General features: G+C 56.4%; 53 protein-coding genes (2 of these 53 running past the window's edge). 22 read left to right on the top strand and 31 right to left on the bottom strand.

Annotated elements, in window-relative coordinates:
- The 8 genes from trxA to regB all read right to left on the bottom strand — a co-directional run.
- On the bottom strand, positions 1-165 hold the 5' portion of the coding sequence (gene trxA / locus ACR3EJ_RS04000) for a thioredoxin (RefSeq protein ID WP_170542494.1). The gene continues 156 nt to the left of window position 1, outside the view; the window shows 165 of its 321 coding nt (coding positions 1-165); its start codon is at positions 163-165; the stop codon falls past the left edge of the window.
- A 58-nt stretch (positions 166-223) separates the two neighbouring features.
- Positions 224-3,583, bottom strand: coding sequence for a double-strand break repair helicase AddA (gene addA / locus ACR3EJ_RS04005; protein WP_170542492.1), 3,360 nt, complete (start codon positions 3,581-3,583; stop codon positions 224-226).
- The gene (gene addB, locus ACR3EJ_RS04010) at positions 3,580-6,507 is read right to left on the bottom strand and encodes a double-strand break repair protein AddB (protein ID WP_170542490.1); all 2,928 of its coding nucleotides are present in this window, start codon (positions 6,505-6,507) and stop codon (positions 3,580-3,582) included. The genes addA and addB overlap by 4 nt, the downstream gene beginning before the upstream one ends.
- The gene (locus tag ACR3EJ_RS04015; protein WP_170542488.1) at positions 6,500-7,186 is read right to left on the bottom strand and encodes a nucleotidyltransferase family protein; all 687 of its coding nucleotides are present in this window, start codon (positions 7,184-7,186) and stop codon (positions 6,500-6,502) included. The genes addB and ACR3EJ_RS04015 overlap by 8 nt, the downstream gene beginning before the upstream one ends.
- Positions 7,183-8,187, bottom strand: coding sequence for a phosphotransferase (locus tag ACR3EJ_RS04020; protein ID WP_170542486.1), 1,005 nt, complete (start codon positions 8,185-8,187; stop codon positions 7,183-7,185). The genes ACR3EJ_RS04015 and ACR3EJ_RS04020 overlap by 4 nt, the downstream gene beginning before the upstream one ends.
- Positions 8,184-8,654 carry a tRNA (adenosine(37)-N6)-threonylcarbamoyltransferase complex ATPase subunit type 1 TsaE gene (tsaE, locus tag ACR3EJ_RS04025; RefSeq protein WP_170542484.1) on the bottom strand — a complete coding sequence of 157 codons (471 nt, stop codon included), beginning with the start codon at positions 8,652-8,654 and terminating at the stop codon, positions 8,184-8,186. Before tsaE ends, ACR3EJ_RS04020 begins: the two co-directional genes overlap by 4 nt.
- Positions 8,655-8,694: 40 nt before the next feature.
- The gene (locus tag ACR3EJ_RS04030) at positions 8,695-10,203 is read right to left on the bottom strand and encodes a PAS-domain containing protein (protein ID WP_170542482.1); all 1,509 of its coding nucleotides are present in this window, start codon (positions 10,201-10,203) and stop codon (positions 8,695-8,697) included.
- Positions 10,204-10,268: 65 nt separating this feature from the next.
- Positions 10,269-11,660 (bottom strand): sensor histidine kinase RegB, encoded by a 1,392-nt coding sequence (gene regB, locus ACR3EJ_RS04035; protein ID WP_170542480.1) that lies wholly within the window; start codon positions 11,658-11,660, stop codon positions 10,269-10,271.
- A gap of 89 nt (positions 11,661-11,749) precedes the next feature.
- Between regB and ACR3EJ_RS04040 the strand changes: the two genes are divergently transcribed.
- The 5 genes from ACR3EJ_RS04040 (at position 11,750) to ACR3EJ_RS04060 (ending at position 14,572) form a co-directional block, all read left to right on the top strand.
- Complete coding sequence (locus ACR3EJ_RS04040; RefSeq protein ID WP_170542478.1) at positions 11,750-12,367, top strand: SCO family protein; 618 nt, start codon at positions 11,750-11,752, stop codon at positions 12,365-12,367.
- An 87-nt stretch (positions 12,368-12,454) separates the two neighbouring features.
- On the top strand, positions 12,455-13,009 hold the full coding sequence (locus tag ACR3EJ_RS04045; RefSeq protein WP_010443008.1) for an ActR/PrrA/RegA family redox response regulator transcription factor: 555 nt from the start codon (positions 12,455-12,457) through the stop codon (positions 13,007-13,009).
- A 128-nt stretch (positions 13,010-13,137) separates the two neighbouring features.
- Positions 13,138-13,509, top strand: a complete 372-nt coding sequence (locus ACR3EJ_RS04050; RefSeq protein ID WP_170542476.1) for a sulfotransferase family protein — start codon at positions 13,138-13,140, stop codon at positions 13,507-13,509.
- A 65-nt stretch (positions 13,510-13,574) separates the two neighbouring features.
- Positions 13,575-13,904: a sulfotransferase family 2 domain-containing protein gene (locus ACR3EJ_RS04055; protein ID WP_170542474.1), complete on the top strand. Its 330-nt coding sequence runs from the start codon at positions 13,575-13,577 to the stop codon at positions 13,902-13,904.
- A 431-nt stretch (positions 13,905-14,335) separates the two neighbouring features.
- Complete coding sequence (locus ACR3EJ_RS04060) at positions 14,336-14,572, top strand: hypothetical protein (protein ID WP_170542472.1); 237 nt, start codon at positions 14,336-14,338, stop codon at positions 14,570-14,572.
- Between the two features lie 327 nt (positions 14,573-14,899).
- On the opposite strand, the gene ACR3EJ_RS04065 is transcribed toward ACR3EJ_RS04060, so the two are convergent.
- The 3 genes from ACR3EJ_RS04065 to ACR3EJ_RS04075 all read right to left on the bottom strand — a co-directional run bounded on the left by ACR3EJ_RS04065 (position 14,900) and on the right by ACR3EJ_RS04075 (position 17,411).
- On the bottom strand, positions 14,900-15,868 hold the full coding sequence (locus ACR3EJ_RS04065) for a glycosyltransferase family 2 protein (protein WP_170542470.1): 969 nt from the start codon (positions 15,866-15,868) through the stop codon (positions 14,900-14,902).
- A gap of 50 nt (positions 15,869-15,918) precedes the next feature.
- Positions 15,919-16,743 carry an FkbM family methyltransferase gene (locus ACR3EJ_RS04070; protein ID WP_170542468.1) on the bottom strand — a complete coding sequence of 275 codons (825 nt, stop codon included), beginning with the start codon at positions 16,741-16,743 and terminating at the stop codon, positions 15,919-15,921.
- Between the two features lie 74 nt (positions 16,744-16,817).
- On the bottom strand, positions 16,818-17,411 hold the full coding sequence (locus ACR3EJ_RS04075) for an HD domain-containing protein (protein WP_170542466.1): 594 nt from the start codon (positions 17,409-17,411) through the stop codon (positions 16,818-16,820).
- A gap of 207 nt (positions 17,412-17,618) precedes the next feature.
- Here ACR3EJ_RS04075 and ACR3EJ_RS04080 point away from each other — a divergent pair, with 207 nt between their 5' ends.
- From ACR3EJ_RS04080 to ACR3EJ_RS04090, 3 genes are all read left to right on the top strand, one after another.
- On the top strand, positions 17,619-17,933 hold the full coding sequence (locus tag ACR3EJ_RS04080; RefSeq protein ID WP_170471170.1) for a hypothetical protein: 315 nt from the start codon (positions 17,619-17,621) through the stop codon (positions 17,931-17,933).
- Between the two features lie 101 nt (positions 17,934-18,034).
- Entirely contained in the window at positions 18,035-19,423 is a 1,389-nt protein-coding gene (gene ahcY, locus ACR3EJ_RS04085) for an adenosylhomocysteinase (RefSeq protein ID WP_170542464.1), read from the top strand.
- Between the two features lie 13 nt (positions 19,424-19,436).
- The gene (locus ACR3EJ_RS04090; protein WP_170542462.1) at positions 19,437-20,186 is read left to right on the top strand and encodes an extensin family protein; all 750 of its coding nucleotides are present in this window, start codon (positions 19,437-19,439) and stop codon (positions 20,184-20,186) included.
- A 4-nt stretch (positions 20,187-20,190) separates the two neighbouring features.
- Here ACR3EJ_RS04090 and ACR3EJ_RS04095 read toward each other — a convergent pair whose 3' ends face one another.
- Entirely contained in the window at positions 20,191-20,838 is a 648-nt protein-coding gene (locus ACR3EJ_RS04095; protein ID WP_170542461.1) for a DUF899 family protein, read from the bottom strand.
- Positions 20,839-21,029: 191 nt separating this feature from the next.
- Here ACR3EJ_RS04095 and ACR3EJ_RS04100 point away from each other — a divergent pair, with 191 nt between their 5' ends.
- Positions 21,030-21,371 (top strand): DUF2853 family protein, encoded by a 342-nt coding sequence (locus tag ACR3EJ_RS04100; RefSeq protein ID WP_170397892.1) that lies wholly within the window; start codon positions 21,030-21,032, stop codon positions 21,369-21,371.
- Between the two features lie 221 nt (positions 21,372-21,592).
- Here ACR3EJ_RS04100 and ACR3EJ_RS04105 read toward each other — a convergent pair whose 3' ends face one another.
- From ACR3EJ_RS04105 to tsaD, 4 genes are read right to left on the bottom strand one after another with little or no spacing between them, the layout of a single operon-like run.
- Positions 21,593-22,015 carry an EVE domain-containing protein gene (locus ACR3EJ_RS04105; RefSeq protein ID WP_170542459.1) on the bottom strand — a complete coding sequence of 141 codons (423 nt, stop codon included), beginning with the start codon at positions 22,013-22,015 and terminating at the stop codon, positions 21,593-21,595.
- Positions 22,015-22,284: a YciI family protein gene (locus tag ACR3EJ_RS04110; protein WP_170542457.1), complete on the bottom strand. Its 270-nt coding sequence runs from the start codon at positions 22,282-22,284 to the stop codon at positions 22,015-22,017. Before ACR3EJ_RS04110 ends, ACR3EJ_RS04105 begins: the two co-directional genes overlap by 1 nt.
- 1 nt (position 22,285) lies before the next feature.
- Positions 22,286-23,248, bottom strand: a complete 963-nt coding sequence (locus ACR3EJ_RS04115; RefSeq protein ID WP_170542455.1) for an NAD(P)H-dependent glycerol-3-phosphate dehydrogenase — start codon at positions 23,246-23,248, stop codon at positions 22,286-22,288.
- Positions 23,245-24,342: a tRNA (adenosine(37)-N6)-threonylcarbamoyltransferase complex transferase subunit TsaD gene (tsaD, locus tag ACR3EJ_RS04120; RefSeq protein ID WP_170542453.1), complete on the bottom strand. Its 1,098-nt coding sequence runs from the start codon at positions 24,340-24,342 to the stop codon at positions 23,245-23,247. Before tsaD ends, ACR3EJ_RS04115 begins: the two co-directional genes overlap by 4 nt.
- A 97-nt stretch (positions 24,343-24,439) precedes the next feature.
- On the opposite strand from tsaD, the gene ACR3EJ_RS04125 reads away from it, so the two are divergent.
- From ACR3EJ_RS04125 to ACR3EJ_RS04135, 3 genes are read left to right on the top strand one after another with little or no spacing between them, the layout of a single operon-like run.
- Positions 24,440-25,153, top strand: coding sequence for a uroporphyrinogen-III synthase (locus ACR3EJ_RS04125; protein ID WP_170542451.1), 714 nt, complete (start codon positions 24,440-24,442; stop codon positions 25,151-25,153).
- A gap of 54 nt (positions 25,154-25,207) precedes the next feature.
- Complete coding sequence (locus ACR3EJ_RS04130; protein ID WP_480422700.1) at positions 25,208-26,638, top strand: COG4223 family protein; 1,431 nt, start codon at positions 25,208-25,210, stop codon at positions 26,636-26,638.
- Between the two features lie 10 nt (positions 26,639-26,648).
- The gene (locus ACR3EJ_RS04135) at positions 26,649-28,136 is read left to right on the top strand and encodes a heme biosynthesis HemY N-terminal domain-containing protein (protein ID WP_170542447.1); all 1,488 of its coding nucleotides are present in this window, start codon (positions 26,649-26,651) and stop codon (positions 28,134-28,136) included.
- Between the two features lie 199 nt (positions 28,137-28,335).
- Here the strand turns inward: ACR3EJ_RS04135 and ACR3EJ_RS04140 are convergent, their stop codons facing one another.
- From ACR3EJ_RS04140 to ACR3EJ_RS04155, 4 genes are all read right to left on the bottom strand, one after another.
- Entirely contained in the window at positions 28,336-29,523 is a 1,188-nt protein-coding gene (locus ACR3EJ_RS04140) for a CaiB/BaiF CoA transferase family protein (RefSeq protein WP_480422702.1), read from the bottom strand.
- Complete coding sequence (locus ACR3EJ_RS04145; protein WP_170542443.1) at positions 29,513-31,024, bottom strand: tripartite tricarboxylate transporter permease; 1,512 nt, start codon at positions 31,022-31,024, stop codon at positions 29,513-29,515. Before ACR3EJ_RS04145 ends, ACR3EJ_RS04140 begins: the two co-directional genes overlap by 11 nt.
- Position 31,025: 1 nt before the next feature.
- Positions 31,026-31,508, bottom strand: a complete 483-nt coding sequence (locus ACR3EJ_RS04150) for a tripartite tricarboxylate transporter TctB family protein (protein ID WP_170542441.1) — start codon at positions 31,506-31,508, stop codon at positions 31,026-31,028.
- Between the two features lie 69 nt (positions 31,509-31,577).
- Positions 31,578-32,558 carry a Bug family tripartite tricarboxylate transporter substrate binding protein gene (locus tag ACR3EJ_RS04155; RefSeq protein WP_170542439.1) on the bottom strand — a complete coding sequence of 327 codons (981 nt, stop codon included), beginning with the start codon at positions 32,556-32,558 and terminating at the stop codon, positions 31,578-31,580.
- Positions 32,559-32,667: 109 nt separating this feature from the next.
- Between ACR3EJ_RS04155 and ACR3EJ_RS04160 the strand changes: the two genes are divergently transcribed.
- From ACR3EJ_RS04160 to ACR3EJ_RS04170, 3 genes are read left to right on the top strand one after another with little or no spacing between them, the layout of a single operon-like run.
- On the top strand, positions 32,668-33,336 hold the full coding sequence (locus ACR3EJ_RS04160; RefSeq protein WP_170542436.1) for a response regulator transcription factor: 669 nt from the start codon (positions 32,668-32,670) through the stop codon (positions 33,334-33,336).
- Positions 33,326-34,693 carry a sensor histidine kinase gene (locus ACR3EJ_RS04165; protein WP_170542434.1) on the top strand — a complete coding sequence of 456 codons (1,368 nt, stop codon included), beginning with the start codon at positions 33,326-33,328 and terminating at the stop codon, positions 34,691-34,693. Before ACR3EJ_RS04160 ends, ACR3EJ_RS04165 begins: the two co-directional genes overlap by 11 nt.
- Positions 34,672-35,670, top strand: a complete 999-nt coding sequence (locus tag ACR3EJ_RS04170) for an ABC transporter substrate-binding protein (protein ID WP_170542432.1) — start codon at positions 34,672-34,674, stop codon at positions 35,668-35,670. Before ACR3EJ_RS04165 ends, ACR3EJ_RS04170 begins: the two co-directional genes overlap by 22 nt.
- A gap of 278 nt (positions 35,671-35,948) precedes the next feature.
- Here the strand turns inward: ACR3EJ_RS04170 and ACR3EJ_RS04175 are convergent, their stop codons facing one another.
- Together ACR3EJ_RS04175 and ACR3EJ_RS04180 are read right to left on the bottom strand one after the other, a co-directional pair.
- Positions 35,949-36,566 carry a response regulator transcription factor gene (locus tag ACR3EJ_RS04175; RefSeq protein WP_170471203.1) on the bottom strand — a complete coding sequence of 206 codons (618 nt, stop codon included), beginning with the start codon at positions 36,564-36,566 and terminating at the stop codon, positions 35,949-35,951.
- A complete protein-coding gene (locus tag ACR3EJ_RS04180; RefSeq protein WP_170542430.1) occupies positions 36,563-38,953 on the bottom strand; it encodes an ATP-binding protein in 2,391 nt (796 codons plus the stop codon). Before ACR3EJ_RS04180 ends, ACR3EJ_RS04175 begins: the two co-directional genes overlap by 4 nt.
- Before the next feature lie 244 nt (positions 38,954-39,197).
- Between ACR3EJ_RS04180 and ACR3EJ_RS04185 the strand changes: the two genes are divergently transcribed.
- The 4 genes from ACR3EJ_RS04185 (at position 39,198) to ACR3EJ_RS04200 (ending at position 44,690) form a co-directional block, all read left to right on the top strand.
- Positions 39,198-40,160, top strand: a complete 963-nt coding sequence (locus ACR3EJ_RS04185) for a TAXI family TRAP transporter solute-binding subunit (protein ID WP_010443036.1) — start codon at positions 39,198-39,200, stop codon at positions 40,158-40,160.
- A gap of 107 nt (positions 40,161-40,267) precedes the next feature.
- Positions 40,268-42,877: a TRAP transporter permease gene (locus tag ACR3EJ_RS04190; protein ID WP_170542428.1), complete on the top strand. Its 2,610-nt coding sequence runs from the start codon at positions 40,268-40,270 to the stop codon at positions 42,875-42,877.
- Positions 42,874-43,305: a universal stress protein gene (locus tag ACR3EJ_RS04195; protein WP_010443038.1), complete on the top strand. Its 432-nt coding sequence runs from the start codon at positions 42,874-42,876 to the stop codon at positions 43,303-43,305. Before ACR3EJ_RS04190 ends, ACR3EJ_RS04195 begins: the two co-directional genes overlap by 4 nt.
- A 179-nt stretch (positions 43,306-43,484) precedes the next feature.
- Complete coding sequence (locus ACR3EJ_RS04200; RefSeq protein ID WP_170542426.1) at positions 43,485-44,690, top strand: MFS transporter; 1,206 nt, start codon at positions 43,485-43,487, stop codon at positions 44,688-44,690.
- Positions 44,691-44,748: 58 nt separating this feature from the next.
- Here ACR3EJ_RS04200 and ACR3EJ_RS04205 read toward each other — a convergent pair whose 3' ends face one another.
- The 7 genes from ACR3EJ_RS04205 to ACR3EJ_RS04235 all read right to left on the bottom strand — a co-directional run bounded on the left by ACR3EJ_RS04205 (position 44,749) and on the right by ACR3EJ_RS04235 (position 51,852).
- Positions 44,749-46,224 (bottom strand): NAD-dependent succinate-semialdehyde dehydrogenase, encoded by a 1,476-nt coding sequence (locus ACR3EJ_RS04205; protein ID WP_170542424.1) that lies wholly within the window; start codon positions 46,222-46,224, stop codon positions 44,749-44,751.
- Between the two features lie 216 nt (positions 46,225-46,440).
- A complete protein-coding gene (locus ACR3EJ_RS04210) occupies positions 46,441-48,663 on the bottom strand; it encodes a HEAT repeat domain-containing protein (RefSeq protein ID WP_170542422.1) in 2,223 nt (740 codons plus the stop codon).
- Positions 48,664-48,984: 321 nt separating this feature from the next.
- Positions 48,985-50,007 (bottom strand): aspartate-semialdehyde dehydrogenase, encoded by a 1,023-nt coding sequence (locus tag ACR3EJ_RS04215; RefSeq protein WP_170542420.1) that lies wholly within the window; start codon positions 50,005-50,007, stop codon positions 48,985-48,987.
- Between the two features lie 124 nt (positions 50,008-50,131).
- Positions 50,132-50,398, bottom strand: a complete 267-nt coding sequence (locus tag ACR3EJ_RS04220; RefSeq protein WP_480423314.1) for a glycosyltransferase — start codon at positions 50,396-50,398, stop codon at positions 50,132-50,134.
- Positions 50,395-50,520: a hypothetical protein gene (locus tag ACR3EJ_RS04225; protein ID WP_260023547.1), complete on the bottom strand. Its 126-nt coding sequence runs from the start codon at positions 50,518-50,520 to the stop codon at positions 50,395-50,397. Before ACR3EJ_RS04225 ends, ACR3EJ_RS04220 begins: the two co-directional genes overlap by 4 nt.
- Before the next feature lie 12 nt (positions 50,521-50,532).
- On the bottom strand, positions 50,533-50,664 hold the full coding sequence (locus ACR3EJ_RS04230; RefSeq protein ID WP_260023546.1) for a hypothetical protein: 132 nt from the start codon (positions 50,662-50,664) through the stop codon (positions 50,533-50,535).
- A gap of 15 nt (positions 50,665-50,679) precedes the next feature.
- On the bottom strand, positions 50,680-51,852 hold the full coding sequence (locus ACR3EJ_RS04235) for an MFS transporter (RefSeq protein WP_170542418.1): 1,173 nt from the start codon (positions 51,850-51,852) through the stop codon (positions 50,680-50,682).
- Between the two features lie 146 nt (positions 51,853-51,998).
- Between ACR3EJ_RS04235 and ACR3EJ_RS04240 the strand changes: the two genes are divergently transcribed.
- Positions 51,999-53,141: a DUF3095 domain-containing protein gene (locus ACR3EJ_RS04240; RefSeq protein ID WP_170542416.1), complete on the top strand. Its 1,143-nt coding sequence runs from the start codon at positions 51,999-52,001 to the stop codon at positions 53,139-53,141.
- Here ACR3EJ_RS04240 and ACR3EJ_RS04245 read toward each other — a convergent pair.
- Entirely contained in the window at positions 53,138-54,547 is a 1,410-nt protein-coding gene (locus ACR3EJ_RS04245) for a pyridoxal phosphate-dependent decarboxylase family protein (RefSeq protein WP_170542414.1), read from the bottom strand. The genes ACR3EJ_RS04240 and ACR3EJ_RS04245 overlap by 4 nt on opposite strands.
- A gap of 149 nt (positions 54,548-54,696) precedes the next feature.
- Between ACR3EJ_RS04245 and hpaR the strand changes: the two genes are divergently transcribed.
- Together hpaR and ACR3EJ_RS04255 are read left to right on the top strand one after the other, a co-directional pair.
- Positions 54,697-55,131, top strand: coding sequence for a homoprotocatechuate degradation operon regulator HpaR (gene hpaR, locus ACR3EJ_RS04250; protein WP_170542681.1), 435 nt, complete (start codon positions 54,697-54,699; stop codon positions 55,129-55,131).
- A 153-nt stretch (positions 55,132-55,284) separates the two neighbouring features.
- Complete coding sequence (locus ACR3EJ_RS04255) at positions 55,285-56,181, top strand: helix-turn-helix transcriptional regulator (protein WP_170542412.1); 897 nt, start codon at positions 55,285-55,287, stop codon at positions 56,179-56,181.
- Positions 56,182-56,189: 8 nt separating this feature from the next.
- Here ACR3EJ_RS04255 and ACR3EJ_RS04260 read toward each other — a convergent pair whose 3' ends face one another.
- Positions 56,190-56,960 carry the 3' portion of a winged helix-turn-helix domain-containing protein gene (locus ACR3EJ_RS04260; protein ID WP_170542410.1) on the bottom strand. The gene runs 444 nt beyond the window's last position, so 771 of the gene's 1,215 nt are visible here — the last part of the coding sequence; its start codon lies off the right edge, out of view — the gene reads right to left on this strand; the stop codon is at positions 56,190-56,192.

Here is a 56,960-nt window from a genome sequence, read left to right on the forward strand (position 1 = left end):
GGCAATCTTCACCTTGTCGCCATATTCATTGGCCAACTCTTCCAGAGCGGGGCCGATCTGCTTACAGGGGCCGCACCACTCGGCCCAGAAATCCACCACAACGGGGATATCGGAATTCTTGACTTCGGCGTCAAAGGTATCGTCGGTTACGGCAACGGTCGACATGTCTGTCTCCTGAATGGGAATGCTTGGGCTGAGAACGTAGGTGCCGTTCGGGAGGAGGTCAAGATATAGCGCTACGCCTCAGGGCTTCTGTCACTATATCGTGTGGCAGCCACATGAGATGTGCCGTGCGGGTCCAAAGTATTGCGGTGTGGATCTGGTGCTTGGGAAATATTTGCGACAGGGCATTTGCATAGGCCCCCATCTGGCACAACAACCCCTCGGGGCAGGTTTCAGGGCTGTACGGAACAGTCGCATTTGATTTGAAATCAATCACTTGAACTTCTGTATCGGTAACGATCAATCGGTCGATCACCCCATGCATTCGGGCGCCGTTCAAATCGGCGGTGACCGGGACCTCGGCCAGTGCATCCGGTGCAAATACCGGATTCAGATGATCGGCGGTCAGGACGGCCTCGGCTTCGTTCAGCAACTCCTGGCGTTCCACATCCTGCATATCGGCCAACAGTCGTGTGCAAAGATGCGACCATTGCTCCTGAACAACGGCGGGTAGATGTTCCAGCAATAGGTGCAGCCGCGTTCCACGGAGTTTCGCCGCCTCTTCATCCTTCCTGGCATCTCCGGGCAAAGCCTTGGGACCCCCCAGATCGGAAGGGCTTAATGTTTCTACCGGCGTTGGTGCTGGCGGCGCTGGCTGATCGAAATATTCCGGCAGGTTTTGTTCGATATTCTGGATGCGGTCATTTTCAACAACGGGCAATACATCCCAGTCTCCATGCGCTAGCCGGAGTGTCTGGGAACCAGGTATCTGAGTGGCCCCTGCACGTGCCATCGCGGCCTCGACCATTTGATACCAGCTGCTGCCATCTTTACCCACATCTCCGGCTGCGGCGACTATCAACCACTTTTCTGCCCGTGTTAGAGCCACATACAGAAGACGCAGCCGTTCATTCTCCTCGCGTCTTCGAGCATCTTCACGCGCCGTAGCAATCAGCGCGGGTGAGGTATCAGAGGGTACTTTCCACAAGGGAGTATCCCCTGCGATCATGATCTCGGCATCGCGCGGCGGTTGCCGTTTGCCAGTGTCCGGCAAAATCACGATCGGTGCTTCCAGCCCTTTCGAGCCATGAACGGTCATCACTCGGATCATGTTGCCAACACCGCTCATCTGGCGCTTGATCTCAAGGTCATCGGTTTGCATCCAGACTAGAAAGCCGGTGAGGCTGGGAATATCCGTCCGTTCATAGGCCAGCGCCTGTGACAGTAGTGCGTTGATACCGTCCTCGGCCTCGGCCCCTAGCCGACCCAGCAGTTTGCGACGCCCGTCATGACGCGTCAGAATACGCTCGATCAGGTCATAAGGGCGCAGAAAGTCGGTCTGCCCACGCAGATCGTTCAGAACGGCCAGCGTATCCGGGAATTCTTCGGCCCGATTGCGCAGCGCCGCCCAAAGATAGGGTTCTTCCCTGCGATGGGCCAGATCGAACAATTGCTGTTCGGACCAGCCGAACAAAGGGGACTTAAGGACCGTGGCCAGTGACAAGCTGTCCTCGGGTGTGGCCAGAAAACTTAGCAACGCGGCGAGATCCTTGACCGCCAGCTCCGCGCCCACTTTTAGGCGGTCAGCGCCCGCAATGGGTAGATCAGCAGCTTTGCAGGCACGAATGATCTCGGCAAACAGGTCCGAACGGCGCTGGACCAGGATCAGAAAGTCGCCGGGCTGGACCTTGCGGCGAATATAGGCGCCTTGAGTTTCTCCATCGTCGGGTATTGTCGCGCCGTCATCGATCATGTCCCGGATCGACCGAGCCACCTGCTCTGCCAGAATAACCGTATGATGCCGTGCGCCAGGTCGGTCGACCGGGTCGGTCCAGTCGGTATCCTCCTCCTCCTCGACCTTTTCGACCACAGGCCACAGGTCAACACGACCGGGTAGATCGGCCTTGAAGGCACGGTGCAGCGAGTCTTTGTGGAACCCGGCCTCGGCACGGTTTTCGAACAGGATATCGACCAGCCCTAGGATCGCACTGGATGAACGGAACGAATATTCTAGCGTTGAATCCCACAGTTTAGAGCCTGATTCTTGCAGCTTTCGCCCAAATTCGGCCTGCATCCGGTCAAAGGCCTGCGGGTCGGCGCCCTGAAAGGAATAGATCGATTGCTTTTTGTCCCCGACAACAAAGATTGTGCGCTCGACACCGGAACGGGCCCCCTCCCCGCTGGTGAATTCCTGCGCCAGTTTCTCGATCACATCCCACTGATCTGGGCTGGTGTCCTGCGCCTCGTCCACCAGAATGTGGTCGATACCACCGTCCAGCCGATACAGCACCCATTCCGCCACCGCCGGGTCATTTAACACCTTCCGAGCGCGCAGGATCAGATCATCAAAATCCAGCCAACCCCGCAGCTGTTTTCGCCGCTCGTACTCAGGCAGGAAAGCTGCAGCAAAGCGATGTAAAACATGGGTTTTCTGAGCAGCAATCAACGCCAGCCTCTGTTCCCGGGCGGCTTCAACCCGCAACATGAGGGCCTCAAGCTGGGGCATCCGGTTGGCCAACGCCCCTTCGCGTAGCGTCTTGGTGGGAAACCCGTTGACCTTGGCCGTAAACGGTTCTTTTGCGGCCTTGCCTGTAAGCAATACGCTTTCCAGCACCGCGAGGTCGCTCAGCCGTGCATCGACAAAGCCCATTAGCTTGTCGGCAGCTTTGGCGTTGTTTCCGCCGCTCTCTTTCAGGGCAGGTAAGATGGACTGGATTAGATCAACTTCTCCACCCAGAAATACGCTTTGCAGCAAGACTTGTTCATCAAATCCTTGTGGCAGATCATAACGTTGCAATAAGTCCGGCCAGTGCAGTACTTCCTCAAACTGGTTCCGCCTCTGCGCCACGGCGGCAGTTAGTTTGTCAAAGCCGGTATCTGTGACAAAGCGGGCAACATCCTCGATCAGTGCGGCCTGATGACCTTCGGCAAAATCCTCAATGATCTCTTCGCGCAGCAGGGCGGCGGCCCGATCTTCCATTTCGGCGAACTGCGGGCTGACCCCAGCCTCAAGCGGGAAGCGTCGAAGCAAAGAGGCGCAGAAGGAGTGGATCGTTTGGATCTTCAAGCCGCCAGGTGTTTCGATGGCGCGGGCAAACAAGGTGCGCGCCTGTGCCAAACGGTTGGGATCGATCACACCCGGAACACCGAGTTCAACCAATTCTTCCTGAAGGGCGCTGTTGCCCAGCATCGCCCATTTGCCAAGACGCTTGAATAACCGGTTCTGCATCTCACTTGCAGCGGCCTTGGTATAGGTCAGGCACAGGATATGCTGCGGCTGCACGCCATCCAGCAACAGCCGCGCCACCCGGTCGGTCAGCACCCGGGTCTTGCCCGAGCCCGCATTGGCCGCCAGCCAGGTTGAGGCGTCCGGGCGCGCGGCCTGAACCTGCCGTTCGGTGGCATCATTGCGGGGGGTCATGTCAGGTCCTCCGGTGCGGTTTCTGCCGACCGATCCCACTCTCCGAAACGGGCGAGATGATCATAATCCCCGACATCCGCATCCTTGTGTAGCATTCGGCGTGACGAGAAACCCTGATGAGGCTCTAAATAGGCAGATATGAGCTCTTTCAGTTCGGCCAGTACCTTGTCGGTTGGCTCTTTCTGCAAGGGCGCGAGTACCTCTTTGTAGGTGCCGCCCATACCGATGAAAATCGCCTGCGCAACGGGAAGCGGATCGAATCCTTCGATACCGCCTTGCTCGGCTATTGCGGCTTCGATCAGCAGTTGTTTGTCGAATTTTGCTTGCTGGCTTTCCGTTGGCGGGGTGCCGGTTTTGTAGTCGATGATCCGCAAAGCTCCCTGCCCGCTTCGATCGATCCGGTCGGCGCGTCCGGCAATGGTGATGTCCAACGGGGCCAGCGCTAGACGCATTCCAACCTCAAAGGCCACAGGCCCGCCATCGGTGCGGCGCTGAATCTCGGCGGATAGAAAACTGTCTGTGATCCGCTCTAGCCGTGCCAACCACAGCTTTCGGGCTGTTGGCCATGCAACGTGTTGCAGCAGCAGGGCTTCGGCCCGTTTCAGGAAGTTTTCACGGCTCAGCAACGCCGGATCCAGAACACTGTCGCGCACGAACTGTTCCAGTACCTCGTGGATGACGATGCCACGTAACAGAGCGTCCGGGGCCTGCACTAACGGGTCCAGAGGCTTCAGGCGCAAAACATGTCGGGCGTAGATGGCGTAAGGATCGCGGATCAGACGCTTGATCTCGGTCACCGATAACCGTCGCGGACGTGCTGCGACGGGCGGACGTGGTGACGGTCGGTGAGCCGCTGCAATTTTGGGCGCATGTTCCAGTGTTTCTGCCCAATCCAACCATTTTTGGCCACGCGCACGCATTGCCGCCAAGGCATCGGTTCCACCTTGTTCGGGCAAGCCCTGCAAAAGGTTGGTCATGCGGTTCAGCCAGCGAGAGGGTACGGTTTCCGCGTCATCCGAGCGGGTCGCGCGGGTCAGAACCACCTCCGGTGCACCTATGGCTTGTTGGAAGTCATGCGCAGATAAACCGATCCGGCGCTCGGGCAGCAAAAGACCCGCTTCGTTGCGCATCTGTCGGTTCAACCAGGGATCGGGTGCCGCAGACTCAGGCCAGCTGCCTTCGTTCAGGCCGCCCAGTATCAAAAGATCTGCGCCCTGTACGCGCGCTTCAAGTGTGCCCCAGATCATCAGATGCGGGTGGGGCGCATCGCGGTCGCGGACCTCCTCACCCGCCAATAACGCGCCCAGAAGGTCAGCGAAATCATGGGCGGTCATCGCACCGCCATGGTGGGCCTCGCCCTCCAGTGCCGCCATTACCGCAAGCGCCTTTTGGCCGGCATTTTTGTCCCACAATGTACCCGGTTCACCGGTGGCGCCCGCCGAGATTGTTTCGGCCAGTGTGCGAAGTTGCGCGACCCAGTCTGACAGCGGTTGCTCCTGTGGCCGGTATTGATCGCAGAACGCATCGATCACCCAGCTGACCCAGTCCTCGGGCGCTTCGTTGCGAATGGCAAAGGCTGTCAGGCTCACACTGTCGGGAAAGGGCGGGCCGTGGCGGCGCAGGTCGAGTTCCAAATCGCGGGTGTGCAGCAGATGGGCGCCCCGGTCGCCGCCATCATGGCAAAGTGGATGCTTGAGCAGTGTCAGCAATGCCTCACCATCCAGACGGCGCGCGAACAACCCAGCGACATGGCGCAAAAACCGACCGGGTGGAGACAATTGTAGCGGTAAGCCCGCGCTGTCATCGGGCAGGATATTCCACCGGTCCAACGCGGCGCTGACCTGACGTGTCAACATCCGGTCAGGCGTTATGAGCGCGGCGGTTTGCCCGGTTTCTGCGGCCTGACGAAGGCGCAGCGCAATGGCTAATGCCTCAGCCCGAGGAGAAGACGCTTCGATCAGCGTGACATCCTTAGTTGCACCATTCAGATCAGCAAGGTGAGGACCCTCGGTCATCCAGGCGTCAGTCACCGGGGCAGGGCGCAAGACAAGTGAGATCAGCTTGTTACGCGCAAGTGAGGGCGCCTGTTCCGGGGTCCAAGGCTGAATCTGATCGGGACCAAGCCCAAGCCCGAGCATCAGTTTGCGGAATCGATATTGCGGATGATCCTCGGAGGTCAGGGCGTCATCCAGATTTTGCCAGACATGCTCGGGCTGGTCGAAATCATAGCCTGGCAACACCAGCGCCCCTTGCGTCAGGCGCGCGACGGCCTGCATCAGCATTAAGGTGGTTCCGCGTGACCCAGTAGAGCCCGCCAATATGACCGGATGTGCAGGTGGCGAGACCTGCCAGCGCGCGATCAGGTTTTCGACCACGCGGCGCTGCCGGGCCTGCGCATCAAGTGTGTCCGTGCCAGACTCCATGAACTGATCTGCGATGCCGATAAATGCTTGTGCCCGGGCCCAATGACCAGACATGTCGCTGACATCCAGTTGCCTGATCGCCTCGGGTGAGACGCCTTCGCCCTGCATCTCGTCAATCAGCGCGGCAAGGCTGTCGGACAGATCAAAAAGCGAAGACCGCGCGGCCAAATCAGGTTGTTGATCCAGCAATTTGGCAATCAGCTGCGTCAATTCCAGCCTGCGACGCAATGGTGGAATTGCGGGCGGGATCTGCGCGAGATCCGCGCTTTCGCCCAGGTCGGTGACCAAAGACAACCGCGGGAGTAAGCAGGGCGGTCCTTGATCAAACAGATCACGTACCCTGCGTGCCATGCGGCGGGTGTTGATCACCAGTTGAACCCGCGCCAGAGCATCCGGCGGCCGACCATCAAACCGTTGACGCAAGCCGTCTACCAACACCTTCGGGAAATCCGCGCCCGGAGGCACGGCGAACACCCGGGGCAGGGCGCTGGGCTCAAACATCGGCAATCAGCCCCTCGGCCAGATCAATACCTTCGGGATGCCCCACATCGCACCATCGACCGGGGTAGGACAGCGCAAATAGGCGATTATGCTGCAGCATCTGATCCCACAACACGTTCAAGGAAAACACGTCCCCATCGAAGTCATGCAGCCCGTTGGTTTTGATTATCTGAGCCCCGCCATATATCAGACCTGCGCCTCGAGTGATCCGCCCGGTGCTGTCCTGAGTAAAATCACCCGGACCGGCATGACCAAGGGCCTGTCCGATCGGAATGCACATTAGAAGCGCATCCATTTCATCTGGATCCCAGTGGTCCCTGAGCAATTTCAGCGGATTTGGTCCGGCCCAGATCGCATCGCTATTCAGGGTGAAGACCGGCTCGGGACCAAGCAGCGGCAGCGCTGCGCGTAAGCCGCCACCGGTGTCCAGAATGCGCGGCTCTTCGAGCGATAGCGCCACGTCGTAGCCCGCCAGATGATCGATAATCTGGTCGGCGCGATAATGCAGGTTGGCGACAACACGTAATGGTCTCAGCGCATCGACCAAATCCAACGCATGGTCGATCAAAGGTCGCCCGGAGACCTTGATCAATGGCTTTGGTCGGTCTTTGGTCAAGGCTCCCATACGGGTGCCGAAACCGGCAGCAAACAGCATTGCAGCTTGGGGCGTAGCGGTCATTGCGACCTCAGCTTTGCAAGGTTTTCCGGACTTGGTTCGGGCAGGGCGCTGCGCAAAAGGTCCGCCACGGGAACCAGCGCCGGATGCTCCAGATCACGCATCAAATGGGCCCAGGCAGCGGGGATCAGGTCGACGTAATGTGGTTTACCATAATCTATTGCCAGCCGCGCAAATCCACCCAGAATACGCAGGTTGCGCTGGGCGCCGAGAACCGCATAAGCGGTACGGAAATCGTGCCCGTCAACACCGGTCGCAGTGATATACCGGTCGATCATCCGCATCTCGATGCCCACAGGGACCGAGCGGCGCACATCCTGCAATAGCGACATCAGATCATAGGCGGGATGCCCTAGCATCGCGCTTTGGAAATCCAGCAGCCCTACACGCGCCAGACCGTCTCGATCAGGCAGCCAGATCAGATTTTCCGCGTGATAATCGCGTTGTACAACAACCCGTGTCCCGCCGGTTTCGCGGTGCAGGATATCGGCAAAGCGAAGCTCGAACCGCGCGCGCGCCTCTTCATCATGTGACCCTTGAATGCCTTGAGCGTATTTGGTGAAAGAAAGCGCCGCAAGCTCAGTCATCAGAGCAGGATCATAGCTGTCGAGCGAAAGAGTGTGGGCCGCGTGAAGATGGACCAGAACATCGGTTGCCACGTCATACAGGGTGCGTTCAAGCGTTGGATCGTCTCGCAAGACGCGGGCAAACAGAGCGTCGCCCAAATCTTCGAGCAGCAGAAATCCGTATTCGCTGTCCTCTGCATAAATTTCTGGTGCACTCAGCCCGATTGAACGCAAATACTCCGACATGCGTACGAAAGGTTCGACCGACTCACCTTTGTCGGGTGGGGCGTCCATTAGAACCGCTGTGCGGCCAGTGGCGGGATCGGTCAAGCGCTCGTAACGGCGGTTCGAGGCATCGCCGGCCAAGGGTGCATGTTGCGCACCGCTCCATGGGGTCTGCGCGATCAATGCTTCTGCCAAAATGGCCCGGTTTGTCATTGGATCATCTCCAGCCTGGTGCTCCATTTCGGGTCCGACCATGTAAGTGAAACTTGTCGAGTGTCCTGATCGTCGGGGTCGGTTGCGAAATGAACAAGCAAGGCCGATTGCGGGGACAGCGGACCCAGTTTTTCGGGCCACTCGATCAGGCAGATGCTGGTGTCAAATGCGTCGACCAATCCCAACTCTTCAATCTCTTCCACGGATGCAAGCCGATAGAGATCGGAGTGCCAAATTTCCCCGATCTGCGTCTCATAGACCTGAACCAGGGTGTAAGTTGGTGACGGTACATCTTCAGGCTTCATCAGCGTCGACTGGATCAGAGCGCGTGCGAAATGGGTTTTGCCGCTGCCGATCGAACCTTCAAGCAGGACGGTGTCGCCCGGTTGCAATGCACCCCCCAATCGGGTGGCGATTTCCGCAGTGTCCTGAGGGGATTTGAGAGTCAATTTCAGCGGCGCATTCATGGCGCCACAATGAACCTACGTCGGGTTGGCCGCAACCGGTTCAGGCGCTGATTTTTTGCTGCTGCGCGATGTTTTCAACTGCACTGTCTGAGGTGAAGCGAACGATGGTTGCCCCGTTTTGCATGGGACTGACTGTGCAGGTCATTGTACTGCCCGACTTTAGGGTCAGTTCGCCTGACCATTCGGCCCGGTTCTCGCGCGTGGTTACAAATTCCCGGATCTCGCCAAGGATTGGAGTGGCGGCGCAATGTTCCTGCCACTGGCGGGTGATTTCAAGAACAGTAGTAGGCTCAAACCCGACCTCGCCGCTGTCACCCCACATCAACTGGTAGGCATAGTTCGTCGTTGCCAGCGTCCCGTCATCCGAAAAGACAGCGATCGCATCAGCAAGCTTGTCCAGAATGGACTGCATCAAATCCATCTCAGCGCGGAACCTGCGCGTCAACGTAATTTCGGCGGTGATATCTTCGAACAGAAAGGCCACAGCACCATCCGGGTGCGGTCGTCCACTGACGGAATAGACCGAGCCTGAAGGTAATGACCAAGTTTCCTGATAGTTCCCATCCTGGGCCGCTTCCAGTAGATCATTCATCTGACGCCGCCAGCTGCGGTAGTTTTTGGGCTCTGGCATCATGTGCTGATCGCGCAACCGGTCAAAAAAGCTGGACAGGCTTGGGCGAAGACTCAGAAAATCCGGCGGCAGTGAGGTCAGATCAATCAGTGCAGGATTAAACAAAGCCAACTGGCTGTTACGGTCAAAAATGGCCAGACCAATTGAGAGTTGGGCAAAGGTTTTGGTCATTGTCTGAACGAATTTGCGCTGTACGGTTTCCGCCTCAACAATCGCGTTGATATCGACGGCATAACACAACTGACCCTGGTCTTGGGCAACACGGGTCAGATCAAACCACAATCTGGATTCACTGTCTTTGATCTGAACTGAGACACGGGATTTCCGGCCCAGTTGTGCCTCGTCTGAAAGCAGTGGAAAAACCGGTTTGGTCAAATCCGCATCCGGCCCCGAGATTTTCCGAGCCAGAGAAACATAGGCCGCGTTACACCAACGCACCGTGTTGCATTCGCCCGACAGCCATACCGGGTAAGGTGCTTGATCCATCGCTAAACGGGTCGGGTCATTCGGGTCGGCGCGCTTTGCCGATACAGTGTCGTTCAGATCGCGCAACTGGACGCGGATCACTCCATCTATCCATTCACATGAGACTTCGCGGTCAACTGTGCAATCAATTGCGGATACAACCAGATGGCCCCGAGCTCGAACGAGTTCGGGTGTTTCCGGGAAAGAGGGATAGTCACGCTGAAGCAGCCTGTGCAGATCGGACCAGCTGGTGACGGACTCATATCCGGCCAAGGCGATATCAGAGTGGCTGATCAACCTGTCCCCATCGAAAAGGAAGACCACATCAAATAGCGATCCGGGCGACGACAGCCCGTAATCTACAAACGATTTCTGGTGCCGAGGCAACAACCACAATATGGCAAAACAGGCCGATACCATGCTGATAGCGGCCAGAATGATCCGGTCGGCCATTATTCAACGCCCCTGTCAAAACAACCCGAGCCTGTATGAAGGGCAATAGTTAACGGGATCTTAACTTAGATCTGGAAGGGTTGGTTTGCGCCCGAGGGGACTGGCGTGTCGCCTGTTTGCGCATCAATCAGTTTGCGCGGCCAGATTACCTTGACGATTGCCCCTTTGCGTTCCTGCCGATCTGTCAAAGTTTGATACGGGTCTGCGCCATTAGCAAAGTAAAGCTCGGCGCCACTGCGCTCGAGCAGGGTTTTGGCAATGAACAATCCAAGCCCCATGCCTTCATATTCGGGCCGGCTGCTGCGGTCGGCCCGGCGGCGGCGCATGAACGGATCGCCAATTCGTCCGATAATGTGTGAGGGATATCCGCGACCGTCATCCATTATCGAAACACTGATCTGATCCGAGGTCCATTCAGCCTCGATCCAGACATTTGCCCGTGCAAAATCCACAGCATTCTGGATTAAATTGCGCAATCCGTGAATGATCTCGGGCTTGCGCAGAATTGAGGGTTGCTGAACATCGCCATCGGCAACCGGCTTCTCTTCGAAATGCACTTGCTTGCCCCGGTTGATATGCGGTTCTGCAGATTCGTGGATCACCGTCGACAAAGGTGCCTGTCGGAGGTGAAGGTCATCTTTTCCGGCCCGTCCCATGTCACGCAATATATCGCGACAACGGTCGGCCTGCTCACGGATCAAAGCCGCGTCTTCTTTCAGTTCGGGGCGATCGTCCAGCTCTTCGATCAACTCTGAACTGGCCAGCTTGATCGTGGCCAAAGGTGTCCCCAACTCATGCGCAGCGGCTGCGACGACGCCGCCAAGATCGGTGAGCTTTTGTTCGCGCGCCAGTGCCATATGCGTGGCCGACAGCGCCTCGGACATCGACTGCACTTCTGAGCTGATACGATGGGAATAGGCGCCGATGAATATAATGGCGATGATGATTGCGGCCCAGTTTCCGAACAACAATATGTCAGGGATATCCAAAACAAGGCCCAGATTGGTACGCAGCGGCAGGTGAAACTGTGCCAGCAATGTTGTCAGGATCACCGCTACGCTGCCGATGATCAGGGTTGAACGCGTGCTCATCACATTGGCTGAAATCGTCACCGGCCCGATCAACAGTAGCGCAAAAGGATTGTTCAGCCCGCCAGTCAAATAGAGCAGTATCGACAGTTGCAGCAGATCGAACAGCACCATCAGAAAGTTCTCGAACTCGGACAGGCGCTTGTTTTCGGGGAACAACAGGATCGCTGTCAGATTGCCCATGACGGAAACGCCAATGGCAAAGTAACACAGGCCAAGCTCGAGCTGCACATTATAGTATTGTTGCGCGACTGTGATTGCCGTGAACTGTCCAATGATGGCCACCCATCGCAACAGGATCAGTGTCCGCAACCTGATCCAGGTGCTGCGTTCTTGCCCGCGCCAAAGGCTGGTGTTGGAATCCGTCATCTGTCGATTATGTCCTATTGCGTCGGCCCACAACGTTGATAGGAGTGCCGACCGAACCGATCAACAACCTTCGTCTCAGGATAGCCGTCATGCTCCGTCTTTATGCCATACTCGCAACTGTTGTTCTGGCCGTTGGTCTGGGTGCAATGTGGCTGCTGACACGCAGCGGTTCGGATGACAAGTTTGCCCAGTGCCGTTCAAGCCAGATCGCAGGCGGCAGCGCTGCGATCGGTGGACCGTTCGAGCTGGTCAACAGCAAGGGTGCAAGGGTGACTGACGTGGATGTGATCACCGAACCAACGTTGATCTATTTCGGATATACGTTCTGCCCCGATGTCTGCCCTTTCGACATGTCCCGCAATGCCGAAGCGGTTGACCTGCTTGCCGAACGCGGCCAGTCGGTGACGCCCTTGTTTATTTCAATTGACCCTGACCGCGATACGCCCGAAGTATTGGATGATTACGCGTTCAACCTGCATGAACGTATGATCGCCTTGACTGGCTCACCCGAACAAGTCAAAGCCGCGAGCAAGGCCTACAAAACCTACTACAAAGCGCATGACAAAAGCGATGAGTACTACTTGGTCGATCACTCGACTTTCACATACCTGGTCACGCCCGAGGACGGTTTCCTTGAATTCTTCAAGCGTGATGATACCGCCGAACAGATGGCGGACAAGGTTGGTTGTTTCCTTGACAAGATTTAACGCGCAACAGTCGGTTTGACCTTTGGAATGGCGCTGCTATTACTCATGTTAAAGCCAAAATGCGTGAAATAGCGGAAAGACCAACATATGGCAGACAGTTCCCAGCTTGAAATCGGCCCCGATAAATCGCTGCTTCTGGTAGATGATGACGAGCCGTTTCTGAGACGTCTGGCCAAGGCCATGGAAAAGCGTGGATTCGAGGTTGAGACCGCAGGCTCTGTCGCAGCAGGCCGCGCCATATCGACCGCACGACCACCCGCATATGCAGTGGTTGATCTGCGGCTTGAGGATGGCAACGGGCTTGATGTGGTCGAAGTTCTGCGTGAAAAGCGCCCGGACAGCCGGGTTGTGGTTCTGACCGGGTATGGAGCCATCGCCACTGCAGTCGCAGCGGTCAAGATTGGCGCGACCGATTATCTGTCCAAACCCGCCGACGCGACTGATATCACCAACGCATTGTTGGCAAAGGGTGACGAAATGCCCCCGCCGCCGGAAAACCCCATGAGTGCCGACCGTGTTCGATGGGAACATATCCAGCGTGTGTATGAGTTGTGTGATCGCAATGTCTCGGAAACAGCGCGCCGCCTGAACATGCACCGCAGGACGTTGCAGCGGATTTTGGCGAAGCGCAGCCCACGATAGGTCATCTCATAGGTAAATTTGCAAATCCTGAGGTATATCGCAGAGCAACTGCGTTTCTCAGAAGCTCCAGGTGTCTTTCAGTAGTTGAAACCAACTAGGTCGAAAACTCGGGGTAAAGGGATATCTTGATGGAATCGAACGCGCCCAGTGCCTCAGATATTCTCAAAAACTACCACCATCAAAGGCATTTTTTGCAAATCGTTCATATGCCGGCGTTTGATCCGCCAGTGCGTACATTTCTGTATATGAAAAATCATAAATGCGCCTGTTCAACGGTTATTGCCACTTTGCTGCACAGGTTGAATGCGCAGGCCGGTGGTTCAATGCAGATTGATATGAAAAGCATACACAACCCGCCGAAATCGCTGATCAAGACTGGAAGGAAGGCGTTGGATGTCCCGTCAGCAATTGAAGCGCTAGAAGAAAGAACACGGTTTTGCTTCTCGGTCGTTCGTCACCCGACTGCGCGCACGCTCAGTGCTTTTTTGGGTATCTATTAAAAACCCCGGGTCAAAAAGAGAAGTTTCTGCGGCATGTTGGTAGAGAACCAGATGGTGATCTCGGATTGTCAGACTTTCTCGACATCATTGCGCATGACGAAACTGCACGTGACTTGAACCGTCACTGGCGTCCGCAACGCAAAGAAATCAGTTTTGATTTCATCGATTTCGATTTTATTGGTCGCGTTGACGATCTGAATACGGCGGTGGAGCATATCTCTTATGAGATTTTTGGAAACCAAACTGAGATGCAGGATACCCGCAGCTCATTAGGACACTCTTCTTCTTCCAAAGACGCCATACAGAGCTTGACGAGAACTGATCATATGAACCTTGAATCCGCGTTCTCGATGGATTTTGAGATGTTCGAAAACGTAAAAACACGGTTTAGCTGACGCTGAGCGATATTGGCCGTTTGATCCAAGTTCGCTGTAAAAAATGATATTTAACGAAGCTCTAAGTCGCCTTGGAGACCAAGGGTAGTTTTTTGGTTCGAAGGATACTTGGGGTGTGTGGATCGGATTTGGGCACATATGTTTCGGAAGGGGTCTGCTACCTGAACATGCATCGTAGGACAATGAAGCGAATTTTTGACAAACACAGCCCGTAGAAAACTATGAAATTAATTTAATCGTTTACTCTGGATTAAGCCGCATGCACCTCGCGGCAACAATATTGTTGACCTATTTTGAACAATGTTAACGCAGTATGAACAATGTGTTCAAATAGTGTTTAGATTATCTGTGGCACCATCTTAGCGTTGTAGTTGCAACAATGCCGTCAAGTAAGAGGCAGGTCAGGCAAACCGTTCAGAGGATCAAGCGATATGAAACCGGACATGAGACCAAACCCTTCGCAGAAAGCAATCGAGAAGCTCTTCGAATTAGGCATCGATTTTCCCGAAGTGGGACCACCTGCAGATGCCGGTATGCCCGAGCTTCCTGAGCATGTGTTCCCCATTGAAGCGCCGGATTTGCCGGATCTTACTCTTCCTGAGGAAGCAATGGCTGATATTGAGATTCCTGCAGCCATTTTGCCAACAGATATCTTCGACTTAGGCTAAGTGGTCGATCGAGGCTGCAGACTTTGGTAAAGGGTGTATGTTTGTCCGCCGAAGGTGATGTCATCCGGCGGGCAATAGAGCGATTCTAGATCTGTAACGATAATTACCAATGCCTTCGGAATGATCTTTGCGTAATTGAGCCAGCGGTCAAAACCGGCCCCAAATCCCCAACCGGCGCATTACTGGATCGCCCACCGAGATCTATGGTTTCAAATTCGGAGACCTTGTAGTCTTCGGTGCCTCAATTCGAGAACTGATTTTTTCGAGTAAGTTACCCGATCACTCAGGCTATATTGGAAATTTCCGATCTTTATGCCGCTTTAAAAATCAAAGTGTGGGATGTTGTGATCGCTCCGGAATACGCTGCGCATAAACCTTGAGGCAATATGAGTGTGCGTGCGAGACATTGGGAATCGCCAATAACGCGTCCATTTTCGCTTGCAGCTTGTCACCCACCGCCAGCATTCTGTCATCCACGATACTGTTTTGATTGTATTTCTTCCAATACCGTTCGCGAAACCGGCTGTACCGGTCAGGTGCATCAATTGGTTTAGTGCCCTGACCCCGCAGGCGCTTTAGCTCGAAACTGTCGCGTGTTTTCACCGGGTAGTGAAAAACGGCCGCCCAATCGTGCGAGACAAGATGTTCGGGTGCCGCTCCGAACGCGTGTCGCCGACGCACGCCAGAGCGATAAATATCGTCATGCATGGGATGCCCGGATGCATTGACGAATTGCCCCCCGTCTTGCTGAAAACCTTTAAATAAATGGGGTCGATGAATACCGAACCCGCGTATCTTTTCGGAGGTCTGAAAGAGCGTCTTATAGCGTTGATGCAGGCGATGGTCATTCTCGGCGCGCCTCAGAAAGCGCTGGGTGATCAGTCCGGGCTCCCAGGTCGCATGATGCCCGTCTCCGAAGACCAGCCAGTTCACCGCGATACCTTCCGCTTTTCCATGACAGCGATTGATCAGATCTGAGACTTGATTGTTAGGACCTGAACAGTAGAGGAATTCGTCACTATCGAGCCACATCAACCAATCGGCATAAATGAGCGATGGATGCAAATAGGCCTTCTCAGCGGCCTCATGTTGGGGGATATCGCCCGGTTTCAGATCTTGTAAAACATGAGAAATAACCCCGTTTTTATCAAGTACATCAAGCAGTTCGGTCGTACCGTCGGTTGAATCATTGCTGTAGATCAGGATCGGATCAAACCCGATCAGCAGATGATAAGCGACCCACTCAAGAATGAATGGCCCTTCATTCTTTGCACAGGAAAACAACCCAACATTCATGCCGGTTCGACCCTAGGCTTGTTTATGGTCGGTGATCCTTGATGCACAGCTTACCTTCTGAAGATGATATTGCGCTGGGTTTGAAAGGAATTTTCATATCCACGAACTGCCAGAGCAGCAAACAGGCTTTTCGCACCTGTACCGAGATTGACAGTTTCCAGTTGTAAATAGCACGGGAGCGCGTCGTCGTCGGCAGCCGCAAGGAAGGGCGTGAGGATGCGCGGCTCGTGCCCTTCAACATCCAGCTTGATAAAGTCCGCTCCGTATAGATGTTTTAGCTCTAACAGTGTTCGGGTTTGCACTTGAATGAGTTGGTATTTTGAATTGTCCACGCATGCCATGTCATTCGTCAATCGCCCTTCACCCAGATTGGTGGCCGTATCGCCGCGAAGCTCTATCGAGAGCGCAGCTTCGACAGATTCGTCCGAGATGGCGAACGTGTTCAGATCGACGTTGCCGAAACCGTTCAACGCACAGTTTCTAGACAAGCGATCCGCCAGCACCGGGTTTGGCTCGAACGCAGAAATTTGGGAGTCTGGGCCGAGGATTGACGCAAAGAACAACGAGTAAAGACCAAAATTAGCGCCAATATCCAAGACCTTGAGTGTTTTCCCTTCAAAGGTCTCTTTCAGCCAATTCAGCTCAAGCTCTTCCGGAGATCGCCCTTTTCGCCAGAGTACAAACTCACTGAAATTGTCATAGGGATGCAGATGGATGTTCAAGTTTCGGTAGGTGACCATCTGCGGCAGTAGTGATTTTCGGATCAGATTGCGCACCCGACCGCGGCCTGTGAGGTTGTAGGCCTCACGTAAGCAGGTGTTGGCGTAATCCAATCGCGCCTTCGGTACCGATACCTGACTGTCTGCATCGCTCATTAGAACCCGTGCCCGGCTATAGTCTTGTTTTGATGGCAAATTAGCACAGGCCGCAACTCCGATCTATTGGTGACTTAGAGGCTGTCCAGTAACTCCTGATGCCGTTTGGTATATGCTTCTCTTACCTCGATGGGAGGGCGCAGCTTGATCTGCAGCCCCTCCAGAATTGGCTTGTCGGGGCGGCCGAAGAATTTTGTCGCCTCAGTATCTGAAAAGCCCGCGATTTGTGTCGCTTCCATCCAGGCGCTGATCTTGTCGGCTTTTTTGATCTGGCGCTTCACCGTTTGCGGCACCGCGGCAGGCAACCCGAAACGGATATGGATTGCAGCTGCCAACCGGTCGTCCAGCGCGCCATAATCCGGGCCGACCGCAGATTTGACCGGGGAAATCATGTCTCCGATCACATATTCGGGCGCGTCGTGTAACAGTGCCGCTAATCGCCATTTTGTTGGTGCATTTGGTGCGATGCGCCCAAAAAGCTGTTCCACCAGCAAGGAATGTTCGGCCACGGAATAGGCGAAATCCCCGTTGGTCTGACCGTTCCAGCGTGCTACAAAGGCGAGCCCGTGGGCGATATCTTCGATTTCGATATCCACCGGTGTCGGGTCCAGCAAATCCAGCCGCCGTCCCGACAGCATTCTTTGCCACGCTCTGGGTTGTGTTGCCATTTTGCCATGCCTTGTGAACTAGGACACGTTTTATCCGTGTTCTTATGCTATGATGTACCTGTCTGGATCACATGCTGCCAACAGTTTCTTGAGCATTCGTGCTTTGAACCGGTGCGATACGATCCCGACATTAAGGACTGAGGGGGGTGCAGACTCCTCCCAGTTGCGCCCCTCTCGAAGCGAAACTCGTATCGAAAGGAGCTTGTTATGTTCAAGCGTTTATTTGCTACCGCCCTCGCCTTTGGAATGGCTGCAACTGCACCGCCTGCATTTGCACAAAATTGTGCAGAACGCGAGCACGTGATTACCAAACTGCAAGACAGTTATGCCGAGGAATTAGCCTTTGGTGGTCTTCAGAAGTCTCGTGGTACACAGTCGGTCATGGAGGTTTGGACCTCGAAGGAAACAGGAAGCTATACCGTCCTGGTGACCCAAGCAAACGGCATCAGTTGCATTGTCGCCGTTGGCACGGATTTTTTTGAAGCGATCCCAAAGATCAAAGTTGAGGGTACGCCAAGCTGATATTTTCAGTGTCAGGAATTAACCCCGGCCACCTGCGTTGCCACCTGCCCCAATGAATGCTAGGGCAGCCCGGATCAAGATTTACCGGAGTGGAGCACCTGATGGCCGGGGACTATATCGTCAAAGACATTTCGCTGGCCGGGTTTGGCCGCAAAGAGCTGGATATCGCCGAAACGGAGATGCCAGGCCTGATGGCCCTGCGCGCAGAATATGGTGAGAGCAAACCACTGAGTGGTGCCCGGATCGTGGGTTCGCTGCACATGACTATTCAGACCGCAGTTCTGATCGAAACGCTGGTGGCGCTTGGCGCGGATGTGCGCTGGGCATCGTGCAATATCTTCTCAACGCAGGATCACGCGGCCGCTGCAATTGCCGAGGCCGGCATCCCGGTCTTCGCGATCAAAGGCCAGACGCTGGAAAAGCATTGGGATTACCTGGACAAATCCTTCCTGTTCGAAGATGGCCCGAACATGATCCTCGACGATGGTGGCGACGCCACGCTGTATATCCTGCTGGGCGCACGGGCCGAGGCAGGTGAGGACATCATCCCTGTTCCGGGTTCGGAAGAGGAAGAAGTGATCAAAAAGCAGATCGCCAAGCGCATGGCCGCGTCTCCGGGCTGGTTCACCAAAATGCGCGAACAGATCCAAGGCGTGTCCGAAGAGACCACCACCGGCGTGAACCGCCTGTATCAGCTGGTGAAAGACGGCCACCTGCCGTTCCCGGCGATCAACGTGAATGACTCGGTCACCAAGTCAAAGTTTGACAATAAATACGGCTGCAAGGAATCGCTGGTAGACGGCATCCGCCGCGCCACCGACACCATGATGGCCGGTAAGGTTGCCGTAGTCTGCGGGTATGGCGACGTGGGCAAAGGCTCGGCTGCCTCGCTTCGCGGCGCTGGTGCGCGCGTGAAAGTCACCGAAGTTGACCCGATCTGCGCCCTGCAGGCTGCAATGGACGGGTTCGAAGTCACCCTGCTGGAAGACGAAGTTGCCAGCGCGGATATCTTCATCACCACCACCGGCAACAAGGACGTGATCCGCATCGAGCATATGCGCGCGATGAAGGACATGGCCATTGTTGGCAACATTGGTCACTTCGACAATGAAATTCAGGTTGCCAGCCTCAAGAATCACAAATGGACCAACATCAAGGAACAGGTTGATATGATCGAGATGCCTTCGGGCAACCGCATCATCCTGCTGTCCGAAGGCCGCTTGCTGAACCTCGGCAATGCCACGGGGCACCCCTCTTTTGTGATGTCGGCATCGTTCACCAACCAGGTTCTGGCGCAAATCGAACTGTTCACCAAGGGCGATGAGTACAAGAACGAAGTCTACATCCTGCCCAAACATCTGGATGAAAAAGTCGCTCGTCTGCATCTGGACCGCATCGGCGTGAAGCTGACCCAGATGGATAGCGATCAGGCGGCCTATATCGGGGTGAAACCCGAAGGCCCCTACAAGCCGGAACACTACCGCTACTAAGTGCGAAAGACGCATGACCAAGCCTTCCAGACGCCGCCGAATCCTGCTTTCGGCGGCGTCTTTTCTTTTTGGCCTCTTAACGCTGTTGATCGTGTTGGTCGGAGGCGTTTGGTGGCTGCTTGCCCATCCCAACACCCCTGTGCCCCCGTACTGGAACCCGCTGCGTGAGCTGACCGTGACTGCGCCGGTGACTCCGGTCACAACCTATCAACTGAACCGAGCGCTGGCGGATGACGTCATGTGCCGCGCCGCTCTGGCTGAGGCTGGGGTACAGTTTGAACCGATGGAAGATCTGGTCGTGGAAGAGAACTGTGGGATTGCGGGGCGGGGCCGATTGACCAACTTGGTGAAAGCACGGATCGCGGCGATTGAGACCCGGTGCGCCACCACCTTACGGCTTGCCATGTGGGAACATCATGTGGTGCAGCCTGCCGCAGAGAAGGTATTAGGTACCGCAGTCAGCCGATTGCGCCAGATTGGCAGCTATAATTGCCGCCGGATGCGCACCGCGCAAGGACAAGACAATGGTTGGAGCAGCCACGCCACTGCGGACGCGATCGATATCGTCGGGCTGGACCTCTCGGATGGGCGCAGCTTGAACCTGCTGTCAGACTGGGGTACCGACGGCCCCGAGGCCGATTTCCTGCGTCGGATCGGGCGCGGAGCCTGTGACTGGTTCCACGTAGTACTTGGCCCTGACTACAACCGCTTGCATGCCGATCACTTTCACCTGCAGGGGCCTGGCTGGGGCTACTGCCGATAGTACCTCAGCGCAATGAAGGAATGAAATCTCCGCGGCCCTGTGGTGTGAAATCCAGTACATTCCACAAAGGCCAAGCTGCATCCACATGCCGGGGATGCCAGTCGCTGGGTTCAAAGAACAGCTCGGAACTCCAGAAGTGATGAATGCCATCCGGGAGGCGCTGAAAGACATTCAGGATAGGAAGCTGATCGCCCCCTTCGGTCTGGGCCAGATAGTCGCTCTGGTAATTCGTCCCCAGTGCAGAATAGAGCGGCAGCGCATTCCAACTCATCTCATCCTTGAGCGCCGAGAGTTTTTCAGGCGTGTTCTGCGCCACCACGGCAACCGAGGCTTTCTGTATCAGATGGTGGATCTGAGAGTTCAGTCCATCCAGAAACGCTGAACACATTGGGCAGGGGCGTTCCGCATTAGGTCCGTACATCAGCGAATAGATGATCAGCGTGTCCTTATCACCAAACAGCGAAGACAACGGCGCATCCTCGCCTGCCAGATCTCGGAACGCATAATCACCGGGGATTTTGCCCCCGGTTGGAAGAGAGCGGCGCAAGGCCGCGACCTCTTCAACCTTGGCTCTCAGGTCTCGCTCGGCAGAAAGGAGTGCGTTACGTGCGGATCGGTATTCAGTGGTTTCATTGGGCAGGGAAACGGGCATGAGGACCTCCGGGAATAATAATTAACAAAAATGTTAAATAATAAACCTGGAAAAATCAAATCGCGCAACCCCGCAAAGTTCAGCCTAGGGGGAAACCTTGTGATTTTTCCCTTTTGGGAATTTCGCCGACAAGGCTAGTCTCTTGCGCATCGGTAAAAACTTCCGTGACAATGGATTAAGGAGACTGGGACATGGGCAAACGCGACGAATTGATCGCCAAATACGCTGAAGATCTGAAAGGCAAATGCGGGATGGACCCCGATATGGATCTGCTGACCAAGGTCACCATCGGTTGCGGCCCGGCGATCTATGACGCGGATGCGTCGACAGTGGCAGCCAGCCAGGAAGGTGAGCTTGAGACCGTCAAGAACAACTTCCTGATCAAAAAGCTGGGCCTGTCCGACGGCCCTGAACTGATGGAGGGGATCAACAAGGCCATGGAAACCTATGGCATGTCCGAGCGCAACAAATACCGCGCCGTGGTCTATTACATGCTCACCAAGCATTTCGGCAAGGAATCGGTCTATAGCTGATCTAGCCTAAAGCCAGCTTAGCACCCGTCGGTCCTGCCGGCGGGTGTTCTGTATTTGAATGAAACTCTAAATACTTGGCGTTTGAAGCGAGGTTCTGAAATCGGCTAAGGTCAGGTCATGACCAGGACGGTCAGAACCAACAGATTTCCGTATGCGTGTGGTGAGTTTGGGAGCACGCGGGGTAGGGAAGGTTCTGCATCCGTCAGGGCCTTCCCTTTTTTTCAATCTGCTTCGGTCTGACCTAGTCCGCAGATCACCTGCCATTCTGCATCGCTGACCGGCTGCACCGACAGGCGCGAGTTCTTGACCAGAACCATTTCAGCCAGACGTTCATCTGTCTTGATCTGATCCAGCGTAACAGGGGTGGCAAATGGCCGGACGGCCTTGATATCCACGCATTCCCAGCGCTCATCATCGGTGGTGCTGTCGGAATGGGCCTCGGCGCAGACCTCGACAATGCCAACAATCGCCTTGTCCTTTTGCGAATGGTAGAAGAACCCCCGATCACCGATCTGCATCTGACGCATGAAATTGCGGGCCTGGTAGTTGCGGACCCCGTCCCATTCCTCGCCTGCATCCCCTTTGGCAACCTGCTGATCCCAGCTCCAGGTCGAGGGTTCGGATTTGAACAGCCAGTATGCCATCAGCCGATGACCTTCTTCCACGGGATCAACTCGACCGAGTCGAACAGCCCGGCCAGCGCATAGGGGTCATTTGCGGCCCAGGCCTCAGCTGCGGCCAGGTCATCGACATCCAGAATGACCAGCGATCCTACCATCGCATCGCCATCCAGCAACGGCCCGGCCTGCGCCACCACACCAGTGTCATCGATATAGGCCAAATGGGCCGCACGGTTGTCCAGCCGGGTTTGCAGGGCCCCGGCTTTATCCCGGGCGATCAGGGCGATGAGCATATTATTCCTCCTTGAGTGGGCGGCCCAGCAGGGCCTGAATCGCGTCGGTGACACTGTAGGCACCGCTGCTGAGTTTCGCCACTGTTGCACTGATCGGCATATCCAGCCCTTCACTTGCGGCGATCTCAGACATGGCCTGCGCCGTGGCGACGCCTTCGACGGTTGCTGTGCTGTCAAACGGCTTGTTTAGACCCAAACACAGGCCAAAACGGTAATTTCGCGATAATTCGGACGAACAGGTCAATACCAGATCGCCCAACCCTGACAGCCCCATAAGCGTATCCGGTTGGGCCTCGCGCAAAGCGGCAAAGCGCTGCATCTCGGCAAATCCGCGCGTGATCAACGCTGCGCGGGCGCTGTCGCCAAGGCCTGCACCAATGGCCGCGCCGCAACCGATAGCCATCACATTCTTTAGCGCGCCACCCAACTCGGCCCCGATGGTATCGGCGGTTCGATAAAGGCGTAGGTTGGCGGTTGTCAGCTCTTGCTGAAGCGCCTCGCCCAGTTCGGCATCCGCACAAGCCAGCGTTAGCGCCGTGGGCAGACCGCGCGCGATATCGTCGGCAAAGCTGGGACCGGTTAGCAGGGCCGGTTGGGCGTCCGGCACGGTTTGACGGATGACGGTGACAGGACCCAGACCCGTGGACAGTTCGATCCCCTTGCAACAGGCAACCAGAACCTTCCCGCTCAGCCGTACTGCGTGAAGGTTCAGGGCATTACGCAGTTTTTGCATTGGCACGGCAAGCAGCAGTACATCGGACCGCACCGCCTGTTCAATCTCGGCAGTCACCGTGATGTTGGCTGGCAGCGTGACGCCCGGCAGGCGATCGACATTTTCTCGCGATTGCCGCATTTGCCTTGCCTGCTCGGGATTCCGCGACCAAAGCGTAACGGGGCCATTTCCCGCCAAAGATATCGCCAGAGCGGTTCCAAAGGCACCTGATCCAAGAACTGAAACGCTCATGCCTTGGCTCCTTTCTTGCCGCCACCTAGCATCGATGGGCTGGTTTGATCCAAGGGCCAGCGGGGTCGTGCCGTCAGGTCCAAGCCATCCCGCGCACCTGCACGGAATCGCTCGATACCCGCATAGGCAATCATGGCGGCATTGTCGGTACATAAGGCCATAGGTGGGGCGGTAAATCGGGTATCCATTTCCACAGAAACAGTCTCTAACGCTGCCCGAATGGCGGTATTTGCAGCAACTCCACCGGCAACGGCGATAACCGGTTCAGCCGGTGATGCCTCAAGATACAGTGTAATCGCGCGGCGGGTTTTCTCGGCCAGAGTATCGACGATTGCCTGTTGAAATCCGGCACACAGATCGGCGCGATCCTGCCGGGTCAGCCCCCCCTTCTCGGCTACGATTTGATCCCGCATCCGCATCAGCGCGGTCTTGAGCCCCGAAAAAGACAGGTCACATCCAGGGCGATCCAGCAGCGGCCGGGGAAAGCGGAAACGTTTGGGATCGCCCGTACGGGCCTCGGCCTCGACCGAGGGGCCGCCGGGCTGCGGCAGACCCAGCAGACGGGCGGTCTTGTCAAAGGCTTCTCCGGGGGCATCATCGATTGTGCCGCCGAGACGGGTAAATTGCTCCGGTCCATGCGCGATCAGGTATTGGCAGTGGCCGCCTGAGACCAGCAGCATCAGGTAGGGAAAGGCAATTCCGTCGGTCAGGCGTGGCGTCAGCGCGTGTCCGGCCAGATGGTTCACCCCGATCAGCGGCAACCCGGTCGCCGCACTCAGACCCTTTGCGCACATCACGCCGGATATCACTCCGCCGATCAGGCCCGGCCCGGCTGTCACGGCGATTGCATCCAGATCACGTAAGCCAATTTCGGCCTGTGTTAGAGCCTGTTTGACGCAAGTATCCAGCTTCTCGGCATGCGCACGCGCTGCGATCTCGGGCACAACACCACCATAGGCGCTGTGCAATTCAGTCTGACCATGTACCACGGATGACAAGATCTCGGCCCGTGCGCCTGTGCACTGCCGCACCACGGCTGCAGCGGTATCGTCGCAGCTGCTTTCCAGTCCGAGGACGGTAAGTGTTTGCACCATAGGCCTGATCCGTTGCATCATGATTGCCAAGCGGGGTATCACCCCGCGCGGATGCAAACAATCCCAAGGCCGAAGGCGCCGACCGTTGTATTTGTTGATGACCCGCCCTCGCGCCGCCTCGGACAGGTTCGTTGCGCAACTGCCGGACCACATTCGGTCGCAAGTTGCAGTTATCCATTCACCCTTGTTAAAGATCGAACCGCTGACGGTCGCGGTTGAGTCTGATGAGTCCGCTGGGCTGATCTTTTCCTCGGCAAATGGTGTGAACGCCGCTGCCCTATTGAATGTGGATCGCAGCCTGCCCGCCTATTGCGTTGGTCCGGCGACCACGCAGACCGCGCAGGAAGCGGGATGGGACGCGCATAATCTGGGTGCGACGGCACAAGAACTGGTGTCCAATCTACTGAAATTCAAGCCAGGCATCCCGCTGCTTCATCTGCGCGGAGAACACAGCCGTGGCAACGTGGCCGAACGTCTGACGGAATCCGGCCTGACCACCCGAGAACAACTGATCTATCGACAACAGCTTTTGCCGCTGAGTGATGAGGCGTCACAGGCCGCCGAGGACAACCAACCCATCATCGCCCCGCTGTTTTCGCCCCGCACAGCGCGACATTTTGCCGACGTTTGGGCCGGATCTGCGCCTTTGTGGCTGGCCGCAATCAGCGAGGCCGCCGCAGAACCCCTTAAAACACTACGTTTTGAACGGCTGAAGATCGCGGATGAACCGACACCGGACAAAATGCAGAAAGCCGTGAAAAAACTCTTGAATCACGTGATGCGGGTTGAGAGCGCGCCGGGTGCGGATTAACTTGGGCAAGTCTGTTGTTCATGTGTTTTGGGAATCGATAAGGGGATTAACGCGGTGGCTGATAAGAAGAAACCCGATCAGGAGCCGGTCGAAGACCCCAACGTAGAAGAGGTGGCAGAGGCCACCGAAACCAAAAGTGAAGCAGTCTCGGATGAGAATTCCGTTGACGCGGAGGATGCTGCGGACGAGCTGACTTCCGAAGCCGAAGCCGAAGCCGAAGCCGAAGCCGAAGCCGAAGCCGAAGCCGAAGCCGAAGCCGAAGCCGAAGCCGAAGCCGAAGCCGAAGCCGAAGCCGAAGCCGAAGCCGAAGCCGAAGCCGAAGCCGAAGCCGAAGCCGAAGCCGAAGCCGAAGCCGAAGCCGAAGCCGAAGCCGAAGCCGAAGCCGAAGCCGAAGCCGAAGCCGAAGCCGAAGCCGAAGCCGAAGCCGAAGCCGAAGCCGAAGCCGAAGCCGCTTCTGAGCCTGTCGAAGAGGTTGCACCTGCGGAAGAGAAAGTAGTCGAACGCACCGTCGAAAAGCGCGGCGGGTTTGTTCCGGCGCTGCTGGGCGGCCTTGTTGCGGCCGGAATCGGGTTTGCCGTGGGCAGTGGCGGTTTTTTATCCAGTGGGACAGATAGCTCGGACGCGATTTCCGCGCTCGAGTCGAAGCTAGCGGAACAATCCGATCAGATTGCCCAACTGACCAAATCTCTTGCTGATGGCCCCGATGTCTCGGGCCTTTCGGATCAGATCAGGGCTTTGTCTGACAAGCTAACGCCGGTCGAAAGCGATCTGGGTGCCGTGAAGACAAGTGTCGAAGGTCTGACCGGTAAGGTCGATCCGTTGGAGCAACGCCTGACCGCGCTTGAGAAACAACCGCTTGAGGCAAATGTCTCGCCCGAGGCGACCGCCGCGTTCGAGGCAGAGTTGAAGAAACTACAGGATTCCCTGGCCTCGCAGCGAAGCGAAGTGGAAAAGATGGTCTCAGATGCGCAGGCGCTTGAGGCGAAGGCCTCAGCCGAGGCTCGCGCGGCGACCAACGCTGCAATCCTGTCGCGTCTGCATGGCCAATTGGATGCCGGTCAGCCCTATGAAGAACTGGTTGCTGAGTTGAAAGCCGGGGGTGTTGACGTGCCGGATGCTTTGGCTGCGTCAGCGACGGACGGGGTTGAGACGCTCTCAGTCTTGCGCTCGACGTTTGCCCCTGCTGCGCGCACTGCGCTCGCCGATGCACGCGATGCCAACAAGGGGACCGGCTTGGTTGCCTTCCTGCAGCGCCAGACGGGCGCGCGGTCGGTGACACCGCAAGAGGGGGACGACCCGGACGCAGTCCTGTCGCGCGCTCAGGCGGCGTTGGCGGATGGTGATGTCTCAAATGCGCTGACCGAACTGAAATCACTGCCCGAAGCGGCGCAGACCGCATTGGCGGACTGGGAGCAGGCGGCGCAGACGCGGGTCTCAGCCGTCGAGGCCGCAAATACGCTTGCTTCAAGCCTGAACTCGAACTGAAGGACCTGCCATGCTGTGGTCATTGTTAAAGATCCTTGTTTTTGTTGCGATTATCGGCCTGCTGGCCATGGGTGCAGGGTTCCTGATGGAATCATCCGGCGGGGTGCAGATCACCGTCGCGGGCACGGAATACACGCTTGGTCCGCTGCAATCGGTGATCGCGCTGGGCGTGCTGGTGTTTGCGGTCTGGTTGTTCTTCAAACTGCTGACGCTACTGATTGCGACGTTGAAATTCCTCAACGGTGATGAAACCGCCCTGTCGCGGTATTTCGATCGTAGCCGGGAAAAGCGCGGATATCAGGCGTTGGCGGATGGGTTGATGGCGCTGGCCTCGGGTGAAGGGCGCGTGGCGATGACCAAGGCCAACAAGGCCGAGAAACTGCTGAACAAGCCGGAATTGACCAATCTTCTAGTGGCGCAGGCCGCTGAGATGACTGGCGATACCAAGAAAGCGTCAGAGACCTACAAGAAGCTGGTCACCAACAACGCCACACGATTTGTCGGCGTGCGCGGGATCATGAAGCAGAAACTGGCTGAAGGTGACGATGAAACCGCACGCAAGCTGGCCGAGAAGGCTCTGGCCTTGAAGCCTCGGCACGAAGAGACGCAGGATGTGCTGCTGAACTTGCAGACCAAGGCGCAGGATTGGGCTGGGGCGCGGTCCACGCTGACGTCAAAGCTGAAGGCCGGGTATCTGCCGCGCGATGTGTTCAAGCGGCGCGATGCGGTCTTGGCCTTGTCCGAGGCCAAGGTGCTGCTGGATGATACGGCAACGGTCGAACAGCAGGAACACGCGATTGAGGCGAACCGCCTGTCGCCCGATCTAGTGCCGGCGGCCGCTATGGCCGCGCGGGCCTATATCAAAAAGGGCAAACCGCGCGCGGCTACCAAAATTATCAAAAAGGCATGGGAGGTTCAGCCTCATCCCGATCTGGCCCATGCCTTTGCCGAGATTGCGCCGGATGAAACGCCAGATCAACGCGTCAAGCGGTTCACGGCGCTGACCCGGATTCACCCGGAGAACATGGAGACCCGCCTGATCCTGGCCGAGCTCAACATCGTTGCCGAAGACTTTCCCGAAGCGCGCCGCGCGCTGGGCGATGTGGTTGAAAAGCAGGGGGATGCCAGAGCCTATACGCTGATGGCTGCGATTGAACGGGGAGAGGGTGTCTCGGACGCAGTGGTTCAGGGTTGGCTGGCCAAGGCGTTGAACGCGCCGCGCGGGCCGCAATGGGTCTGCGACAATTGCCACGATATTCAGCCTGAATGGGGTCCAGTCTGCCAGAACTGTGGCAGCTTCGACACGCTCAGTTGGCAGACACCGCAGACGCCTGAAATCGCCAGTGCGACGGGTGTGCACATGTTGCCGCTGATCGTCGGAGCGCTTGAGGATCAATCGGAAGCCGAGGAAGAACCAGAAGTCGACGAGCCAGAGGCGGAAGAAGTGATTGAAGTAAACGCCGAGCCCGTTGAAATCGAGCAAGAGAAACGGGCCTAACGGTTCGATACTTCGTTAGGGCTGTTCATTAGCAAGCTTTGAGCTGTAATCAGGCGTGGTGGGTTCTTTGCTATTACGTATCATCAGTCATTTCTGCGACGCCAACAGCCCCAACCAGGCTTTCAATCGTTTGGCAACTCAGCCGATCGGCACGGGTTCCTTGGCAATAGAGGCCGTCTACCCCGATCGGTCACGTCATTCATATGATCCCTTCTTGTTTTAGTGCGTCGATCTCTGCGTCAGATAAGCCAAGCTCGGACCAGATCGCAGCGTTATCGGCACCAAGGGTAGGCGGGGCAGCTTGGGGAGTTCTCCGCTCACCGTCCATGACTATCGGACTGCCTGCGAGGCGCATGTTTTCACCGTGAGCTGACAGGCTCGCTATCAATCCCCTCCCATCCAATTGTTTGTCTGACAAAGTCTCAGGCACCGTAAAAACTTGCCCCGTCGGTACGCCGAGCGCATTCAATTCGCGAACCCAATCTTCGGCCGGACGGGCGATCAACACACGTTCGAGTTCTTGCCGAAGGGCATGCCGGTTTTGTTTGCGATCCTCACGGGTCTGATAGTTGGGATGGGTCAGCAAATCGTCTCGGTTTAGATGCTTTGCCAGGGCCTGCCATTGCTCATCCCGATTGGCCGCGATGTTGATCGGACCGTCGGACGTGGCGAAGGTACCGGAAGGGGCCGAGGTGGTGTTTTCGTTGCCATGGGCACCCGGCAGCACGCCCCCCAAGAGATAGTTCGACACGACCCAACCCATTGTCGAGACAACGGCCTCGGTCATCGCGACGTCCAGAAATGCGCCGCGTGGATTGGCGTTCAAGGCCGCGCTGATGGCAAAGGCTGCGGTCAATCCGCCCACAGTATCTGCCAGAGGATAGCCGACCCGGTTAGGTGCCGTATCGGGGGCGCCCGTGATCGACATGACACCGCTGATACCCTGAACAATCTGGTCATAGGCGGGATCGTCACGCCTCGGTCCGTCCTGACCGAATCCGCTGATCGCGCAATAGATCAGGTTGGGATTTTCGTTGCGCAGAACTTCATAACCCAACCCCAGTCGATCCATGACACCTGGGCGAAAATTCTCAACCAGAACGTCGGCGGTCTGAACCAGCCTTTTGAGTAGCGCCTTCCCCTGCTCGGCCTTCATGTCCAGCGTAACAGACTTTTTATCGGCGTTTTGAGCTAGAAAGCTAATGCCCATTCCGGCCTTGTTGCGTTCAGGATCCGCGCCCAGCACTCGGGCCAGGTCCCCGCTGCCGGGGCGTTCAACTTTGATGACTTCGGCGCCCATCAGGGCAAGTTGATAGAAACAATAGGGGCCCGCAAGAACATTGGTCAGGTCAAGGACGCGGACCCCTGAGAGTGGCTCAGTCGCCATCGGCGATCCCGGCCGCCCGTGCCCGTGCTCGGCGGGCGCGGTAGCTGGGCAGCAGCACCAACAGCACAGCGACGACCAGTAGCGCCAGCGTCATCGGGCGCTCCCAGATAAACCCGATACCATCGTAAAGCTGCATGGAGCGTGCGAAGTTGTCCTCCATCATTCCACCAAGGATAAAGCCAATCAGCAGGGGAGCGAGTGGATAATCCGCGAACTTAAGAGCCGTCGCGCAGACCCCGAAACCGACCAGTATCAACAGTTCTGTGGCGTTGTTCTGGCCGATATATGCACCCATCAAGGTGAAGAACAGAATGAACGGGATCAGATAGTTGCGCGGAACGGCCAGCACTTTGGCGATGTAGGGGATCAGTGGCAGGTTCAGGATCAGCAGGACGAGGTTACCGATGAACATCGACATTATTACCGCCCAGAAGATCTGCGGCTCGTCGATCATCAAACGCGGGCCGGGTGTGACGTTCAGCGCGATTAGCGCGCCTAGCAGAATCGCGGTGGTGCCCGATCCGGGAATGCCCAATGTCAGCAGCGGCACAAACGAACCGGTACAGGCCGCGTTGTTTGCCGCCTCAGGTGCCGCAAGCCCTTTAATAGAGCCTTTTCCAAATTCTTCCTGCTCTTTTTTTGGCGCGATATTGCGCTCGACCGCATAGCCAAGGAAGCTCGCAATAGTCGCACCCGCGCCCGGCAGGACCCCGATGAAAAAGCCCTGAGTCGATTGGCGTCCAATAACCGGCGCGATGGCTTTTGCCTCGTCTTTGGTGATGCGCAGATCTTTGATTTCACCATCATCGCCTTGCAGATTCTTGGGCTTGAGGACGAGGAAAAGCGCCTCGGGCAAGGCAAACATTGCCATGGCCAGCGTGATGAAGCCAAAGCCGGATTGCAGGTCCATGATGCCCATGGTGAAGCGCGGCAGGTTGAACAGCGCACCCTCGCCAACGGTGGCCATGATCAGGCCGAGAATGGTCATGATCAGCGCCTTTGCCACCTGACCTGAACCGGCAAATGCCGCAATGGCTGACAAGCCAACGACCATCAGCGCAAAATATTCGGCGGAATGAAACAACAGCGCGACGGAAGACAGCGCCGGGGCGAATACCATCAACAAGATTGCCCCGATCGTACCTCCTGCGAAACTTGCGATCGCAGCAATGGTCAGCGCTTTACCGGCTTTGCCTTGTCGCGCCATAGGATAGCCATCAAAGCTTGAGGCCACTGTGCCCGCGACCCCCGGCGCGTTCAGCAGGATGGAAGAAGTTGAGCCACCGAAAATCGCGCCATAGTAGACGCCCGCGAGAAGGATCAGAGCAGCGGATGGATCTCCCATCGAAATTGCGACCGGGATCATGATCGCGATGATCGACATTGGCCCCAGCCCGGGCAACATGCCGATGAATGTACCGATCAGGCACCCCGCGATGACCATCAATAGGTTTTGAAGCGAAAAGGCCGTTTGCAGACCGATCAGAAGTCCTTCAAGCATGTCAGCCTCCGAAAACGCCGGGCAGTGGGCGCATGTAAATTCCAAGAACTTCCTGAACCAGATACCAGACAGATCCGGTTGCGATCAGGGCCACAGGCACCATGATATGCCACTTACGTTCACCCAGAATGTACGAGCCGATAATCAAAAAGCCCGATGTCGCGATCAGAAATCCGACGGGGCGCAGACACAGGGCGTAGACGACCATCAGAACCAGCAGCGAAATCGCCTGCCCAAGGTGGTATTCGCCAAGGCGGCGATAGTCGATATCCGCCTCTTTTATTTGACTTTTCTCAAAGCCCAGAAGGATGATTGTGCAAGCGATTATCCCCAGTATGGACAGGACCTTGGGGAAGGTGCTGGGCCATATCGGGTTCCTTTGCATGAAAGGGGGCAGGCTGCCGTCCATCGTGAACCAGGCTGCATAGCCATAGGTTAGACAAATCCCCAGCAGAACAAGCGCGATCCAGCGATCCAGCGCCATGGTGTCCCCTCCCGTATTATTGTTGTGAGTTTGGGGGCAGAGCGGAGGACCGCTCTGCCGAAGCCGCCTTTAGAGGAAGCCCAGTTTCTTCATCAGATCGCTGATCTGCTTTTCTTGATCTTCAAGGAAAGCAGAGAAGTCGTCGCCCGAGTTGTGGATGTTCACCCAACCGTTGCGCGCGCGTACTTCTTCCCATTCAGGTGTATCATACATTTTTGTGATGGCGTCCTGATAGGCGGCCAGCTTGTCTTCGGGCAGTCCGGGTGCCGCAAAGAAACCGCGCCAGTTGACGAAGGTGGTGTCGATGCCCTGTTCCTTCATCGTCTGGGCGTCGGGTGCCGCGTCTACGCGCTCCTCAGAGGTAACGCCGATGATTTTCACCTCACCCTGATTGGCCAGATCGACAGCTTCCGAGAAGCCAGTCGACAAGGCTGCGATTTCGCCAGACAGCAGTGCCGCCATGGCCTTACCGCCTGCATCGTAAGGGATGTATTTGACGCCCAGCGCGTCTTTGCCGGCTGCTTCCATCACCATGGCTGCCACCAGATGGTCCATGCCGCCCGGAACCGAGCCGCCGCCAATGGCGGTGGCACCTGGATCGGCGTCATAGGCTGCCAGTAGGTCTGCCATAGAGTTGATCGGGCTGTCCTTGCCAACAACGATTGCCGCATAGTCACCGATGGTGCCCGATACCAAAGTCAAGTCGCGGAAGTTATGCGGGAACACGCCCGTCAGAGACCGGATTACGATGGGTGTCGAATTGACCATCAGCGTTCCGTGATTGCTTTCGGCATTTTCGATCAGATAACCGATGGCTTTACCGCCACCGCCGCCTGACATGTTCTCGTAGGAGGCCGTGCCTACAAGACCTGCATTGGTCAGGGCCTCGCCAGTTCCGCGTGCGGTTCCGTCCCAACCGCCGCCGGCGCCACCGGGGATCAGAAAGTGGATGCTGTCCACGACCTGGTCTTGCGCCAATGCGGGTCCGGTTAGACCAACGGCAGCAACGGCTGCGATCAGGGCACGACGGCCCAGTTTGAATGTTGTCATGATGTCCTCCCATTTGACATCCGGCCGCGGGGCGGCTCAGATTATTCTGAAGTTTAACCACACGAACCTGACATCAACCTGTCACGCGTTAGGAAGCGCCCCAGCCCTCATGAAATTCCTTCTGGTCGAAGATAACCTGGATCTTGCAAATGCGATGTGTGCGCGCATGCGCCTGGATGGTCATGTCGTTGATCATGCAGAGAAATTGGACGATGCAACGGCTTATGCTGAGATCGAGGAATATGATCTGATCCTGCTGGATATCATGCTGCCCGATGGAGATGGGCGGGACTTTTTGCAGCGTCATCGGGCCCGTGATCCGGATACTCCAGTTATCGTTTTGACCGCGCGCAGTCAGGTTTCGGATCGAATCGGATCGCTCGATCTGGGGGCAGATGACTATGTGACCAAGCCCTTTGATCACGCCGAGCTAGAAGCCCGTTGCCGGGCCGTTTTGCGGCGCAAATCAGGTATTGCCAAATCAAGGATCGAGGTCGGCGGGATCGTGTTTGACCCTGTCGCAGGCCATTTGAGCGTGCGGGGAGAAACGATATCCTTGCGCAATCGCGAGCTGCGGATGATGGAGCTGTTCATAAACGCGCCAGGTCAGGTTTTTTCAAAACAGAAGCTGGCCGACAGGTTGTTTTCTTACGACGACAACATCTCGGACAACGCGATTGAGGTCTATGTGGGTCGACTGCGCAAGCACCTTGAGAAATCCGAACTGAAAATCACCACGTTGCGCGGGCTGGGCTACAGGCTGGACCATGACGGTTAGTCCGGCTGTTTATGGATCGCTCAGAAACCGGCTTGTGCTGGCGCTGATCAGCGGCGCGGCATTATTGGCCGTTCTACTGTTCTTCGCGGTCCGAAATTATGCAGCGCAAGTGGCCCAGCAGGGGCAGGACAACATCCTTGGTGCGTCGGCGGCCTCGATCCTGGATGCAGCTGCGCTGCGTGATGGGCAGCTCGAGATCGATATTCCCTATGCCGCGTTTTCTATGCTGGCGACCCCGTCAGATGACCGAGTGTTCTATGCAATCTATCAGGATGGTGCATTCATATCGGGCTATGACGATCTTCAGCTTGCCCAAGATACGAGGGATGGCAACTGGACCTTCAATGCGGGTGAGCTTCGGGGTGAGCGCGTTCGGCAGGTCAACGCCAGCCGCACATTGGTCGGTCTGGGCCGTCAGACCGAAATCGAGGTCGCGCTTGCGCAGACGCAGGATGCACTGGCCGAAACGTTGGATCAGATCTCGCGCAATGCGGCCTTTCTGGGGATCGGCTTTTTTGTGCTGACCGCGGCATTGTCTTTTTGGGTTACAACAGCAACCATCGGACAGTTAAACAAGCTAACCACCTCGGTGACCCGTCGCGGACCGCAGGACCTGAGCCCGTTCCGAAAACCGGTGCCCAAGGAAATGGCACCTCTGGTGTCTTCGCTGAATTCCCTGATGGGGCGGCTGGATCAGTCTCTCAGCCAATCGGAAGATTTCATCGCAGAGGCGGCGCACCGGGTGCGTACTCCGTTGGCGACTGTCCGGTCCTATGCCGAGGCGACCTTGCAACGCGTCGAACGCAAGGAAAATCGCGAAGCTTTGCGTGCGATGGTGCGGGCTATTGACGAAAGCTCTCGGGCGGCAGGGCAACTTCTGGATCATGCCATGATCACATTCCGGGCCGATCATCTGGAACGAGAAGACCTCGATCTTGTTGCTTTGACCCATGAGCTTGTGCAGCGCCTGACGCCCATCGCTGAAATGAAAGACCTTTCGTTGTCTCTGACGGGTGACGCTTCGGTTCAGTACTCAGGTGATCCGATCCTGTTGCAGAACGCCGTGCGTAACATGGTCGACAACGCTCTGAAATACGCACCCCCCGACAGCACCGTTGAAATCAACGTCACCGCAACGCCTCAGATCCAGATCAGCGTCAAAGATTCTGGCCCGGGGTTTCCGCCTGATGAGATTGACACGTTGACCCGCAGGTTTGAGAGAGGCCAGAACGCCACAGGGACCATTGGTTCGGGCTTGGGGCTGACCATTGTACAGGACGTGGCAACAGCCCACGGCGGCACGCTGGTTCTGACCAATCAATCAGAGGGCGGCGCATGCGTTATTTTATCGCTCTGATATTTTTGCTGCTTCCGCATGTTGGAACCGCCGACGACTGGGAAGATCGCCGTTTGTTCAACGATGGCGCCGAGGGCACGCCCTTGCGTGTCATATCGAGTACCGACACCGTTCTGTTCGCACCGTTCATCGAAGAGTTTGTTGCAAGAAACCCTATATTTAGTGTCGAATATTTGGTGTCAGGGACTGCCGACATCTATGAGCGCGTTCGAGCAACACCTGATGCATTTGACGTTGTCATCTCAAGTGCCATGGACCTGCAATTGAAACTCGCCAATGACGGGTTTGCACTGCCTCTGGACGGTATGCCCATTCCTGCTTGGGCGCAGTGGCACGACAGTCTGTTTGCCTTTACCTCCGAGCCCGCCACCATTGTGGTCAACCGCGCAGCTTTCGAAGGCCAAACCATCCCGCAAACGCGTCAGGGCCTGATCGAAGCGCTGCGAGAACGGCCCGAGGTGTTTCGAGGCAAGGTTGGAACTTATGACGTACGACAATCCGGGCTGGGCTATCTGTTCGCCACGCAGGATGCGCGTGCGTCGGAAACCTATTGGCGCCTGATGGAGGTGATGGGCGGTCTGGGCGTCCGGCTATATTGCTGCTCCGGCGATATGATCCGCGATCTGGCCGACGGGAAAGTTCTGGTCGCCTATAACGTGCTGGGCAGCTACGCGGCGGCTCAGACTGAAGGTGAGGGTGCTCTTGAAATCATATTGCCGTCTGATTTCCAGACTACGATGATGCGAACGGTCATGGTTTCTAAGGCGACACAAAAACCTGAGGTTGCCGAAGCATTTGTGCGTTATCTGATTAACGGTACGGCACAAAGTCCTGAGCGTTCGCCTCTGCCGGTCTTGTCTGCATCCGCCGATAGCGAACAGGAGGCAATCGGACTAAACCCTGCGCTGCTGACCTATCTGGACGTATTGAAACGCAGAAAGTTCATCTCGGCCTGGGAAAACGCTGTTATCCAATAGTGATGCAGGGGCCGATTGTACCAATCGGTTCCGTTTGCCAATGTTGCCGTCGCATTGGGCGGGCCGGTATCGAAAATGCCAATATGATCTGCAAGACGCAATTCGCAAGCCAAACAGCATCTGCCTTTCGACTTTTGCCGACCTCGCAGGATAACGCATCTAAGCACAGGCGCTCGATGAATAATTGCTACACATCCGCAGAGGATGCCTAGGACCAAGGCTCAGTATTACTGCTGCGCCAAATCAAGTTGTGGGCGTGTACGTCGTAACACTTGCCATCAGTGCGTCTGCCCAAATAGCTCATACAGCTCGATGGTCGTTTTCACACCAACCTTCTGTTGGATGCGTCCCCGATGAATTTCCACCGTGCGAGGGCTTATTCCCAGTGCAGTGGCAATCTCTTTGCTAGATGTCCGCGAGGGGTGGGTCAGAATATGCTGCAGCACCTGTTCCTCGCGCTCGGTCAAAAGTCTGCGCTTATCTGCAAGCATCTGACGCCTTGTTTTATCGGTGCGCAGTTTTGTGCCAAGTTCGAAAGCGGCCTGAATTCGTTCAACCAGCACCTGCAGGTCGAATGGTTTCTCCAGAAAGTCAATTGCGCCTGCCTTTGTGGCGCGGACCGATTCCGGAATGCCCCCATGGCCTGAAATGAATATGACCGGGAGGGTCGAGTCGCGCCGGTTCAGATGGTCCTGTAATTCCAGCCCGTCCATCCCCGGCATTCCGTAATCAAGGATCAGGCATCCTTTTGCATCTTCATGCACTTGGTTCAGAAAGGCCTGTGCATCCGGAAAGTGTTCGACCTGCATCCCACGTTTGCTGAGGGAGCGCGACAGGGCGATACGCACATCTTCGTCGTCATCGACGATGTATACAACCTGCGGATCAAAGATCATTCCTGATTTTCCTCGGATAAGTCACTGCGGCGCAGGGTGAAACAAAAGCATGCGCCTGCTGTTTCGGTGGGTTCATACCAAATCGTTCCGCCGTTGGCTTTGACAATGGTCCTGCAAATGGACAGGCCCAGGCCCATTCCGTCGGTCTTTTGCGTGTCGAATGTATTGAACAAAGTGACATCATCACTGACGCCAGGACCGTTGTCCTGCACATGGACTTCGACCATTTCATCTGTGGTTCGGGTCATAATGTTGATCTGGCCTTTCGCGACCGGATCACGCGCCAGAGCATCAATTGCATTGCGCAGCAGATTGACCAGCACCTGCGCGATCTGTGTCCGGTTTCCGATCACCGGGGGAAGGCCGGATTCCTCAAAATGCAACTTGATCTCATGCAGTTTCGCCTCGGCCTCCATCAGACTGACGGTTTGCCGGATCAGCCCGCTCAGCTCAAACGGGGTTTGACGTCCGCGATCCTTTCGCACCACTTCGCGCAGGGCGCGGATGATGTCGCCTGCGCGGCGAGACTGGCGGTCGATATCCGAAAGGATCTCGGTCAGTTCAGGATCGGGATCGCCGATTTCATCCAACGTGATCTTCGCAGCGTCAACGTTATATGAGATCGCGCTAAGTGGCTGGTTCAGCTCATGCGCCAGCCCGGATGCCATCTCACCCATCAAGTTGACCCGCGCCACATGGGACAGATCGCGGCTAAGGCGGCCGGCCTCATCCTCGGCCTGCTTCCGATCACTCACATCATCGATAATGGCAACTGCGTGATCGGGTATGCCACTTTCATCGCGGATCAGGATTGCGTTGACCCGCAGCCAGATCGGTGATCCGTCTTTGCGGATAAACTGGCTCTCGATTATGAACTCGGAATCCTGCAGCAGGGTTTCGCGGAACTTGACCGCAATCTGATGACCGTCTTCGGGCAGAATGTCGGCCAGCGTCATCTTCTCCAGTTCTTCCGGCTGATACCCCATGATGTCGCACAGCTGTTCGTTGGTCCGTAGAAACCGCCCCGTCTCGGGCGAGATCTGGGCCATCCCCCGCGAGGCCAGATCGAAGGTGCGGCCATAGGCGGTTTCGAACCGTTGACGTTGTTTGACCTCTTGCGTCAGAGCCACACCGGTATCTTCCAGCTCACGATAAGGGCTGTGCAAAACTTCTTCGGGCGTGATCTCTCCACTGAACAATTGCTGGCTCTGACTGGCAAAGGTGCGCACCGGGGCATAGATCCGATCGGCCATGGCAAGCCCGATTGCGCCGGTCAGAATGGCGATGGCCAGCGCGATCCAGACGCCTTGTGTCCGGTTCTTCTTGATCTCGCCAATAAAGTTGTCCTCGGCCGCATAAAGGCCGATTAGCCAACGCAGCCCCGGCTCGGACACTTCGATTAACATCGCCACATAGTCTTGACCATTTAGCTGGAAATCCGTGTGGACAGGACCCTCAGTGTCGCTCAGATCGGTTTGCACCACATCTCCGAACGCCATTTGCGCGATGGGGTCAGCGATCTGATCCACCCGGGTCAACTCGGGCGCTTCCATATGGGCTTCCTGCCGGATCAACACGAGCGTTGGGTGTGCCAGAACCGCACCATCTTCGTTCAAAACTAGCGCGGCGCCTCGTCGTTCAGACCAGATATCCAGCAGGAACCCCGACAGGGCGTCGATCTGGATATCGACACCCAAAATGGCGCGGATGTTTCCATCCTCGTCCAAGATCGGCACGCTATAGGTGATCCCCGGCTGGCGCGTCGTGAAGAAGATATAGGGTTCTGTCCAGATCGGCGCTTTGGTCTCAGAGACCATTCGGTACCAAGGCCTACTGCGCGCCTCATAGGTATCGGTGTCGGTGGCCGCCGTCTCAAGCAGAGTAAACTGATCGTTGCGCCATTTGAAATCGGCGGGATGCTCGGTAGTGCCATCAAGAAATGGCGGAACGTACTTGGTGCGATAGCGCCCGGCCTCTTCTGCGCGCATCACATAGACAAACCTGCCCGTCTCATCGGCCAGATACATCCCAGCAAGCTGTGGTGCGACCTGAAGCTGCTGGAAGAAATGGCTTTCCAAAACGGTGGCATCGCTGATGTCCAGAACGTCATTTTCGGCAAGACGCCTCGTAGCATCTAATGCTTGCCGGGCTGGGTTCAGGAAACTTTTGACCTGCCCGATGACGTTGACGCTAACCTCGTTCAGAGAATTGCGCGATTGCCGCAAAAGCGCGTTTTCCGAGCTGACAAAGGTCGACAGGATGACGGAAAGGATCGCGAGAAACTGCAACCCACCCAGGCACAATGCAAGCGTTGCGCGCAGCGACCTGCGCCTGCGCGCGGGTTCGGCATGATCTGGACGAAGTTCTTGATGTCCTGCGTGGTCCAAATTCTGTCCAAACGACCTTAATACAAGTATCGGTACCTAAGACGCGACCTGCGGCCGATTACCCTCATTCCCCTATCTTCGAATCCAAGCCTATACGTAATCAACCGTATAGACACCTGCTGTTTGGTTTCGCTTTCCTCTTATTCATCGGGGGGCCTGATTCCAGTGCGATTTTTTGTGTTGTGTTCTGAAAGGTTTCAGGCACCCCAACAGATTAAAAAAGACTGACAACAGGAGTGTCAAAGTGTTCAAGAAATCCTCAATCACCGCATTTGCCGCGGCGGCCCTGATGGCACCAGCGGCATATGCAGAAGAATTCATCACGATCGGAACTGGCGGCGTTACGGGTGTATATTACCCGACGGGTGGCGCGATCTGCCGTCTGGTCAACAAGGGCCGGAAAGAGCACGGGGTCCGGTGTTCGGTGGAGTCGACTGGGGGGTCGGTTTACAACATCAACACCATTCGGGAAGGCGAGCTTGAGTTTGGTGTGGCACAGTCGGACTGGCAGTACCACGCGTATAACGGCAGCTCGAAATTCGAAGAAGCCGGCCCGTTTGAGAACCTGCGTGCCGTGTTCTCGGTACACCCAGAGCCGTTCACGGTTGTGGCGCGTGCCGACGCGGGTATCTCGAATTTCGAAGACCTGAAGGGCAAGCGCGTCAATATCGGCAACCCCGGTTCCGGTCAGCGCGGCACCATGGAAGTTCTGCTGGGTGAGATGGGTTGGACCACCGACGATTTCGAACTGGCGACCGAGCTGAAAGCGGCTGAACAGTCTGCTGCTCTGTGTGATAACCAGATTGACGCGATGGTATACACCGTGGGTCACCCCTCGGGATCGATTCAGGAAGCAACCACCGCGTGCGACTCGGTTCTGGTGAATGTCAGTGGCGATGCGGTTGACAAGCTGGTGGGTGACAACTCGTTCTACCGTACCGCTACCATCCCCGGTGGTATGTACCGTGGTTCGGACGGCGACACATCGACCTTTGGTGTAGGCGCGACTTTTGTGACCTCGGCAGACGTTTCCGAAGATGCGGTTTATGCGGTTGTCAGCTCAGTCTTCGAGAACTTCGATGACTTCAAAAAGCTGCACCCGGCATTTGCCAACCTGAAACCGGAAGAGATGATTGCGGATGGCCTGTCGGCACCGCTGCATCCAGGTGCAGAGAAGTACTATAAAGAAAAAGGCTGGATTCAGTAACCAGACCTGACACGGGGCGCCTTTCGGGGCGCCCCGATTCATATCCGGGCTAAACCGGAGACAAGACGGCTGCAAAAACCAAGGCCGAAGGACAGGGAGATACCAACATGAGTTCCGACACACAGGGCAACCGCCCTCTTTCCGAAGAAGAGCTTCAGGAACTGGTTGCCTCATCAGATGCAGGCGCGCGTGATCCGGCGGGAAATGTCGGGCTGTTTCTAGCGATCGTTGCGGTCTTGTGGTCGGTGTTTCAGGTCGTTCTGGCCTCTCCCTTATCGAATTACCTGCTGCCGGGCAGCGTGGTGAATAACTCGCGCCAGATACATCTGGCCTTTGCGATGTTCCTGGCCTTCTCGGCCTATCCGGCGCTTAAATCCAGCCCGCGAAACTATATCCCTGTTCAAGACTGGATTATGGGGATCGTCGGCGCATTCCTGGCGCTTTACGGTTATTTCTTCTACCAAAAGATCGTTGATGCAGGCGGCCTTGCAGACGACACCGACAAATGGTTCGCCCTTGTCGGCCTACTGCTGCTGTTTGAGGCCGCGCGTCGAGCGCTTGGCCCTGCGATGGCTATCATTGCCACGATCTTTCTCGCCTACGTCTTTTTCGGTTCCTCCGAGTGGGTGCCCGAGGTGATCCGCTGGAAAGGGGCCAGCCTGCAAAAGGCGATGAGCCATATGTGGATCACGTCCGAAGGTGTCTTTGGCATCGCGCTGGGCGTTTCAACCAAGTTCGTCTTCCTGTTCGTGCTCTTCGGCGCACTGCTGGATAAGGCGGGCGCGGGCAACTACTTCATCAAGATGGCCTTTGGCGCACTAGGACACCTGCGCGGTGGCCCGGCCAAAGCGGCTGTTGTGGGTTCGGCAGCGACCGGCCTGATCTCGGGGTCATCCATCGCAAACGTTGTGACGACCGGTACGTTCACCATCCCGCTAATGAAACGTGTAGGCTTTTCTAGCGAACAGGCAGGCTCGGTCGAGGTTGCCTCATCCGTGAACGGTCAGATTATGCCGCCCGTGATGGGCGCTGCGGCCTTCCTGATGGTGGAATATGTAGGCATCTCCTACGTTGAGGTGATCACCCATGCATTCCTGCCTGCTGCAATTTCCTACATCGCGCTGGTCTATATCGTGCATCTTGAAGCGGTGAAGCGGAACATGCCGACATTGGGCGACCGCGTTGTTTCGATGGGTCGTACGATTGGCGGCATGGCGCTGTTCTTCGTGGGCTTTGCCGGGCTGTGCTACGGCATTCAGTACCCGATCAAGGCGATCGTTGCGCTCATGCCCGACGCGTCGGGGCTGGTCCTGTCGGCGCTGATTGTGCTGGCCTATCTTGTCCTACTTTGGCTGGCCTCCGGAGTAGAGGACTTGGTGCCTGACGATCCTAATGCCAAAGAGGTCGAACTGCCGGTGATCGCCGAGATCTACAAGGCTGGTCTGCATTACCTGTTGCCGATCATCGTGCTGGTCTATTTCCTGATGATCGAACAGAAATCACCCGGCCTGTCGGCCTTCTGGGCAACCTCTCTTCTGTTCGTGATCCTGCTCACGCAGAAGCCGCTCAAGTCCATCTTCCGCGGCGAAAGCGACACAGCGAACGCCTTCATGGCCGGTGTCATTGACCTGTGGAACGGGCTGATCGACGGCGCGCGCAACATGATCGGTATCGCGCTGGCCACCGCAACTGCGGGAGTGATCGTAGGCACGGTGACGCTGACCGGTGTGGGTCAGGTGATGGCCGATCTGGTCGAGTTCCTGTCGGGCGGTAATCTGATCGCCATGCTGGCGCTGGTCGGTCTGCTGAGCCTGATCCTCGGCATGGGTCTGCCGACCACCGCGAACTACATCGTTGTCAGCTCGCTGATGGCGGGTGTGGTTGTCGAACTGGGTGCGCAGGACGGGCTGATCGTGCCACTGATCGCGGTGCACTTGTTCGTGTTCTACTTCGGCATCATGGCTGATGTGACACCACCCGTGGGTCTGGCGAGCTTTGCCGCCGCCGCTGTTTCTGGCGGGGATGCGATCAAGACAGGCTTCACCGCCTTCTTCTACAGCTTGCGCACCGTGGCGCTGCCATTTGTGTTCATCTTCAACACCGATCTGTTGCTGATCGATGTGGGCTGGGTACAGGGTATTCTGGTGGCCATTTCCGCCACCATCGCGATCCTGATCTTTACCGCCGGTACCATGGGCTGGTTCCTGACTAAGAACCGCATCTATGAAAGCGTGGCGCTGATTCTGATCGCCTTTGCGCTGTTCCGTCCGGATTTCTTCATGAACCGCATCGCACCGCCCTTTGCGCAGATCGAGCCGGCACAGCTGACACAGGCCGTGGGTGAGGCCGCACCCGGCAGCACCATGCGGATTGAGGTCGCGGGGCCGGACTTTGACACCGGCAATATGACCGAAACCACCGTTGTTTTGGACATTCCGGAAGGGGCCGACGGTACAGCACGCGTCGACGCTCTGGGTCTGATGACGCTGGAAGAGGATGGTCTGGTCAAGCTCGACGAGCCGATGTTCGGTACGCCGGTCGCGGATGAGCTGGATATGTTCGACTATTATGCTGACGATGCCGTTCGCATCACCAGCATTCAAGCTCCGCAAAGCCAACCCGCGAAAGAGCTGATCTTTATCCCGGCGCTGATCCTGTTGGGTCTTGTCGCCTTCCTCCAGCGCGGCCGCGCCGCAAAACAGGGAGAACCCGCATGACCAAAGCTATTCTGTGCGCCGTGGATATCAGCAATGGCGATCTTGATGTTGCTGTCCTAGAACGCGCCGCAGCGCTGGCCGAGATGGATGGTGCGCGGCTGGATGTGGTGACGGTGACGCCCGACTATGGAGAGGGGTTCGTCAGCAGTTTCTTCGAACCCCACCACCACGAAAAGGTGATTGAAGAGGCTCATGAAAAGCTGGTCGCCCTCTGCGCCGCAACGCTGGGTGAGGAACGCAATGCACAGGTTCGCCATGTGGTGGCCACAGGCAGCGCCTATCAGGAAATACTGAAAACGGCCGAAAGCGCGGGATCAGACCTGATCGTGATCGGTGCGCATAAGCCTGATTTTAAGGATTATCTGCTTGGTCCAAACGCGGCCCGGGTCGTCCGTCATTCGCATACCTCGGTATATGTTGTGCGATAAATCGAACGGACCGGAGGGGGCTGGGAACTTGAGATTGGTTGCTTTCGACGGGGCAGCCAGTTCGCTCATCGATGGCAAGGCTGCGGGTGAGTTTGTCCTGATTGAAAACGGTTGCCCGACAAGTGAAAAGTTCTGCCCTTTCCTCTTGCTTTAGCCGCGTACCCGTCCGATAGGGCGATATGTTCAAAAGCAGAGCCATAACCTTCATTCTGATCACGCTGATGATCGACGCCATCGGTATCGGCATCGTGTTCCCCATCATGCCCGACCTGATGGATCGCGTTGGTGCTGGGGACACCGGGCAGGGCGCTTTTTGGGGCGGGCTGCTGATGGCGGCCTATGCCGGAGCGCTGTTCCTGTGCGGCCCCATTGTAGGCAGCATTTCGGACGCCATCGGGCGCAGGCCGATCCTTATAGCCGCCTTGGTCATGCTCGCGCTGGATTACGTGATCATGGCATTGGCTGACAGCTTCTGGTTGCTTCTTCTCGGGCGCACGCTCGCAGGTTTGGCCGGGGCAACCTACATCACCGCGACGGCTTACATTGCCGACATATCCTCGCCCACTGAAAAGGCTGCAAATTTCGGTCTGATTGGAGCGGCCTTCGGGATCGGGTTTGTACTTGGGCCAGCCATCGGAGGCATTGCAGCCGAGATCAGTATCACCGCGCCGTTCTGGATCGCTGCGGTTTTATCCGCCGCGAACGCCCTGTTCGGTGTGTTTGTATTGCCCGAAAGCCTGACACCCGAAAAACGCCGCCCTTTTGGCAAGCGCGATCTGAATCCGTTCAAATCGATCTTTGACGCTTTCCGGTTTCCAGGGCTGGCGATACCGCTGCTGTGCATTTTCATCTTTGAATTTGCCAACATGGTCTACCCGACCCTTTGGGCGTTCTGGACGCGTGAAGTTTTCGACTGGCCGACACTCTACATTGGGTTGTCGCTTGCTGCTTACGGCGTGTTGCTGGCGATTGTGCAGGGAGGATTGATGCCCCTTTTCATCAAGTGGATTGGCGATTACCGCACTTTGATGCTGGGGATGATGTCCGCGCTGATTGGAATGATCGGATTTGGTTTCACAGCGACGATCACCGCCCTTGTGGTCTTTCTTTTGCTGGCCGCCTTGTCTGATCTTGTGCCCGCATTGATGACGGCAATGGCCTCGAACCAGGCCGACGAAGACCGTCAGGGTGTGGTGCAGGGGGTTATCGCGTCGCTATCATCTGTTGCTGCTGTCCTGTCGCCCCTGGTGATGACCGGTCTGTTTCAGGCTTCAGTCGATGCTGAAGGCGTCTACCTTCCGGGCGCACCCTTCTTTTTCTCGGCCGTTTTGGTGTTGGCGATGATGCCTTTGGTGGTTCGTTTGCGCGGGCACGCTTCAGTCTGAAAAAAAACGCACCCGCAGCGACCCGCGAGTGCGTTGGCTTTCGACGACTTGAATGCGCTTACTGGATTTCACCCATACAGAGATACTTCATCTCTAGGAAATCTTCGGTTCCGTATTTCGAACCCTCGCGGCCCAGACCGGACTGCTTGACACCGCCAAACGGTGCAACTTCGGTCGAGATCAGGCCGGTATTAACGCCTACCATGCCCGATTCAAGCGCCTCGGCAACGCGCCAGACCCGCGCCAGATCGCGGCTGTAGAAATACGATGCCAGGCCGAACTCACTGTCATTGGCCATGGCAATGACGTCGTCTTCCTCTTCGAACTTGAACAGAGGGGCAACGGGGCCGAATGTTTCATCCTTCGCGACCACCATGTCGCGGGTTACGCCGGTCAGAACGGTGGGTTCAAAGAACGTCCCGCCCAGATCCGAGCGTTTGCCCCCCATCGTGACCGTCGCGCCTTTGGATACCGCGTCCGAGATGTGCTCTTCGACCTTGGCGACCGCTGCGTCGTTGATCAGCGGGCCTGTGGTGATGCCGTCGCCAAAGCCATTGCCCACATTCAGATCTTTGGTTTTCTCGGCCAGCTTGGCAGCGAATTCGTCGTAGACACCTGCCTGCACATAAATCCGGTTGGCGCAGACGCAGGTCTGACCGTTGTTGCGGAACTTGGCGATCATCGCGCCGTCCACAGCCGCATCTACATCGGCGTCGTCGAACACGATGAATGGCGCGTTGCCGCCCAGTTCTAGCGACATCTTCTTGATGGTGCCTGCCGCCTGACGCATCAGGATCTGACCTACACGGGTCGAGCCGGTAAAGGTGATCTTGGCAACCTTGTCGTTGGTGCACAGCTCATTGCCCACACCCGAGCTATCGGTACCGGGGATCACGTTCAGCACGCCCGCCGGGATACCCGCACGTTCGCCCAGTACTGCCATCGCCAGCGCTGAAAGCGGTGTAAGCGTTGCAGGACGTGCCACAAACGTACAACCCACGGCCAGCGCCGGGCCGACCTTGCGCGCGATCATCGCGTTGGGGAAGTTCCACGGTGTGATCGATCCCACCACGCCCACGGGCTGCTTTAGCACAACGATGCGCTTGTCACGCTGGTGGCCGGGGATCACGTCGCCGTAGATACGCTTTGCCTCTTCCGCGAACCACTCGATGAAGGACGCGCCATACAGAATTTCTCCGCGCGCTTCAGCCCAGGGTTTTCCCATCTCAGCGGTCAGGATGGTCGCCAGATCATCAGCGTTTTCGACCATCAGATCGAACCACTTGCGCAGGATCGCGCCGCGTTCCTTACCGGTTTGCGCGGCCCATTCCTTTTTCGCAGTATAAGCAACATCAATGGTCTGCCTGGTGCCTTCGATGTCGATATCCGTCACATTGGCGATCAGATCGCCGGTGGCAGGGTTGTGAACCGGAAAGGTCGCCTCACCCTCAACCCATGCGCCGTTGATATAGGCGCGGGTTTCCAGAAGGCTGGGATCCTTCAGCTCCAGTTTCGTCACTTTGGTGTCCAGCATGATCAGGCTCCTTTAGTAGCGTCGACCGAGGCTTCGAGGATTTACATGGCCTTGGCGAAGATTTTGTCCTGTACCGTTAGTGGTGCGAGGAATCGGATTACGTTCCCATATACGCCACATGTCAGCAGGATCAATCCACGCCTCATGGCTTTCGTATACACAATCTCACCATTTCTGTGTTTGGGTCCTGTCTCCGGGCAGAGATCAAGGTCGCCACTATTGTGAGTATCCGCGTATCTGTTCAATGGCTCGGGCAGCGAAACTCCCCGACAAGGATTTGTCAACGCTTGCTTCCAATGCGGGCAACGCAGATGAGGCACTTTCTCCAATTTCTCCCAAAGCAATGGCTGCTTCTTTTCTGACAAAAACCGACGGGCTGTCGAGCAGCTTGATCAACTCAGGAACTGCTGGTGCTGCTTTGGCACCAAACAGCGCCAATCTTTGAGCTGCTTCACGCTGTTCCTTGGCATCCCCGCGTGACAAATCGGCTTTGAGGCTTGCTATCGTTGTACTCGGTGCAAGCGCGGCCAATCGAAGGCCTTTTTTCAAGCGATTGTTCAAATACTGCTGCGCGCCAATCCAGCGCACGATAAAGAAGTACTCGCGAACAACTTCGTTCAGAACCCGCTCATGCTTTCCCTTCTGCCATTGATCGATCATTGCCCGCGCAGAGCTCCGATCGCCATTTAAGGCCAAAACCGAGGCCGCAAATGGCATCAATTCAATTGCCTGAGGGTTCCGATCCAGTTCATGCAATATGGCCGCCTCTGCGCCGTTCAGATCATCCATTGCAAAAAGCGCTGCACCTTCAAACAACGCGTAGTGGCTAGGATACGCAGGGTCGAGACGCATTGCAGCCTGTACAAAGGCCAGTCCTTCCTCAGGTTCACCGCCCGCAATCAGGGCCCATCCCATTGTCAAATGCGCCTCTGGATCGCTGGGCTGCAGGGCAATGGCTTTTGCAGCCTCTTGCCTGGCTTCATCCGTTCCCCGACTTACGCCCTGGGCACTGTCCCAATCCGGAAGGTTGAGACTGACTATCGCCCGGACGACGTGGATCAATGAGGTGTCCTGCTCCGTCAGTTCGCGGAAGTACTTATAGAACAGACCAATATGCATCTGTTCGTCAGCGCCTGCGAAGCCGGTCCAATGGTGGAAAATGTGCGGTCGTAAATGTGCCAGAGCAAGAGTCGCCCAGGCACGCCCATAATCAGGGTCCAATTCGACTGCGCGTTCGAAATGCGGAATTGCAGCCAGATTGTCGCGTTCATTGAAACGCGAATAAAGCTCCCAACCGCGCTGGAATGCTTCGCGTGCTTCGATGGTTTCCGTTTCTACGTTTTCGATTGCGATTCGACTTTGAGAATCGAGAGGAACATCAAGCTCTTGCGCAATCGCCAGCACAATGTTGTTTTGCAGGTCAAAAATCTCGTCAATTTCACCATCGAAACGTTCGGCCCAAATCAATCTACCGTTTACCGTGTCGGTCAGGCGGATATTGACCCGAAAACCTTCGTCGGTGCGTCTAAGACTTCCATCGACGACGTAACGAACACCCAGTTTTTCGGCAAAGCCTGGAACATCAATGTCGCTGTCCTGAAAAGCGAAAGAGGTATTTCCCGCGATGACAAATAAACCGGAAATGCGGGATAAATCCGTAATCAGGTCCTCAGAAACGCCGTCGATCAGCATCTTGTTGGACGGGTCGCTGGTAAAATTTGTCAACGGAAGCACGGCAATTGATGGCAAGTCTGGTAGCGGGTAGGCCAATTGCGCTTCTGAAGCGCGCAGTTGCCCCTTTTTCCAGGTCATTGCCCCGAAATACCCCATGAATATCAGCACAGCCATAACCGCAGCCAACTTAAGAAACCGTGGCGCATTCGTCGCATTCGGCTTTGAAAGAAATGGTGCCGCATCAGTTTCTATTAAGAAAGCCTCAACCGGTTCTGCGATGTTCTTGACTGATTGCGGACCAATTGACGCAAAACTGAAAGGAACCTTGTTGCGGGCATATTCAACGATCGACTGCGACGCGATAATTCCACCCGGTTCCGCCAATGCCTCAAGCCGCGCGGCCACGTTGACGCCGTCGCCCAATATGTCATTCGCGTTCGAGACCACATCACCGACATTCAATCCGATCCGAAAAACGATGGCGCGGTCAGGTTCGATATCTGAGTTTCTTTTTGAAAGTTCCGATTGTATCTCGACCGCCGCACGCACCGCATCGACAGCGCTATGGAATTCGATCAGAAAGCTGTCACCCGCCGTGTTCGCAATGCGCCCCGAATGCCCTGAGACCAATGGCTCGATGACTTCGGCACGGATCAAACGCAGCTTGTCTATGGTGCCTTCTTCATCCAAACCGATCAGTCTTGAATAGCCTGCGATATCGGCGGCTAAAATAGCTGCTAATCGACGATTTGGTCGGCTTTCCATAATTTCTCAGCCTATCATTTGGGCATTTTTCTGGGAAATGGTTTTCACGGCAGAGCATTTTGCGCTGACATTTGAATGCTGCGCGCCAGCTATTTGGATTGAGATGAAGGTCTCAGGCCGTTGAATTTGGGCAATAGATGCCGTCCAAGAAGTGATAAACTGAACGTCAACTCTGCCCGCCAATCGATCGATGGTCGTTGCGGGTTTTTATCAGCAACGGGCGTCGGCAGTCCTGCGGGCTGACGCCCCATTTGTCCTCAAAAAAGAAAAAACCCGCTGACGGCGCAGCGGGGTTTAATCGACTTTCGAAATTGTGCAGCCTCAGCCCTTTTTCAGAACCTCACGGCCCAGCAATTCTGCAATCTGAACTGCGTTCAACGCTGCGCCTTTGCGCAGATTGTCGGACACGCACCACAGGTTAAGACCGTTCTCGATGGTCGAGTCCTGGCGGATACGGCTGATGAAGGTGGCGAAGTCACCCGCGCATTCGATGGGCGAGACGTAGCCGCCCGCTTCACGCTTGTCGATCACCATGATGCCCGGCGCTTCGCGTAGGATGTCGCGGGCTTCGTCTTCGTCCAGGAATTCCTCAAACTCGATATTTACGGCCTCAGAGTGGCCAACAAAGACCGGAACGCGGACGCAGGTTGCGGTGACCTTGATCGACGGGTCGACGATCTTTTTGGTCTCGACAACCATCTTCCACTCTTCCTTGGTCGAGCCGTCTTCCATGAAGGCGTCGATCTGCGGAATTACGTTGAAGGCGATTTGCTTCTGGAATTTCTTCGGTTCAACCTCGGTGGTCGGGTTGTAGATGGCCTTGGTCTGATCCCAAAGCTCATCCATGCCTTCCTTACCGGCGCCCGAAACCGACTGATAGGTCGAGACAACCACGCGCTTGATCTTGGCACGGTCATGCAGCGGCTTCAGCGCGACCACCATCTGCGCAGTCGAGCAGTTGGGGTTGGCGATAATGTTCTTGTTCTTATAGTCGTGGATCGCTTCGGGGTTACATTCCGGCACGATCAGCGGGATCTCCGGGTCATAGCGATAGAGCGACGAGTTATCGATCACCACGCAGCCAGCCGCCGCCGCCTTGGGGGCGTAGACTTTGGTGGCCTCGGAACCCACGGCAAACAGTGCCATGTCCCAACCGGTGAAATCGAACGTGTCCAGATCTTTGGTAGTGAGTGTCTTGTCGCCAAATGTCACCTCAGTCCCCAGCGAACGACGGCTTGCCAGGGCAGCAAGTTCATCGACGGGGAACTGGCGTTCTGCCAGAATGTTCAGCATTTCGCGGCCCACGTTACCCGTGGCGCCGACGACTACGACGCGATAGCCCATTTCATGTCTCCAAAGTTAAGGACGCGCGTTCATAGCCGCGTTGCGGCAAAGAAAAAAGAGGCGTTTCGGCTTATTTCACCCCGTCACACCGATTTGACACAGTTCAGTACCGTTCAAGGTTGTTTCAGCAAGGATCGACAAACCTCGACAATTGCCTGCGCTTCGCCTTCGATTCGAAATTCTGTTCGACATGGGTGCACGCGGCGTGTCCCGCGGTGGTTAATGCGGCGCGGTCATGCAGCATATCTTCCGGCGCATCGGGCAGCGCCTCAGCAATATCTCTTTCGACCAGTCGCCCGGTTTCGTCATCTTTGATCTGCGCGCTGAACGCACCGACCCCATGGCAGGCGATGGCGGGAACGCCCGAGGCCATCGCCTCAAGCGAGGTCAGGTCGAATCCTTCGTGCCGCGCGGGGCCACGAACAGATCGAGCGCGCGATAGGTCTCGACAATCTCATCCCAGGCGTGTTCGCCCAGAAAATGAACGCGGTCTCCAAGCCCGGCGTCCTGCAATTTTTGTTTCTGTTAGGCTTCGAACGCTTTGGTGGTGCGGATGCCGATCATCTTTTCACCTATCGGCAGCAGCCGGATAACCGTAGTCGTCACACCTGACGGGGAAAGTTTCAATTTGAGCGCAACCACTTCGATGTCCCGCACGGGTGGGCTCCGGTTTTAGTCCACGTTGTCCCGACTGAATAGATAGATCACGCAGCCAATGGCAAGGGTGGCGGCGAAAAAGCCGAAGATCGCGGTATAGGGCGCCGAGGGGCTGATCGTGGCGCTGGCCGCATGGATGCGCCCGGTGGCAAATTGTGCTAACCCGACACCGCCGATGCCGAAGAGGTTCAGCAGGGTAACACCACGCCCGACCAGATGCGCTGGAATGAAGGCGCGACCATGCGCCATGATGACCGGAAAACTGGCGCCCAGAAAGCCGATGACCGCAAGCAGCAAGACCGAGAGCCAGACGCCCCCGTCGATCCAAAGGCACAGCAGTCCTAAAGTGGCTGCGCCCAGGGCGTTGCCACCGAAGATCACCCATTTGCGGGTCTTAAGGATGCGGTCCAAAGGCCCATAGGCAAAGGTGCCCGCAATCATCGCGGCACCCATGATCAGCGTTGCCTGCCCGATCTGAGTAGTGCTGAGGTCAAATACATCGCGCAGATAAGGCCCTGCCCAGAGACCGCGCAACGCCGCAGAGGGCGCATATGCCACCAGCATAAGTGGCAGGATGGTCCAGAGGGCGGGCTCTTTCAGCAGGTCCAGAACCGATCCTTTGTGTTCGGTTTCGACCTTATTGGGATCATGCACCGTCAGCCAGATCCCTGCAGCCACCCCGCCTGAAATGATCGCCAAACCACCCAAAGTCGCTCGCCACCCCATAAGCTCAACCGCCAAAGCCGTTGGGTAAGAGGCCACCAGATTGCCGACTGACCCAACGCCCAGCATTACTGCGGCGAGGGTGGCGAACTTGGCAGGTGGAAACTCTCTGGCAAAGATATAATAAGACGCCATCAGGACAGGTGAACAGCCAACCCCGATCAGCGCCATGGCCAGCGCAACATGAAACGGAGTGGTTGCGATGGCGAACAGGCCAGCCCCGCCTGCGCCGCCAATCAGCAACAGCATCGCAGAGCTGCGCCTTGGGCCGACACGATCCAGAGCCCAGCCCACCGGGATTTGCATTGCGGCAAAAACCAAAAACCAAAGCCCCGACGCAAATGCCAGGTCTTCGGGCGTGGCCCCGATGTCTCTGCCCAGATCGGTAGTCAGCACGGCCAGGAAGGCGCGAAAAAACTGGCTGAGGACGTAAGCCAGACATAAAACTATCAAGCCTGTCTGCATCTGTCGCCTCTATTGCCCGTATGCCCTACCGAGATGCTTTGCACGTTGTGCAGGTCTGCACAAGCGCTCGGGGTGGTGCGAAAGGGGCAGACATCCTTCACATTTGGGCTATCTTGAAAGCAGTTTTGGGAATTTCAGAGAGTGTTATGCCCCCTTCCGACTCTTTATTTTATGACTCAGTCCCTATTTCAGACAGCTTCCTGCGACTGAGCGATCCGGTGCAGTTTACACCTTTGCCTGATACGTGGGTTTTGGGAGTCGCGGATATCGTGGACTCGACCGGAGAGATCGCGCGTGGCCGTTACAAAACCGTCAACATGGTTGGTGCTGCGATTATTTCAGGCATGATCAACGCGCTGGGAGGTCGTGTATTTCCTTATGTCTTTGGCGGCGATGGGGCCGGCTTTGCAGTGCCGGGCGAAGATGCCAAGATCGCGCGCGAAACGTTGGCAGCTTTGCAGAGTTGGGCCGAAACAGAATTTGCCATCACTCTACGCGCAGGGCTGGTTTCGGTGGCTGACATCCGAGCAGCTGGGCGCGATCTGCGTGTTGCCCGCTATGCGCCCTCTACTGGTGTTGACTATGCGATGTTTACAGGCGGTGGATTGGCCTGGGCCGAGGCGCAGATGAAATCCAGGAACCTCACCATTCCACCGGCTGGACCTGACGCGCAGCCCGACTTGACGGGCCTGTCTTGCCGCTGGTCCAACAGTCAGGCCCGCCACGGTCAGATAGTATCTCTGGTCATTCAGCCAACATTAGAGTCTAGCGAGGCCGATTTCGCGGCTTTGAGCCAATCCGTTTTATCGATCGCCGAAGGGTTGGATCGGGCCGGTCATCCGGTTCCCCAAAAGGGACCGCCGATGAGCTTTCCTCCGCCAGGTATTGATATCGATGCCCATGTCTCACGCGCTGGGCGCAATCTGCTGGTTCAGAAGTTACGGCTGATGATCGAAAATATGCTGATCGGTCTTCTGTTCAAAACCGGTATGAGATTGGGCCAGTTCGAACCCAATCACTATAAAGAAATGGTCAGCCGCAACGCGGATTTTCGCAAATTTGATGACGGATTGAAAATGACATTGGATTGTGACCCATCCACGTTGGAGCAGATCACCCGGATGCTGGAAGACGCCCAGGCGCGCGGCAAGATCCGATACGGCCTGCATGCTCAGAAAGAGGCCATGATGACCTGCTTTGTGCCCTCTGCGATGAGCGATGACCATGTGCACTTTGTTGATGGTGCCTCAGGCGGCTACGCGCAGGCCGCAGCTGTGATGCGGGCCTAAAGACTGCGTGCGATTTCTGTAATCACGTCATATGCCATCAATACATCGCTCTCAGTGGTTTCGAACTGCCCGGCCTGAAAGCGGATGACCAAATCACCGTCCACACGGGTCTGGGTCAGATAAATCCGCCCGTCATCATTAATCGCGTTCACCAGTCGCAAGTTCAGGTCGTCCAGGTCGGTGGCGCCCTGCGGCTCATATCGGAAGGTCCACAGCGACCACATTGGCGGTGTGACGATCCGAAAGTCCGGCTCAGCTGCCAGTTGATCATGCAGCGCGACCGACCAGTTGACATGATTGCGCAGCCGTTCACGCAGCCCCACTAGCCCGTAGGTTCGGATGACAAACCACAGCTTCAATGCCCTGAACCGACGGCCCAGTGGCACCGACCATTCCGAGTAGTTGATGATTCCGTCTTTCCCATGGGTTTTTAGGTACTCTGGGCTGATCGCTAACGTGCGGACCAAATCATCGGGGTTCTTCAAGAAATGTGCGCAGCAATCGAACTGGACACCTAGCCATTTATGCGGATTGAAGACGATGCTGTCAGCCTGTTCGATGCCCGGCCAGTAATTGCGATATTCGGGACAGATCATTGCAGAGCCGGCCCAGGCCGCGTCGACATGCGAATAGAGCCCGTATTTACGTGCGATCTCAAGGCAGCGATCCACCGGATCAGTCGCCCCGGTTCCTGTTCCACCAACGCAAAGGATCACACCAGCCGGCTGTAAATCAGAGTCTAAATCAGACTGAATCGCTGCTTCAAGCGCGTTTGGATCCATCCCACGCCAATCACCTTGAACAGGAATGCGCACAAGATTGTCTTGTCCGATCCCCGAAACCCAAATGGCGCGGTCGATTGAGGTATGTACTTCGGACGAGCAATAAACACGCAGTGGCTTTTGGCCAAAAAGACCCTGGCTGTTTCCCTGCCAGTTCATTGCCTTTTCGCGCATGGTCAACACAGCCGCTAGCGTCGCCGAAGAGGCGGAATCCTGTATGACCCCGGCAAATCCTTCAGGCAGGTCCAGCGCCTCGCGCAGCCAATCCATCATCCGCGTTTCCATTTCGGTCGCGGCGGGAGAGGTCTGCCACAGCATACATTGCGGCGCGATGGCACTGGCCAGGAATTCAGCCAGCACCGACGGCGCAGACGCGTTCGAGTTGAAATAGGCGAAGAATCGGGGGTGCTGCCAATGGGTGATACCGGGCATCACGATCTGTTCAAAATCGCGAAAAATACTCTCGATTGCTTCACCATGCTCGGGCGGATGGGCGGGTAGGGCGTTCAGAATATCGCCAGGCTCAGTTCTTGCACGAACGGGCTTGTCGCCAACGGTCAGGTGATAATCTTGTGTCCAATCAGCGATTTTTTTGCCCCATACGGAAAATTCGTCCCAATTCATTGCGGTCTCCTTGCGGCTAATCTGATCTGCCTGCTGAATAATCACTTCGACTCACCATTAATGAACAAGTTAATTAAAATCCAGCCCTGCAAGTTTGCGTGAACTTAGCAATCTATTGCGAAACAAAGGGAGTCGCGTCAAAATTAACCATGACGAATAGTTTGCCGTTGACGTCTCGATCACTGCCGATTGCCTTGTTGCGTGCGCGCGAAAGGGTGATGGGGCCGATACGTGGTGTTTTAGCTGACGCAGGGGTAACTGAGCAACAATGGCGCGTTCTGCGCGTCTTGCAAGAAGAAGGTCCGCAAGAACCCACGCAGATCTCAGAACGCGCTTGTTTGTTGCTTCCCAGCCTGACTCGGATTCTGAAAAAGCTGGAAGATAAAAAGTTGATCAAACGGCAGGCCGTCGAAAAAGATCGTCGTCGCCAGATCGTCGAAATCACCAAAGAAGGAATGCAGATCATTCACGCCAACTTGCCGGAAATGTTGCGGTTGGCGGCACAAACGCGCGAATTAATGGGGGCTCAGCAACACGAAACACTGCTGAATCTTTTGAGCGAACTACACGAATTGAAAAGCTAATTACTCAAGCTGGATAGACTCTAAACAATGGTTGTTTGTTTGTTTTTGGGGCAGCAACTCCTGCACCGGTTCCTGAGCTTGTACAATATCGATTGCCCGCGTCGTTCTAGCGTCGTAGCTTGAAGGTCACTTGGAACAAACGGTCTGACAAAGATGGATGGGCCCAAGCCGCAAAAACCGGCACAGCCTAAAGAATTCGCCACGCAGGATTTGAGCGAGCGCGTTGGAGCGCGTGTGCGGAAGGCCAGGCAAATGCGCGGCATTCCGCGCCGGGTTTTATCGGAAAGCTCGGGTGTTTCGCCCCGGTATCTGGCACAACTCGAAGCTGGTGAGGGCAATATCTCGATCGGAGTACTGCATCGGATTGCGCAGGCTCTGGATTACAAAGCCGAATGGCTGATCGGCGAAGAAGATCCCTGGGATTCGGATGATTTGCAGATGCTCGAACTGTTCCGGCAGGCCAGCGATGACGTCAAAGACAACGTCATGAGGGCACTGTGTCCCGATCCTGCTGAGAATGCTCGGGCACAGCGGGTTTGTCTTATCGGTTTACGTGGCGCGGGGAAATCAACGTTGGGTGCTCTACTAGGCGCTGCGCTTAAGCTGCCCTTTGTGGAACTGACGGCTCAGATCGAAGAAATGTCGGGGATGCCATTGGCTGAAGTCATGGCCTTCTACGGGCAAGAGGGATATCGCAACCTCGAAGCGCAAGCGTTGGACCGGGTCATTGCCGCCGATGATCGAATGGTTCTTGCCGTCGCTGGTGGGATCGTTTCAGAGCCTTCGACCTATACGACATTGCTGAGCCGGTTTCACACCGTCTGGCTTCGGGCCACACCCACCGAGCATATGGAAAGGGTGCGCGCGCAAGGCGACGAACGTCCCATGGCAGGAAATCCAAAAGCAATGGAGCAGCTCAAGTGCATACTCGCCAGTCGCGAGGCATTGTACGGGCGTGCGAACGCTCAGCTGGATACATCCGGGCGGACCGAGAATGAGTCGATCAGAGATCTGATGGAGCTTGTCGAAGAACATGGGTTCTTGAGGTAATACAGGCTCTATTTAGGGTCTTTCAGCCAGTTTCTAGCGAATTCTATGGTGTCTAGATCAGCGAATCGTCGAACCCGGTCAAGTTCTGCCTCCAGCCGTCGGGTTCTTGCATCGGACCAGCGGACGGATTGCTCGGGCCACATTGCCCGAACATGCAGATTGCCGTGATTACGGTGTGCCTTCATGTCGATACGGCCGATCATGCGGTTCCCCTCCATCAAGGGGAAGACGTAGTATCCGTAAATGCGCTTGGGCTCGGGAACGAACACTTCGATGCGATAATGAAACCCAAATAGGCGTTCCGCGCGTTTACGATCGCGCAGCATGGGATCAAAAGGACTAAGAACCCTGATCCGACCGGGTGCTTCTGGCAGCGCTGCCACCTGTTCGCATATTTCGGGCCGTGCAAAGACTTTGCGGTCATTTCCATCCGCACACTCTACGAATATTTCTGTGATTTTCCCCTTTGTCAGAGCCTGATCACACCACGCCTTTGCCTCGCTGGCGCTGACGGTATCCCAAAATGCCGCCAGCTCTCCTGACGTGGCAAAGCCCAGCCGGTCGAGTGCCGCGTTACAAAGCCAATCCACGGTTGCATCTACGTCGCACGCGATGCTGCCGGGGCAAAGTTGGGTGTCGATAACCCGCTCCGTCAGATCATAGCGTTTCTGAAACCCCTCACGACCGATTACAGTCAGCGCCCCGGATCGCCAAAGGTATTCCAGCGCTGTTTTTGACGGATGCCAATCCCACCAACCACCAGACCCCTTTTTTTCATC

It is taken from the genome of Ruegeria sp. AB11 (assembly GCF_056536325.1).

Excerpts from the sequence above, each read along its gene's own strand:
- ACR3EJ_RS04150 (WP_170542441.1), bottom strand. The coding sequence starts at position 31,508 with ATGGCGCTGGATCGCTGGATCGCGCTTGTTCTGCTGGGGATTTGTCTA.
- ACR3EJ_RS04170 (WP_170542432.1), top strand. The coding sequence starts at position 34,672 with ATGCGTTATTTTATCGCTCTGATATTTTTGCTGCTTCCGCATGTTGGA.
- ACR3EJ_RS04100 (WP_170397892.1), top strand. The coding sequence starts at position 21,030 with ATGGGCAAACGCGACGAATTGATCGCCAAATACGCTGAAGATCTGAAA.
- ACR3EJ_RS04070 (WP_170542468.1), bottom strand. The coding sequence starts at position 16,743 with ATGAGCGATGCAGACAGTCAGGTATCGGTACCGAAGGCGCGATTGGAT.
- ACR3EJ_RS04075 (WP_170542466.1), bottom strand. The coding sequence starts at position 17,411 with ATGGCAACACAACCCAGAGCGTGGCAAAGAATGCTGTCGGGACGGCGG.
- ACR3EJ_RS04135 (WP_170542447.1), top strand. The coding sequence starts at position 26,649 with ATGCTGTGGTCATTGTTAAAGATCCTTGTTTTTGTTGCGATTATCGGC.
- ACR3EJ_RS04040 (WP_170542478.1), top strand. The coding sequence starts at position 11,750 with ATGCTCCGTCTTTATGCCATACTCGCAACTGTTGTTCTGGCCGTTGGT.
- ACR3EJ_RS04165 (WP_170542434.1), top strand. The coding sequence starts at position 33,326 with ATGACGGTTAGTCCGGCTGTTTATGGATCGCTCAGAAACCGGCTTGTG.
- ACR3EJ_RS04030 (WP_170542482.1), bottom strand. The coding sequence starts at position 10,203 with ATGGCCGACCGGATCATTCTGGCCGCTATCAGCATGGTATCGGCCTGT.
- ACR3EJ_RS04015 (WP_170542488.1), bottom strand. The coding sequence starts at position 7,186 with ATGACCGCTACGCCCCAAGCTGCAATGCTGTTTGCTGCCGGTTTCGGC.
- ACR3EJ_RS04020 (WP_170542486.1), bottom strand. The coding sequence starts at position 8,187 with ATGACAAACCGGGCCATTTTGGCAGAAGCATTGATCGCGCAGACCCCA.
- regB (WP_170542480.1), bottom strand. The coding sequence starts at position 11,660 with ATGACGGATTCCAACACCAGCCTTTGGCGCGGGCAAGAACGCAGCACC.
- ACR3EJ_RS04245 (WP_170542414.1), bottom strand. The coding sequence starts at position 54,547 with ATGAATTGGGACGAATTTTCCGTATGGGGCAAAAAAATCGCTGATTGG.
- ACR3EJ_RS04060 (WP_170542472.1), top strand. The coding sequence starts at position 14,336 with ATGAAACCGGACATGAGACCAAACCCTTCGCAGAAAGCAATCGAGAAG.
- ACR3EJ_RS04200 (WP_170542426.1), top strand. The coding sequence starts at position 43,485 with ATGTTCAAAAGCAGAGCCATAACCTTCATTCTGATCACGCTGATGATC.
- tsaE (WP_170542484.1), bottom strand. The coding sequence starts at position 8,654 with ATGAATGCGCCGCTGAAATTGACTCTCAAATCCCCTCAGGACACTGCG.
- ACR3EJ_RS04105 (WP_170542459.1), bottom strand. The coding sequence starts at position 22,015 with ATGGCATACTGGCTGTTCAAATCCGAACCCTCGACCTGGAGCTGGGAT.
- ACR3EJ_RS04190 (WP_170542428.1), top strand. The coding sequence starts at position 40,268 with ATGAGTTCCGACACACAGGGCAACCGCCCTCTTTCCGAAGAAGAGCTT.
- ahcY (WP_170542464.1), top strand. The coding sequence starts at position 18,035 with ATGGCCGGGGACTATATCGTCAAAGACATTTCGCTGGCCGGGTTTGGC.
- addA (WP_170542492.1), bottom strand. The coding sequence starts at position 3,583 with ATGACCCCCCGCAATGATGCCACCGAACGGCAGGTTCAGGCCGCGCGC.
- ACR3EJ_RS04095 (WP_170542461.1), bottom strand. The coding sequence starts at position 20,838 with ATGCCCGTTTCCCTGCCCAATGAAACCACTGAATACCGATCCGCACGT.
- ACR3EJ_RS04090 (WP_170542462.1), top strand. The coding sequence starts at position 19,437 with ATGACCAAGCCTTCCAGACGCCGCCGAATCCTGCTTTCGGCGGCGTCT.
- ACR3EJ_RS04160 (WP_170542436.1), top strand. The coding sequence starts at position 32,668 with ATGAAATTCCTTCTGGTCGAAGATAACCTGGATCTTGCAAATGCGATG.
- ACR3EJ_RS04045 (WP_010443008.1), top strand. The coding sequence starts at position 12,455 with ATGGCAGACAGTTCCCAGCTTGAAATCGGCCCCGATAAATCGCTGCTT.
- ACR3EJ_RS04155 (WP_170542439.1), bottom strand. The coding sequence starts at position 32,558 with ATGACAACATTCAAACTGGGCCGTCGTGCCCTGATCGCAGCCGTTGCT.
- ACR3EJ_RS04175 (WP_170471203.1), bottom strand. The coding sequence starts at position 36,566 with ATGATCTTTGATCCGCAGGTTGTATACATCGTCGATGACGACGAAGAT.
- tsaD (WP_170542453.1), bottom strand. The coding sequence starts at position 24,342 with ATGGTGCAAACACTTACCGTCCTCGGACTGGAAAGCAGCTGCGACGAT.
- ACR3EJ_RS04050 (WP_170542476.1), top strand. The coding sequence starts at position 13,138 with ATGGAATCGAACGCGCCCAGTGCCTCAGATATTCTCAAAAACTACCAC.
- ACR3EJ_RS04235 (WP_170542418.1), bottom strand. The coding sequence starts at position 51,852 with ATGCAGACAGGCTTGATAGTTTTATGTCTGGCTTACGTCCTCAGCCAG.
- ACR3EJ_RS04065 (WP_170542470.1), bottom strand. The coding sequence starts at position 15,868 with ATGAATGTTGGGTTGTTTTCCTGTGCAAAGAATGAAGGGCCATTCATT.
- ACR3EJ_RS04080 (WP_170471170.1), top strand. The coding sequence starts at position 17,619 with ATGTTCAAGCGTTTATTTGCTACCGCCCTCGCCTTTGGAATGGCTGCA.
- ACR3EJ_RS04110 (WP_170542457.1), bottom strand. The coding sequence starts at position 22,284 with ATGCTCATCGCCCTGATCGCCCGGGATAAAGCCGGGGCCCTGCAAACC.
- hpaR (WP_170542681.1), top strand. The coding sequence starts at position 54,697 with ATGACGAATAGTTTGCCGTTGACGTCTCGATCACTGCCGATTGCCTTG.
- ACR3EJ_RS04195 (WP_010443038.1), top strand. The coding sequence starts at position 42,874 with ATGACCAAAGCTATTCTGTGCGCCGTGGATATCAGCAATGGCGATCTT.
- ACR3EJ_RS04210 (WP_170542422.1), bottom strand. The coding sequence starts at position 48,663 with ATGGAAAGCCGACCAAATCGTCGATTAGCAGCTATTTTAGCCGCCGAT.
- ACR3EJ_RS04255 (WP_170542412.1), top strand. The coding sequence starts at position 55,285 with ATGGATGGGCCCAAGCCGCAAAAACCGGCACAGCCTAAAGAATTCGCC.
- addB (WP_170542490.1), bottom strand. The coding sequence starts at position 6,507 with ATGTTTGAGCCCAGCGCCCTGCCCCGGGTGTTCGCCGTGCCTCCGGGC.
- ACR3EJ_RS04240 (WP_170542416.1), top strand. The coding sequence starts at position 51,999 with ATGCCCCCTTCCGACTCTTTATTTTATGACTCAGTCCCTATTTCAGAC.
- ACR3EJ_RS04205 (WP_170542424.1), bottom strand. The coding sequence starts at position 46,224 with ATGCTGGACACCAAAGTGACGAAACTGGAGCTGAAGGATCCCAGCCTT.
- ACR3EJ_RS04215 (WP_170542420.1), bottom strand. The coding sequence starts at position 50,007 with ATGGGCTATCGCGTCGTAGTCGTCGGCGCCACGGGTAACGTGGGCCGC.
- ACR3EJ_RS04145 (WP_170542443.1), bottom strand. The coding sequence starts at position 31,024 with ATGCTTGAAGGACTTCTGATCGGTCTGCAAACGGCCTTTTCGCTTCAA.
- ACR3EJ_RS04115 (WP_170542455.1), bottom strand. The coding sequence starts at position 23,248 with ATGAGCGTTTCAGTTCTTGGATCAGGTGCCTTTGGAACCGCTCTGGCG.
- ACR3EJ_RS04140 (WP_480422702.1), bottom strand. The coding sequence starts at position 29,523 with ATGGCGACTGAGCCACTCTCAGGGGTCCGCGTCCTTGACCTGACCAAT.
- ACR3EJ_RS04125 (WP_170542451.1), top strand. The coding sequence starts at position 24,440 with ATGACCCGCCCTCGCGCCGCCTCGGACAGGTTCGTTGCGCAACTGCCG.